The organism is Polaromonas eurypsychrophila, assembly GCF_014641715.1.
In the GTDB taxonomy this organism is placed as follows: Bacteria; Pseudomonadota; Gammaproteobacteria; order Burkholderiales; family Burkholderiaceae_C; genus Polaromonas; species Polaromonas eurypsychrophila.
This window is the reverse complement of sequence record NZ_BMIG01000014.1, coordinates 57672-113535: the sequence shown is the minus strand read 5'-3', so window position 1 is coordinate 113535 and position 55864 is coordinate 57672. Positions and strand designations below refer to the sequence as shown.

Sequence of the window (55864 nt, the reverse complement as noted above, 5' to 3'; positions counted from 1 at the left end):
GGCGGGCGAGGTCGAACGCGCGTTGCGCGGGCCTGACCTGGCCGGTTTTCTGCAAGGCATGTATGGCAACACGCCGGATCGCTGGGACGATTCGCTGGCCGGCGCCGAACGTCTGCGCATCATCGTCAATGCACTGACACGCATGCGTTTTTGCACGGCTGACGGCACCATGGAATTTGCCAGCAGTGGCGGAACACAAACCGCACTGCCTGGCTACCTGCCCTGGTTTGAGCTGCCGGGCCGACAGACCACCGACGTGCCCATCGCGTTTGGCCACTGGTCCACACTGGGTACCGAAACGGCGGCGGCGGGGGGCGGCCTGCTGGCCAACACCTTGCCGCTGGACACCGGTTGTGTCTGGGGCGGCTGCCTGACAGCCGCACGGCTAAGTGATGCGCCGGGTCGTTATCGGCTGGTCACGGTGAACTGCGAGCAGTCGCAGGCACCAGGGTAGAAGTTTCAAGCCTTTTGAGCCTCCAGCCCATACCGGGCAGGCGCAAGCAGCTATTAATTCAATAGCATTTTTGACTTGTCGGGGACCCTGTTTCCGGCTTCTCCGCCTTCTTGGCCGCGTGCAGGGCGGCTTCGTCGGACAGGCTGCGCGCCACGCTGGCCGACAGCAGCAGCACCGCCGATGAAAAGTAAATCCACATCAGCAGCACCACCAGCGAGCCAGCCGCGCCGTAGGCAGACACCACAGCGGCGGTGGACAGATACAGCGCCATCAGGTACTTGCCGAGCGAAAATAAAATGCCGCCTGCGACGCCGCCCATAACCAGGTAGCGAAGCTGCGGTTTGGGCCCGGCGCTCATGCGCATCAGCGCAACAAACAGCGCGGCGCAAAAGGCCATGGAAACCAGCTCATTGACCGCCAGCGCCACTTTTTCGAGCGGCAGGTAGCCGCCGGCCCAACCGGTGAGAAAGGTCAGCAAGGCAGAAATCGCCAGCGAAGTCAGCAGCAAAAAGCCAAAGGCCAGGATGTAGGCAATGCCGCGCAGACGCAGCGAGGCGCTGTACCACCACTTCTGCCTGGGCACCTCGCCGGTGTCGCGCCGCCACAGTCGCTCGAAAGCGTCTTGCAGCTCGGCAAACACACCGGTGGCGCCGGACAGCAACAGGCCAAACGCAATCAGCGAGGCGAGCAGGCCGTCGGCCGGTTTTTGCGCGCTGGTCAGCGCCTGCTGCACCATCTGCGCGCCCTGCTCGCCGATCACGTCGGCGATCTGACGCACCAGGCTGGATTCGATGTAGCTGCGGTCCAGCCACCAGCCGAGCACGGCCACCAGCAGTACCAGCAGCGGCGCCAGACTCAGGATGCCGTAAAACGACATGGCCGCACTCATGCGCAGGCCATCGGCGTCTATCCAGAGCACCACAGCGCGCTTGATGGGCCGAAACAGATCCAGCAGGGGGGACAGGAAAGATGCCGGGCGCGAGCCGGCCGACGGAAAAAACATGTATACAGTCTAAGGGCTGTCGCAGGCCTTGGGCATCAGACACCCACGCGGCAAAAAGTAGGCTCTTGTCGACGCCTGTCCCGCAGTGCGCAGCCTCAGCGCTTGCCTAAGCTGCAGTCTTGAACAGCGCGGCGACTTTTTTCTTGGGCTTGATGTTGGCCGACACACTGCTACGTGAGGACGTGCTTTTGGCAGCTTCCTCCCAGGCCGGCTGGGCCTCGGGGGCCAACGTCGATTCGTAAGGTTTGTCGAAAAATGGATCGCGCGCAGCCGGGCGCGGCGCGTATTCGCGACGCTCACGCGGCTCACGGCGCTCGCGTGGAGCCGCATCGGCTTCACGCGGCGCCTGCTCGCCGGTCTCGCGGTACATGCGGCGCCCGTCGTTGATACGGCCCTGTTCCTTGCGAGGCTGGTCTTCCTCGAACTCCATCGGCTCGATTTCGATCTTGGTTTTGATCAGCTTTTCAATGTCGGTGACCAGACGCTGGTCGCTGCTGGCGGCAAAACTCACGGCCAAGCCAGATGCGCCGGCACGGCCGGTGCGGCCAATGCGGTGCACGTAGTCTTCGGCGTTGAACGGCACGTCGAAGTTGAACACCGCCGGCACATCCTTGATGTCCAGGCCGCGGGCGGCGACATCGGTACACACCAGCAAATCGACTTCGCCCTTTTTGAACGCGTCAAGGGCCTTGAGGCGTTCGTCCTGGCTTTTGTCGCCATGCAGCGCTGTGGTTTTGAGGCCTTCGCGCTCCAGCGAGCGGGCCAGCCGCGCGCAGCCGAGCTTGCTGTTGACGAACACAAAGGCCTGCTTGATGCCTCGGGCCTTGAGGATCTGGTGCAGCGCGCGGCGCTTGTCGTCGGCGCCGACGCTGTAGAAATGCTGCTCGACGGTCGAGGCCGTGGCGTTGGAACGCGCCACTTCAATCGTCACCGGGTCCTGCAGGAAGCTGGACGCCAGGCGCTTGATCTCGGGTGAAAAAGTCGCCGAGAACAGCAGGGTGATGCGCTGCTTGGGCAGGTAGCTCAGGATGCGCTGGAGGTCGGGCAAAAAGCCGATGTCCAGCATTCGGTCGGCTTCATCGAGCACCACATACTCGACCTGGTTGAGCACCGCGTTTTTGGCTTCGATGTGGTCGAGCAGCCGGCCCGGCGTGGCGACCAGCACTTCGACGCCTTTTTTCAGCTCAGCGGTTTGCGGCTTCATGTCCATGCCGCCAAACACCACCGCGCTGTTCAGGTTGGTGTACTTGGCGTAGAACTTGACCTGCTCGGCCACCTGCACAGCCAGTTCACGTGTGGGAAGCAGCACCAGCGCACGCACCGGGTGCCGCGCCGGCGAGGTCGAGGCGTTCTCGTGCTTCATCATGCGCTGCAGCAGCGGCAGCGCAAAAGCTGCGGTTTTGCCGGTGCCGGTTTGCGCGGCGCCCATCACGTCCCTGCCTTGCAGGACGACCGGGATGGCCTGCTCCTGGATCGGGGTCATGGTTTCGTAGCCCATCTCGGCGACGGCACGGGCCAGCGGTTCGGCCAGCGAGAGGTTGGAAAAAGAGGATGTCATAAGGAAAGCCCGACGTAACTCCAGCGTAGGTAGGTAGCGGATGGTCGCGCGGGCCGGGACGGGTTTGCCGGGGCGCGTTGGGAGCCAACAGCAGGGCTGGTGGCAAAGGTAACGCCGCAAACCGCCGGAGCGCGATCACTGATCGCAGGGCGCGTGCAGAGCTTCCTCAGGCCCCCATTGTCGCACTTTGGGCGAAAACACCTGCCAAATGCAAAACAACACCCCGATGGCGCGCCGGTCACGCCGCGCCAGACTGCGGACGAATCACGGTACGCTACCAATTTGATAGCGGATTACGGCCGCTGGGTATGGGCTAGAGTGCGATTTCTTACAAATTTCGGGCATTGAAGGTGTCACAGGCCTTGACGCTGCCCTGTTGCAGCCCGTTGTTGAACCAGCGCGCCCGCTGGGCACTGGTCCCGTGGGTAAAGCTTTCAGGCACGATCTTGCCGCCGCCGCCCTGCAACGCATCGTCGCCGATCTTGGCTGCTGCATTCATGGCTTCCTCGACATCGCCCTGCTCCAGGATGGCGCGGGCGCGCTGCGCATGGTTGGCCCAGACGCCGGCAAAACAGTCGGCCTGCAGTTCGAGCTTGACGCTCATTGCGTTGTACTCGACCTTGCTGATGCGGCCGCGCATCTGGTCCATCTTGCCGGTAATGCCAAGCAGGTTCTGCACATGGTGGCCGACCTCGTGGGCAATCACATAGGCCTGGGCAAAGTCACCGGGTGCGCCCAGCCTTTTCTGCAGGGTTTCGTAAAACCCGAGGTCGATATAAACCTTCTGGTCGGCCGGACAGTAAAACGGCCCCATTGCCGCCTGGCCCTGACCGCAGGCGGTCTGCGTGGCGCCGCGAAACAGCACCAGCGACGGTTCCTGGTAGGTGCTACCGCCCTTGGCAAACACATCTTTCCAGACGTCTTCGGTGTCGGCCAGTACGGTCGAGACAAACCCGGCCATCTTGTCATCGGCGGGCGGGCGCTGGGCCGGGCCCTGCTGCACCTGCGCCGGTGAGCCGCCGCTGAGCATGCTCAGGATGGTCATCGGGTTGATGCCGAAGATCCAGCCGCCCACCAGCGCCACCACGATGGTGCCTATGCCTAGGCTGCGGCCGCCCAGCATGCCGCCCCCGCCAAATCCGGAGCCTGAGCTGCGGCGATCTTCAACATTGTCCGACTGGCGGTTGCCTTCCCATTTCATGTGAAGCTTTCAGTAGGTTTAAATGGCCGAGCGGGTGCGGGAAGTGACTTTACTTGAGCCGGCGCGGCGCCCGGGGAACAATTTCCTGATTCAAAATGTCTATCCATGATGATTACCTTCCCCCACTTGCGCGTTTGGCTGGCTGTACTTGTGGCGACCGTGCTTACAGCATGCGCCAGCCCCATCGTCACCCAGGTCAGCAATTTCAACCAGTGGCCGTCAGACGCGACCGGCAGCAACTTCACCTTCATCAAGCCACGGTCCAGCGCGTCGCAGCCGCCACCCGAGCTGGAACTGGCGACTTACCAGGCCTATGCCGAGCAGGAACTCAAAAAACTGGGCCTGCAGCGCGCGCCGCCCGGGCAGGCCGCGCGTCTGCTGGTAGAGCTGGGCTGGATCAGCCAGCCGCAAGACCGCACCTACCGCCAACCCATTTACGATGATCGGCTGGTGTTCTACCCACCCTACCGCAATGCGGCCGGCCAGGTGTTTCCGGGTTACTGGGCGCCCAGCCGCTTTGGCCCGGCTTACCTTGGCGACCGGCTGGTCGCTTACACCGTGCAATTTAACCAGATCAACCTGCGCATACTTGATAACCAGGGCAGCCCGCCAGGTCAGCCGCGCGCGGTGTTTGAATCACACGCGGTGTACGAAGGCCAAGCCACGCTGCCCACCATGGCGCCCTATCTGGTGCGCGCGGTGTTCGACAGTTTTCCGGGCCAGAACGGGCAGGTCCGCCACGTCAAATTCGACCGGGAAACTGGTGCGGTGATCCGGAAATAGGCCTGGGCCTGTTCCCCCTATTTATGCATGATGCGTTGCGAGTCAAAAAGGGCATGCGTGAGGCGCAAAATGCAGCCGGGCTGGCGCCCGGCAAGGCTTTGCAACATTGCGCATGGCCTTTTTGGCCGCAACCCGGAGTGAGCGCACTTGTACAAGTAGGGAACAGGCCCTAGTCAAGACGCACCGAAAGGCCCTTGAGCTGGCCGGCGACCGGGCCTGAGCCTTCCAGTTCGGTGTGCCAGGTCTGGCCCGGCAAAACCGGCCAGGCGTCGGTCAGGGTGCCCGTGGTGATCACATCGCCTGCCTGCAGCAACGGCGCTCCCGGAAGCGCGCGCAGCTCATTGACAAAATGCAGCAGCGCCTGCAAGGGGCCATCCAGCACATTGGCCCCGGTTCCCTCGTCTTTCAGTACGCCGTCTCCATACAGCTTGAGCCGGATGCCGGACAGCGCCTGTGCCAGCAAGTCCGGCGCGGTGCCGCGCGGCAGTTCGACCGGTCGCCCCACCAGCAGCCGGCCGTGCAGGCCTTCGTCAGCTACCGCTTGGGCAGCGCTGAACTTCCAGCCCGAAAAATGGGTGTGCACAATCTCAAAACCATGCGCTATCCAGTCAATCGCATCGACCAGTTGCGTCAAGGTACAACCCGGCACCGGCGCGGCACGCAAGCCGAACACAATCTCGGGCTCGATGCGCGGCTCGCATAGCCCCGCCAGCGATACCACGCCGACGTTCTGTCCCCCCGCGTCAACGCGGCTCAAGGTGCTTTGCCAGACCGTTCCCCAGATCGGCGCATACACCCCGTAACGCGGCCAGATCGTGCGGTTGGTGAACCCAACCTTGTAGCCAGCAGCTTTCTCACCCGCAGCGATACGCTCGGAACGCACAGCCAATGCAGCGGCGTAGGCGGCTGGCAAATCGGCAGGTACATTCGGCGGCCAGTTAACCGGACGGGCCTGCAGGCGAGCTTGGGAAATATCGGCCACAAGGCCGGCCAGTGGCGCGGAAATAGTCATGTACCCATGGTAGCCAAAACCCCCCGGGGTCCAGAGCACGGTTCATACAAGCTGCGCACAATAGGGGCATGCGTACAACTGGCACGGCTCAGCCGCTTCCCACGGTCTTGCTGACCGGTTTTGATCCGTTCGGGGGCGAGCGCCTGAACCCGAGCTGGCTGGCCGTCAAGGCGCTGCAAGGCCGGCGCATGGGCGGCCACCAGGTCGTGGCGGCGCAGCTTCCCACGGTATTTGGCGCTTCGCTGGTCGAGCTTGAGCGTTTGCTGCGCACCCACAAACCTGCCCTCGTGATTTGCGTCGGTCAGGCCGGCGGCCGGGCGGCAATCTCGCTGGAGCGCATCGCCATCAATGTCAACGACGCGCGCATTGCAGACAACGCTGCCGCCCAACCGGTGGACACGCCGGTAGTAGCCGGCGGACCGGCGGCCTATTTCACGACGCTGCCGATCAAGGCCATGCTGTTGGCGCTGCAGGGCGAGGGCATTCCCGCCGAGGTGTCGCAAACGGCCGGCACCTTCGTCTGCAACCATGTGTTTTACGGATTGATGCACCACCTCGCCACGTGCCGCGGCTTCAAGCGCGTGCGCGGCGGCTTTGTCCATGTGCCCTGGCTGCCCGAACAGGGCCAGCCCAGCATGAGAATCGAGGAGCTGGAACGCGGCCTGCGGCTACTCGTTGCCACCGCATTGGCTACGCCACAAGACATCGCCCAAGGCGCGGGCGCAATCAGTTAAACGGCAGATTTGGGCGCTTCAGGCGGGTCGCGCAGCAAGCGCCATATAAGCCAGGTGCCCATCAGCGCGTTGCACAGCGCAAACATAGCCACCACAATCATCGCAACGGTATTGAGGGGGCGGTTTTGCACAATCCAGGCCAGCGCGGCTGACAAGGCATTGAGTGCCAACATGATCCAGAACAGGGGGTTGCGCGGTTGAATCAGGCGGGACCATTTCATGGCGGTCATGCTAACCGCATTTATGCCTCGCCCGGCCGTCGCCAGAACGGCTAACGGTGCGTGCTGAACGAAACCGGCATGAATCCCTGGCTACTGCCAGCCGCTACCGCAGTGCTGCGACTGAAATTGCCACTGTTATCCGCCAGCGTGGTGGTACGGCCGCCAACATCGAGCGCGGCTTGCGCTTGGATCATGCATTTGTTGAGTTGCGCGCCACCGAGCGTTTCCATGCACTGAACCATCGCGGTCCGCTGCGATGCCAGCATGGATTCACGCAGTTCGGCCTTTTCCACCTGGCCGTTGGCCACCATCGCCATGCCGATCAGCAAGCTGACCACCAACAACAGCCCTGCGCCGGCAAAAATGTATTCGCGCGGCACGGTGTGGACTTTGGGCAAATGGCTGGAAAACATGGAAGGCTCCTGGTGACGAATGATTTGATGGTAGGCAGGCCGGGGCTGAGGGCAAACCGGTGCCCGGCGCGTGGCGCTGTAGGAGAAAATCGCCTGGTCGCCTGGTCCTCTGCACCTTCCGGCTTAACATCCGGGCATGAAAGACGCATCCCCCCTGCTGGACGCCCGGCAAACCGCGGCCCGCCTGCCTTACCCTGCGCTGGTCGCAGAAATTGTGAGACTGCTGGGCGATGACTCGGTGCAGGTGCCAGAGCGGCTGGTGCAGCCGCTGGCCAGCGGTGGCAGCCTGTTTGTCATGCCGGCCATGGACGGCCGGGTGGCCATCACCAAACTCATCACCTTCACACCGGCCAATGCGGGCACGCCGCGCGCGACCATCCAGGGCGACGTGGTGGTGTTTGACGTTGCCAGTGGCGCGCGCTGGCTGGTGCTGGACGGCCCCACCGTCACCGCCAGGCGCACGGCTGCGGTGTCGCTGCTCGCCGCGCAGCGGCTCGCGCCCAACCCGCATGGCCCGCTGCTGATCGTCGGCGCGGGCGTGCAGGGTCTGGCGCACCTGGAGGCGTTTGCCGAAGGCCTGGGTGTCACCGATGTGGTGATCGCCTCGCGCAGCCCCGCCAGCGCGCAGGCGCTCGCTGCACATGCGCAAACGCTGGGCCTGCGCGCGCAGGTCACGCAGAACGCCAACGCCGCGCTGGCCGAGTGCCCGCTGGCGGTGACCTGCACACCGGCTGCCGCCGTGGTGCTGGAGACCCTGCCGCGTGGGGACGGCTTTATCGCTGCGGTCGGCGCTTTCACACCCACCATGGTGGAACTCGGCTCCGTGCTGTGCCGTCATATTGCGGAGACCGGCACGGTGTTTGTAGACACGGCCAACGCGCTGCACGAAGCCGGCGACTTGATGCAGGCCGAACTGGACGTGGGCCGCTTTGCCACGCTCGCCGATGTGATGCGCGGCGAGCTGGCCCGACCCGCCGGCCCCGTGCTGTTCAAAAGCTGCGGCTGGGCCGGCTGGGACCTGGCTGCGGCGCGCACCGCGTTGCGGGCCGACGCGGGACAATGAACTCAAGCCCGTGCGGGTATGGCTGCTTCAGGTCAGTCCGCACCATTCGGCAAAGCGGTGGAAGGCGTCCGCCCACAGCGCCCAGGCCGCCGCAAGCACCAGCAGCCCACCGGCCGCGCGTGTGCCCCAGTCCTGGCGCAGCCGGTTGCCGCGATCCTGCAACTTGTCATACAGCCAGGGCACCAGCATCAGCGACACGCTGCTGCCGGCGGCGAACAGCGCCATGGACAAGGCACCGGCCAGCGGTCCGCCACTGAGCGAAGCCACCAACAGCGCCGAGTACAGCAGACCGCAGGGCATGAAGGTCCATAACGCACCGGTAGCGAAAGTGCCACCCCGTGCCGTGGCCAGCGGTCGCAGCCGAGACCAGACCGCACGGCCGGCGTTGGCGGCCCAGACCGGCTGCCGGGCCTGGGCCAGCAGCATCAGCCCCCAGAGAAGCACAAGCAGGTGAAACAGCGTCCAGACCGGCCGCAGTGCCACGGTGTTGGCCGTGAGCCAGGCCAGGCTCTGCACCGCCAGCGCCGCTGCCCCTCCTGCCAGGGAGTACCCCACCAGTCGTCCCGCCTGGAAACTCCAGAGCGCGCGTGACGAAGATGCCGATCCCTGGCGCGGGCCCATGCGTGAAATGCCAGCGCAGGCTGCGCCACACATCGCGGCGCAATGTGGACCGCCAGCCAAGCCCATAAGCAGCGCGGTCAGGGCGAGTGTTGTGGACATGAGGGCATGTTCACACTATGTATGCAAGTGCGAACGTGGTTAAAACAGTGCCAATCTAGGCGCGCGACGACGCCCAGCCTGGGCGGCTGGGCTAGGAGTGCAACAACGAGTGGCGCTGTTTTAACCACGTTCCCTACGAGTTGCGGCCAAAAAAGGCCATGCGCAGTGTTGCAAAGCCTTGCCGGGCGCCCGCCCGGATGCATTTTGCGCCTCGCGCATGACCTTTTTGACTCGCAACGCATCTTGCATAAATAGTGTGAGCAGGCCATGGCCTAGATGATCCGGGAGAACTTTGCCCGGTGGCGGTCGGCCTGCAGGTAGCGATCAAACACCATGGCCACCGCGCGCACAAAAAACCAGCCCTGCGCCGTCACCTCAATACCTGACTCGTCGAGCAGCAACAAGCCGGCGTCTGCCATGTCGCGCAACTGCTCCAGCTCCGTCGCAAAATAACTGCGGAAATCCAGCAGCCATGCCTGCTCTATCGATTCGAAAATCACCTGCCCCTTGCACATCAGCGCCATGATCACAGCCCGGCGTGCCAGGTCGTCGCGGTTGAGCGCCAGACCACGCACCACTGGCAGGCGCCCCTGGCCCAGGTGGTCGCAGTACTCCTCCATGGTCTTGGCGTTCTGACTGTAGGTCGCCCCTATTCGGCCGATGGCCGACACACCGAGCCCGATCAGGTCACAGTCGGGCTGGGTGCTGTACCCCTGGAAGTTGCGGTGCAGCCGGCCCTGGCGCTTGGCGACGGCAAGAGCGTCGTGCGGCAGCGCGAAATGGTCCATACCGATATAGACGTACCCCGCGTCCCTGAAAGCGGCCAGCGACTGCGCCAGCATTGCCACCTTGGCCGCAGCGCCTGGCAGGTCGGCCGAATGAATGCGCCGCTGCGGTTTGAAGCGCTCGGGCAGGTGGGCATAGGCATACAGCGCAATCCGGTCAGGCCGCAATTGCAGGACCTGCTCCAGCGTGCGTGCAAACGATTCGGGCGACTGCCGCGGCAGGCCATAAATCAGGTCCATGTTGAGGGAATCAAAGTCTAGTTCGCGCGCCTGCGCCATCAACGCGCTGACCTGTTCGAAGGGCTGAATGCGATGTACAGCCTTCTGCACATCGGCATCGAAATCCTGCACACCAAAACTCAGCCGGTTGAAGCCGAGTTGGGCCAGTGTGCGCAGGCGGGCCGCGTCCACAGTGCGCGGATCGACCTCAATGGAATACTCCCCGCCCGGCGCCAGCGTGAAGCTGCGCCGCAACATGGCCATGAGTTCCCTGAGCTCGTCGTCCGACAAAAAAGTGGGCGTGCCGCCACCCAGGTGCAGTTGCGTGACAGTCTGGCCCTGCCCCAGTTGCTGCGTGTGCAGGTCCATTTCACGGCTCAGGTAACGAAGGTAGCCGGCCGAACGGCTGTGGTGTCTGGTGATGATCTTGTTGCAAGCGCAGTAATAACACAGCGATTCACAAAACGGGATGTGCACATACAGCGACAGCGGCGTGCTGACTCCCGTCTTCCGCTGAACAAGCGCCTGGCCGTAGTCGACCGCGTTGAAGGCCTCGACAAAACGGTCGGCGGTCGGGTAGGACGTGTAGCGCGGTCCGGGAATGTCGAATCGTTGCAGCAGCGCGGGCAACACGGCGGGTATTGCGGGGATCATGGCAGGTTTCTCATGGTGATGCCTGACTGTGCCGCGTCCGTGCTCATGGATGTTTGATGTGGATCAAGCGCGGGCTGGCCGCGGGCCGGACAATTTGACAAAGATCATCAAAAACCCTGTCGTGAAAGATCTTCATGCAGACGCTGCCTGTAACCCCATCAGAATAATGGTGAACCTCCCAAGGCAAGACCCGGCATTCACCCCGCCATGCCGATGCGTACGCAAACGAACAGACGTACGCGCCCCGTGCGCATAACTTGGATCATCGCCATACCGGCTGCTCACCAAAGGACCCCTCATGCAAGCCCTCGTCTACAACGGCCCCGGTCAAAAAAATCTTGAAGACCGCCAGAAACCGGTTCTGCAAACGCCAACCGACGCCGTCATCAAGGTGACCCGAACGACCATCTGCGGCACCGACCTCCACATCCTCAAAGGCGATGTTCCGACCTGCCAACCCGGGACCGTGCTGGGCCACGAAGGCGTGGGCATCGTCGATTCGGTGGGCACCGGCGTCACCAGCTTCAAGCCGGGGGACAGGGTCCTCATCTCCTGCATCACGGCGTGCGGCCGCTGTGAATATTGCCGCAAAGGCATGTACTCCCATTGCACGACCGGCGGCTGGATTCTGGGCAACAGCATCGACGGCACGCAAGCCGAGTTTGTGCGGATTCCCCATGCCGACACCAGCCTGTACCCGATCCCGCCCGGCGCCGACGAGGAAGCGCTAGTGATGTTGAGCGACATCCTTCCAACCGGTTTCGAGTGTGGTGTGCTCAATGGCAAAGTCCAGCCTGGCTCCACCGTGGCCATTGTCGGCTCCGGCCCGATCGGCCTGGCAGCCTTGCTGACCGCACAGCTTTACTCGCCGTCGGAGATCATCATGATAGATCTGGACGACAACCGGCTTGCCGTTGGCAAACGCTTTGGCGCGACCGCGACCATCAACAGTGCCAACGGCAAGGCGGCCGACAAGGTCATGCAACTGACCGGTGGCCGGGGAGTGGACACCGCCATTGAGGCTGTCGGCATACCTGCCACCTTTGAGCTCTGCACCACCATCGTTGCGCCAGGCGGCACCGTCGCCAACGTCGGCGTCCATGGGGTGAAAGCCGACCTGCATCTCGAAAAGCTATGGTCCCACAACATCACCATCACCACCGGACTGGTTGACACGGTCTCAACGCCCATGCTGCTCAAAACGGTGCAGTCCCGGCAGATCGACGCAGCGCAACTGATCACCCACCGATTCAAGCTGCAGGAGATTCTTCAGGCCTACGACACCTTCGGCAAAGCCGCTGAAACCAGGGCGCTGAAAGTGATCATCGAGGCTTAGGCAAGCTCCACCCCAGCACCCCCTCCAAAATGGATCGGAAGCCGGGCGTGCGCCTGCTGTTCCAGAACCTCGATGCGGATCAGGTAGCCCAGTAGCAGCACGACGGTGAAGATGTCCAGATGGAAATCCACACGCAGCTTGCAGGCCCGGCTCAGGGGTCGCGCGCATTCCGCACTGAAAACCTGCTCCGGCTGCGGTGAATCCAACGGGGTCAGCGCGCCATAGTCCACGAGTTCACCGAGTTCAGCCGTGCTCATGCCGCTGGCTAGGGACAGTTCGCTCAGGTTGACGGTTTTACGGGGATCCAGCCAGTCCCATTCAAACGACGAAGTCACGGTCAAGAAGCCAGGCACGGGCAGAGCGGTCACTGCACGCGGCTTGTGAAGAAGCGGTTCAGGCCGTCAAGGTCAATGATGCGGATATGCCGCTTGTCGACCTCCAGCAATCGCTGCTGCTGAAAGGCCGAGAAGGTGCGGCTCACGGTTTCCAGCGTCATGCCGAGGTAGCTACCGATCTCGGCGCGAGTCATCCGCAGATGGAATTCGCTGGCTGAATAACCGCGCGCTTTCAGGCGTTGCGAGAGGTTCAGCAGAAATGCAGCCAGGCGCTCTTCTGCATTCATGCTGCCCAGCAGCACCATCAGGCTGTGCTCACGCACGATCTCGCGGCTCATGAGGCGGCTGACAACATGCTGCATGCCCGAATTGCTGGCAGCCATTTCGGTGAAGTGGGTGTAAGGGATGGAGCAGATCTCGGCATCTTCCAGCGCGATGGTGCTGCTGGCATGGGTGCCATGCGCCACGCCATCCAGCCCCATCAGCTCGCCGGCCATATAAAACCCGCCGACCTGCTCACGACCATCGGCCAGCATCAGGCTGGACTTGAAGGTTCCGCTGCGCACCGCATAGATGAACTGGAAACGGTCACCCTCGCGGTACAGGGTTTGCCCCGCAGCGACCTTGCGCCGGCCAAACATCAGGCTGTCCAGCCGCTCCACATCCCCCCCGGTCATGCCGCAGGGCAAGCACAAGTCCCGTAGATGGCACTTGGAGCAGTGCGTAACCAGGGGCGCGGGGATGGTGCTGGCGGAACCAGCGTGCCGGGCAAAAATCCGGGTGCTTGGGCGGCTGGCTTCGAGTGTGGCGGTGGACATGGTTTTTCTCCTGGCTGTTCCGGCTGTCAATGCGTGATGACTGGGCACGCCTGGGTCACGACCCTTGCGAGCTGATCGAATTCCGTGCTTTTGTCGAGAAAGGCCTGTGCGCCCTCGTCCAGATAACGCTTGCGGTAGGCTGGATCCGAGTGATTGCTGAAAACCACAAAGGCAATGTCCGGCGCGACATGGCGCACTGCGCGCAGAACCTGCAGGCCGGAACCGCCGTCCAGTTGCACATCCAGAACCACCACGTCCGGATGCAGGGCCAGAATGCCCTCGATCGCGTATTGCGGCGTTTCGGCATGGCCCACCACCGCCATCGCGACGCTTTCCAGCATGCCGGCCACGCGCTCGCGCATCAGGGGCGAGTCGTCGGCGTGGAACACCTTGAGGGTGTGAGGGACTGACTGGGTCATGCATCGACTGTCGCCGCATGCGCGCCGTACAGCCATAGGTGGCGGCCGGGAATCCGCAGCCCGGCGTCCGAAAATTTCCTCGGTGAGGGCCGGGTTGTCCTAGGAATTGTCCTAGGAGTTGGCCCAGGAGCGAGGGGTCATAGCAGGTCGGTCAGACCGTGCCTGAGTGCATAACGTATGAGTTCGCTCTGGTTGCTTACCCCGATTTTCTGCATCAGGTTGGCCTTGTGCGTGCTTACCGTCTTCACCGACAGGTTGAGCCGCCCGGCGATATCGGTCACGGTCGTGCCGTCCACCAGCAGCCGGAACACCTCGAATTCGCGGTTGGACAGGCTTTCCTGTGGGGACACTTCGCCGCCCGGCATCGCCCCCAGGGCCAGTTGCTCGGCCACCTCTGTGCTGATGAAAGCGCCGCCTGCCGCGATCTTGCGCAAAGCCTGCTCAAGCTGCGCGGGCGCGCTTTCCTTGGTCAGGTAACCACTGGCGCCTGACTTGATGGCGCGCACCGCGTACTGAAGTTCCTGGTGCATGCTCAGGACCAGGATGCGCAATTTCGGTTTTTCTGCGCGTACCAGCTTGATCAGCTCCATGCCGCTGCGACCGGGCATGGACAAATCCAGCATCAACACCTCGAACTCCAGTTCGCGCACACGCTGCATGACCTCATTGCCGTCGGCGGCCTCACCGGCCACAACCATCCCATCAATGGAAGAAACAATGCGCTTGAGGCCTTCGCGGACGATGGCATGGTCATCGGCAATCACGATGCGGATCAAGAGGCGGCCCCTTTTTCTGCCACCGGAATGCGCACATCGATGCATGTCCCCTGTCCCGGCTGGCTGTCGATAACGATGCTTCCCTTGAGCAGTTGCGTGCGTTCGCGCAAGCCCATCAGGCCGAGGGAATACGGTTTGCGCGGCGTGTTCGTCAGAAAGCCCCGACCGTTGTCGCGCACCTGCAGCACGACGCTGCCGGGGACACGGTCTATGCGGACCTGGACCTCGGACGCGGCCGCATGTTTGGCCACATTGGCCAGCGATTCCTGCACGATGCGGAACACTGCGGTCGCGTAGGGTTCATGTAATTCCACCTCCTCGTCCACCTCGAGCATGCAGGCCACCCCGGTGCGCTGCCCGAAGTTCTGCACCAGCCACTCGACGGCCGGCACCAGGCCGAGGTCGTCCAGCATCAATGGCCGCAGGTCGGAGGCAATACGCCGGGTGGCTGCCACGGTCGCGTCCAGCATGCCCAGCATGGCGGCGAGCTTGGCAGCGGCCGCCTGCGCATCGGCCGGAAAGTTGTCACGCACCCAGATGGTGTCCATCTTCAGCGCCGTCAGTGATTGCGCCAGCTCGTCGTGCAATTCGCGGGCGATACGGGTTTTCTCGCCTTCAAGGATGGCATGCGCTTCGGAGGCAAAGGCGCTGAGTTCCTCGCGCGCGCGCGCGCGCTCGGTGACGTCGCGCAGGATCACCGTGAACAGCTTGCCGTCGGCGGTGTCGAGCTGGGAAATTGATGCCTCCATCGGGAACTCCTCACCACCGGCACGCAGGCCGTAAAGCACGGTGCCGTCGCCCATGCGGCGGGAGGTGGTGCCGGTGGTGGCAAAACGCCGGACATGCGCGGCATGCCCGCCACGAAATCGCTCCGGCATCAGCTTGTCCAGGCGCTCGCCCAGCGTCTGGTCACTGGGCCAGCCGAAAATTTTCTCGGCCGCGCGGTTGTAGAGCACGATGCGCTGCTCGGTATCCACCGTGATGATGGCGTCCATCGCCGAATCAAGCAGTCCGGCCAGTCTGGCCGCCGCGCCGGACAGAGCGCGTCCGCTTGCGCGGCGCTGCACCACTTCGCGGCACGCGTGGTCAAACGCCAGTACCGCAGTGGCCGCCGCCAGCACCAGCAGCGTCACCAAGGCCGCCGTTGAACGCCAACCCGCAACCAGCGCCAGCGCGCCCAGCAGCGTCAGCGCCGCCATCCCCGCAAGCGCAAGTGCCCCGGAGCGCTGCAAGGCGGCGGCATGGTCGGCATGGGCAAGGGGGGAATTAGGCACGGCACGATCTTCAACTGAGGTGCGGGCATCTTACAGCCAGCAGGACGGCTCGCGTCCGTGCGGCAGCGCGCATTGCTGCAGGAGCAGCGCAGCCTGCGTTTTCAATAAAAAATGCTTTCAGCCCATATCAAGTTTAGTTTGGCAGCTATCAATTAAATAGCACATATTCACAGCCGCCAGGCTAAGGCATGCAGTGACCTTAGCGCGACGGATGTTTGTCAGGCTGTGCGGACGGCGGACCGAGCAGCGCTGTCAGGGCGCTGGAAGCCATGCACACCCCCCAGAACACGAAGAAGGCGGCGGTGTACACCGCCTGGCGCGACCAACCGGAGGGGCCGGGAATATGCACATCCTGCGGGTCCACCAGAGCGAACACCAGCAGTTCGAGCAGACAGGCCGCTAGAAAAGCGGGCCACACGATGGCCATGATTTTGTGACTTTGCATGGCAGTCTCCTCTTTTTAGTGCAGCAGACGTTGGCTAACGCGCCCCGGCAGGCGCCGGCGTGGCCGCGTGGTTGCGGCCTTGCTGGGCCGGTGCCAGCGACTTGTCCCTGGCCAGGGTCTGGTTGATCTCAATGCCGCGCCGGTAGTAGTCGCCGGCCACCACCGGATCGGGCATGCGTATCGCCAGCCACAGGGTGGCAAAGCCGGCCACCACCACAATCGCCGGCCCGGCGATCACCATCCAGACCAGCGGATATTTCCACCAGGGCCCGCTGTCGGGCGCGCTGTCTGCCATTGATTTTGGGGTCGTCATCTCGTCTCCAGAAGTGTTATCGCGGCACCAAAAAAGCCGCTTTTTCAGACACCTGCGCGCGCCCGTCTGCCGAGCGAACGTCGATATGAACAGCGTGCGAGCCCGCTGCCGCGCTGCCGTAAGGCACTTGCAGGCGCACGGCCACCCAGCGCGACTGGGCAGGCGCCACCTCTACCGGCTCCGTCGGCAACACCATAAGTCCGGCCAGGCCGCCGGCGCTCAGGCTGTAGCGCTGGGTCTGCTCGGTCGCGTTCATGATCTGCAGGCGATAGACGTTCTCAAGCTGTCCGCCCTCGGCAATACGGGCCAGCGAGGCGCGATCACGCACCACATCGACCTTGAGCGGCGTACGCACCACCAGGCTGCCCAACAGGCCGATACACAGGATGGCCAGCACCCCGGTGTAAAGGAGCACTCGCGGCCGCAACACACGGCGCAGCACCTGCGCCGGCGTCCAGCGCGCAGCCATGCTGTTTTGTGTGGCGTAACGCACCAGACCGCGCGGCGTGGCCATGCGGTCCATCACGGTGTCACAGGCGTCAATACACAGGCCGCAACCAATGCACTCATACTGCAGCCCATCCCGAATGTCGATGCCGGTGGGACAGACCTGCACACACAGGCCGCAATTTATGCAGTCGCCCAGGCCCTGCGCCCGCGCATCGCTGCCTTTGGCATGCACACCGCGCGGTTCGCCGCGCGCCGTGTCGTAACTGACGATCAATGTGTCGCGGTCAAACATCGCGCCCTGGAAACGTGCGTAGGGGCACATGTACTTGCAGACCTGCTCGCGCATGAAACCGGCATTGCCGTAGGTGGCCAGACCGTAAAAAACCACCCAGAACACCTCCCAGGAGTTCATGCCTGTCTGCAGGAATTCCATGCCGAGCTCCCGGATCGGCGAGAAGTAGCCGACAAAGGTAAAGCCGGTCCACAGCGCGATGCCCAGCCAGACAATGTGCTTGAACCATTTTTTGACCAACTTCTTGGCCGAGAAAGTCTCGCCATCAAGCCGCATGCGCGCCACCCGGTTGCCCTCGATCTTCTGCTCGACCCACATGAAGATTTCGGTGTACACCGTCTGCGGGCAGGCATAACCGCACCACAGGCGGCCAGCGACTGCGGTGAACAGGAACAGCGACAACGCCGACACCACCAGCAGGCCGGTCAGGTAAATCAGGTCCTGCGGGTACAGCACCAGACCGAAAATATAGAAGCGCCGCGCGGCCAGATCAAACAACACCGATTGGCGCTGGCCCCACTCCAGCCACGGCAGGCCGTAAAACACCAGCTGTGTCAGAAACACCATGGCCCAGCGCCAGCGTGCAAACAGGCCCTGGATGGAGCGCGGGTAAATCTTGCGATGCGCCGCGTAGAGCGCGCTGCCGGCCTCCCCCTCGGCCGGGGCCACGGCGATGGGAATGATCTTGCGCGGGCGCGGCACAGGGTTGGGCATGGAGGCCGTCGTGCTTGGGTCAGCGGGCCAGCGCCTGCCGGGCCGGCAAGCCCCAGACGTAGGCGGCCAGCACATGAATCTGCGCATCGGTGAGCCGACCCTGCTGCGCCGGCATCTGGTTGGTCTTGCCGGTGTTGATCATGGCGATGATGGCTTCCTGGCCGTAACCATGCAGCCACACCTTGTCGCTCAGGTTGGGTGCGCCCAGCTCGGGGTTGCCGGCGCCGGTGACGCCGTGGCAAGAAGCGCAGGCGCTGAACTTGCTTTTGCCCAGACCGGCGCGCAACGAGTCATGCGGGCTGCCCGACAGGCTCAGCACATAGTTGGCGAGGTTTTTGACATCGTCGGGCGTGCCCACGGCGGCGGCCATGGGCGGCATCACGCCGATGCGGCCCTTGTGGATGGTCTCGCTGATTTTTTCCGGCGAACCACCATATAGCCAGTCGCTGTCGGCCAGGTTCGGAAAACCCTTGCTGCCGCGGCCGTCAGAGCCGTGGCACTGCGCGCAGTTGTTCAGGAACAAGCGCTCGCCGATGGCCATGGCTTGAGGATCGGCTGCCACCTTGTCAGCCGGCAATGCCGTGTAGGCGGCGTAAACGGGTTCGAGCTCGCGATTGGCGGCGGCCATGTCCTTGGCATATTCGCCGTCTGTGCTCCAGCCGAGTTCACCCTGGTAGCTGCCCAGACCGGGGTAGGCCACCAGGTAGCCCAACCCGAACACAATGGTGAGTACGAACAGGCCCATCCACCAGCGTGGCATCGGGTTGTTGGCTTCGCGCAGGTCTTCGTCCCAGACATGGCCGGTGGTGTTGTCGGCGCTCGGCGTGGCACGCACGCGCGCCGTCAGCCACAGTAGCAAACCGCAGGCCAGGATGCTGGCCAGCGACAGCACTGCCACGTAGTACGACCAGAAGTCATTAAAAAAATCGCTCATGGTGTCTTCTCAATCCTGTTCGAAAGGCATGCGGGCGGCTTCATCGAAGCCGGGCGCGTTGCGGCGCGAATATGCCCAGACGAGGATGCCGATGAAGGTGAAGAACGAGACCAGTGTGGCCGCGATGCGCAAGGTGGTGATGTCCATGTCCAGCTCCCTATTTCAGCGCGAGGCCGAGCGATTGCAGATAGGCGACCAGCGCATCCATCTCGGTCTTGCCCTTGATGTCGGCCGGCGCTGCGGCGATCTGTTCGTCGGTGAAGGGCACACCCACCTTGCGCAGCGCGCGCATGTGCGTGGCCGCTTCAGCACCGCTCAAAGGCGCCTTTTCCAGCCAGGGGTAGGCGGGCATGTTGGACTCGGGCACCAGGTCGCGCGGGTTGACTAGGTGCAGGCGATGCCACTCGTCACTGTATTTGCCGCCGACGCGGTGCAGGTCCGGGCCCGTGCGTTTGCTGCCCCACTGAAAGGGATGGTCGTAAACAAACTCACCGGCCACCGAGTAGTGGCCATAACGCAGCGTCTCGGCGCGAAACGGCCGGATCATCTGCGAGTGGCAGTTGTAGCAACCTTCCCGCACATAGATGTCGCGCCCCAGCACCTGCAGCGAGGTCGGCGGCAACATGCCGGTGATCGGCTGGGTGGTGGACTTCTGAAAAAACAGCGGAACGATTTCGACAAGGCCACCGACGGCGATCACCAGCAGGATCAGCACGATCATCAACAGGTTGTTGGTTTCGATCTTCTCGTGCGAGAAGCCGGTTTTTGTTTTCGGGGTGTTGGAGCTCATGTTTTTATCCTCAGGCGGCGACAGCGGTCATCAGGGGAATCGGTGCATCGGCTTTCTTGCCGGAGAGCACCGTCATCCATACATTCCAGGCCATCACCAGCATGCCGCCCAGGTACAGCACGCCGCCCAGCAGGCGCACAACGTAATAGGGGTAGGTGGCTTTCACGCTTTCGACAAAGGTGTAGGTCAGCGTGCCGTCGGCATTGACCGCGCGCCACATCAGGCCCTGCATCACGCCGGCAATCCACATGGCGGCGATGTACAACACGATGCCGATGGTGGACATCCAGAAATGGAACTCGATGGCCGGGATGCTGTACATGGTGGTGCGACCGTACATGCGCGGGATCAGGTAATACAGCGAGCCCATGGTGATCAGCCCGACCCAGCCCAGCGCGCCCGCATGCACATGACCTACGGTCCAGTCGGTGTAGTGGCTCAACGCGTTGACAGTCTTGATCGACATCATCGGACCCTCGAAGGTGGCCATGCCGTAGAAGGACAGGGCAACAATCAGGAAACGCAGGATGGGGTCGGTGCGCAGCTTGTGCCAGGCGCCCGACAGCGTCATGACGCCGTTGATCATGCCGCCCCAGCTGGGCGCCAGCAGAATCAGCGAGAACACCATGCCGATGGACTGGGTCCAGTCCGGCAGCGCGGTGTAGTGCAGATGGTGGGGGCCGGCCCACATGTAGGTGAAAATCAGCGCCCAGAAGTGGACGATGGACAAGCGGTAGGAATACACCGGGCGGCCAGCCTGCTTGGGGATGTAGTAGTACATCATCCCGAGAAAACCTGCGGTCAGCAGAAAGCCGACGGCATTGTGCCCGTACCACCACTGGACCATGGCGTCCTGCACGCCGGCATACGCGGAGTAGCTTTTCATCCAGCCGGCGGGAATCGCCGCGCTGTTGACAATGTGGAGCAGCGCCACCGCGATGATGAACGAGGCGTAGAACCAGTTAGCCACGTAAATGTGGCGCACCTTGCGGGTGCCGATGGTGCCAAAAAAAACAATGGCGTAAGCCACCCACACCAGCGTGATCAGGATGTCGATCGGCCACTCGAGTTCGGCATATTCCTTGCCGGATGTATAACCCAGCGGCAGGCTGATGGCAGCGGCCACAATGACCGCCTGCCAGCCCCAGAACACAAACGACGCCAGCTTGGGTGCGAACAGCCGCACCTGGCAAGTGCGCTGCACCACATGCAGGCTGGTGGCCATCAGCGCACAGCCGCCGAAGGCAAAAATCACCGCGTTGGTGTGCAGCGGCCGCAACCGGCCGTAGCTGAGCCATGAAATACCAAAGTTGAGTTCGGGCCAGGCCAGCTGCGAGGCGATGATGACGCCGACCAGCATGCCGACCACCCCCCACACCACCGACATCAAGGCAAATTGCCGCACGGCGGTATCGTGGTACAGGGTCGCTGGAATTATTTGATCGTTCATGAAGCACCTTTTATTGACGCTTCGAGTGTCTGTGCCGCAGAGAGCTGGCTACTTGATGCAAGTCAATCCGAATGCAGAATGCGTTCGCCTTCGGGCTCCAGCGACTCAAACTGGCCGCGCCACACCGCCCAGCCAAGCGCGACCAGAATCAGCAGCGCCAGCAGGACTGAAAAAGGAATCAGCAGAAACAGGATGTCCATTCATTCTCCCGTACGCGCGCGGGACAGGCGCGCAGAATTGAGCACCACCAGCAGCGAGCTGCCGGCCATGCCGAGGCCGGCCAGCCACGGCGGCATCAGGCCAGTCACGGCCAGCGGGATACACACGGCGTTGTACAACGCCGCCCAAGCCAGATTCTGTCGCACGACTCTGCGGGTGCGGCGCGCCAGTGCCAGCAGTGCGGGCACCGCCGACAGCTGGCCGCCCAGCACCACGAAGTCTGACTTTGCCTGCGCCAGCGGAACGGCCTGTCCGATGGCAATCGACACATCGGCACAGGCCAGCACCGGCCCATCGTTCATGCCGTCGCCGACCATCAGCACGTGTAGGCCGGCCTGCTGCAGCCGCCGTACATGGGTCAGCTTGTCTTGCGGAGAATGGCCGCCGAAGCAGTGTTCGATGCCCGCGCGCGCGCCCAGGCGTGTGACCGCGCCCTGCTGATCGCCCGACAACAATTCGACCTGGCAACCCTGCGCAAACAGTGCGCGGGCGGCGTCCGCCGCGTCCGGCCGCAGTCCCTCGTCAAGCTCGAAGCTGGCCAGCCACTGTTGCGCATCCGCCAGATGCACCTGCGGTCCGCCGGACTGCCGCGCGGCATCGGGAAAACCGCAGAACGCCGCAGAACCGAGAAACAGGATTCGCGGTGCACCACCGTCAGCCAGGCAGACCCTGCCCCGCACACCGCGCCCAGCCACCTCCTCCACCTCAGTGACCAGAACTTCGCCTGCGGCATAGCTGTCCGCGATCGCGCGCGACAGCGGATGTAGCGACTGCCGGGCCAGCGCCGCCGCCAGCATTCCCATAACGGTGCTGTCCACGCCGGCAGGCGCAAACACTCGCACCACTTTCATACGGTCATCGGTCAGCGTGCCGGTTTTATCGAACACCACCGTGTCCACAGCCGCGCAGGCTTCAAATGCCTGCAGGCGGCGCACCATCACGCCACGGCGTGCCAGAGCGCCGGCAGCCGCCAGGGTAGCGGCCGGTGTCGCCAGCGACAACGCACAGGGGCAGGTGACGATCAGTATCGCCACTGCCACACTGATGGCGTGCGCCGGATCGACCGGCCACCACCAAACCACCGCCACTGCGCTGGCCAGCAGCACCCCCAGCAGAAAAGGGCTGGCGATACGGTCGGCGATCTGCGCCATGCCGGGCTTCTGCACCGAGGCCTGCTCCATCAAGGCCACCATCGCGGCATACTGCGTATCGGGTCCGGCACTGCCGACCCGTAGCAACAACATCCCGCTGAGATTGTGGCTGCCGGCAATCACGGCGCTGCCCGCCGCGCGCAAGAGCGGTGTGGACTCGCCGGTCAGCAAGGCTTCATCGACGCGACTTTCACCGTCCGTCACCTGCCCGTCGGCCGGGATCACGTCCCCCGGCAGCACACGGATCAGGTCACCGGCGAGCAGACGCCGCACCGCGACGCGTTCGAAGCGGCCATCGGCCCCTTGCCGCTCCACGCTGGCAGGCAGCCTGCGCATCAGCGCTTCCAGCGAGCCGGCGGTACGATCTCGCAAGCGCTGCTCCAGCAGCCGGCCCGACAGCAGGAAAAAAACAAACATGGTGACTGAGTCGTACCAGACCTCCGCACCCCAGCGCGACACGGGATCGAAGGTGGCGGCTGAACTGGCACCGAATGCGATCAGGATGCCCAACGCCACCGGCACGTCCATGCCGATGCGCCGGTGGCGAAGGTCACGCCATGCCGATGAGAAAAACGGCATGCAGGAAAACACGATCACCGGCAAGGTCAGCACCCAGGAGGCCCAGCGCAGAAGCGCCTGCATGTCCGGCGAGATCTCACCGGCTGCGGCGACATAGGCCGGCGTCGCATACATCATCACCTGCATCATGCAAAATCCGGCCACCAGCCAGCGCCAGAACAACACCCGCTGAGCCTGCAGGCGCGGCGCGGCCGCCAACACGTCGCCGGCAGGCAGGGCTTCATAACCAGCACGCTGCAGGGAATCCAGCCAGGCCGAGGGGCGGCTGACGCCGGCCTGCCACAGCAGGCGCGCGGTGGCCGTGGCGCCATTGACCTGAACGCCGCTCACGCCGGGCAATTCGCACAGCGCCTGCTCCACCGTGAGCGAGCAGGCCGCGCAATACATGCCCGTGATCGACAGGTAGGACTCCCACCAGCCATCCCGTCCAACCACGGGGCGGCTGAAGCCTGTCCATTCGGCAGGGTCGTCGAGCGCCTCCCGCCGATCTGTCCCCCCGGCCCATGCGGCGGCCTTCTCGGCATCTGGAAAAGCAAGGACAGTGGACATGCCCAAGGCTAACCAGCGCAAGCATGCGCGCACTTGACATGGATCAACACAGGCCAGGCGAGCGGGCTTAAGCTCGGGGCTGGATCAGTTCACAAGGAGTCAGACATGTACCAGCGCATTCTTGTCACCACCGACGGTTCCGCCCTTTCGAAAAAAGCCGTACGCAGCGCGATTGACCTCGCGGCGGCTACAGGCGCCAGTCTGGTGGCGCTCAACGTGGTCCCGCGTTACCCCATTAGCTATTTCGAAGGCGGCGTATCCATCTCCAGTGAGGATGTCGGCCGGATCGAGAAAAAGTGGGCCGAGGACGGCCAAGCCATCGTGAACGCCGTGGAAAAAACCGCACAGACCGCTGGTGTCAAAGTCAAAACCGCGATCACGCGCTCCGATTTTGTGGCCGAGGCCATCATGGCCGCAGCCAGGAAACACAGGTGCGACCTGATCGTCATGGCCTCGCATGGACGCAAGGGCATCAAACGACTGCTGTTGGGCAGCGAAACCCAACATGTCCTCACGCACAGCAGCGTGCCGGTGCTGGTGTTACGCTGATACTTTCACATCAAGGAGACCTCATGAAAATACTGTTCGCCGCCGACGGCAGCCAATACACCAAAAAAGCGCTGGCTTTTCTTGTTACCCACGAAAGCCTGGCGGGTCCCGACGGCGAAGTGGTCGTGCTCAATGTGCAGACACCGGTGCCGGGACGCGTCAAGTCCATGCTGGGCTCCGCCGAAGTCGCGGCCTACCATGCAGAGGAATCACAAAAGGTGCTGGCCGCCATCGAGCGCTTTCTGAAGCGCCACAAAATGGCATTCAAAACATTGGCGGTTGTGGGTGCGCCCACAGCTGAAATCCTGCGTGCAGCCAAGCGCGAAAAGGTGCACCTGATCGTCATGGGCACACACGGTCACGGCCTGCTCGGCCGCGCTGTCATGGGCAGTGTGGCGCAACGTGTGGTGACGGATGCCGACATTCCGGTGCTGCTGGTCAAGTAGGTCAGGGCCCATGCCGGCCGCCATCAAAAAAAGCTGACCTGGGTCAGCTTTTTTTTGGGGATCATGAAGTCAATGCGCCCAGGGACGCCCGACCAGTACAAACACGGCGTGTACAGGCTCGTTATCGAAGTAGGAAAACATCCGGACCGCGAGTTCCCGCAGCAGGGCGTCATCCAGGGCGTGCGCATGGGTCAGCTTTTCCATCGCATAGAAACGGCTACCAAGCATCATGGATTCGTTGATGCAGCAACCCTGGGTCGCCATCTGCAGGATGAAGGCCGACAGCAACTCGCAGGGCCAATAACGGCATGGATTGACCACAGCGGCTTCCCACAAACCGGTGTGTGCGCCATAAGGACTGGCAGCGATACGCTCTAAAGCGGAGGATGTGGCAACGGCAGTCATGGCGAACTCCTTGGGTGATGCCGGCAACACAGTGTTCACCTTGAACGCAACCCTGCCTGACATTCCCTGATTATGGAGACCGGCCAGATTCGTGTCATCCGCCAAAAAGCCCTGCGCGCGTAGGAATCGAACGCGCAAGGCTGCCGTCCGCCACGATGCCAACGCACCGGACAGCGTCAGGCCTTGGGCAGCGTCACCCCTACCTGCCCCTGGTACTTGCCGCCACGGTCCTTGTAACTCACCTCACAGACATCATCCTTGTCGCTTTCAAAGAACAGCACCTGCGCGCAACCCTCGCCAGCGTAAATCTTGGCGGGGAGCGGCGTGGTGTTGGAAAACTCCAGCGTGACGTAGCCTTCCCACTCGGGCTCGAAGGGCGTGACGTTGACGATGATGCCGCAGCGGGCGTAGGTGCTTTTGCCCAGGCAGATGGTCAGCACGTTGCGCGGGATGCGGAAGTACTCGAGAGTGCGGGCCAGCGCGAAGCTGTTGGGCGGGATGATGCAACTGTCGCCGTGAAAGTCGACAAAACTCTTTTCGTCGAAGTTTTTCGGGTCCACCACCGTGCTGTGGATGTTGGTGAAGACCTTGAACTCGGGCGCGCAGCGGATGTCGTAGCCGTAGCTACTGGTGCCGTAGCTGATGATCTTCCTGCCTTCGCTCTCACGAATCTGGCCGGGCTCGAAGGGCTCGATCATGCCGGTGCTCTCGGCCATGCGGCGTATCCATTTGTCGCTTTTGATGCTCATGTCGGGAGATTCCTCAGGTTGCCTAGATTGTAGGCAAGCTGCAAGTGCTGGCCAGACGCTACAATTTTGATAGCTGACAGCGCTTACCGGTCAAGGGCTGCAGCCCGATTTATCCTATAAAACCGGAAAATCAGGCAAATGAGGCTTCGCAAAGTCAAAAAAAAACAGGCCCGAGCTTAAAACACGTGGCCCGTCGCCAGTGCGGCGGCGGCGGCCCGGGTCTCGACACCGAGTTTTTCAAAAACATGCTCCAGGTGCTTGTTCACGGTCCGGTGGCTCATGCCAAGAATGTCGCCGATATCGCGGTTGGTCTTGCCCTTGGCCAGCCAGGACAAGACCTCGGTTTCACGCGGCGTCAGCGCAGCGTCGGCCAGGCGCGAGGGCGCGGCGGCGTTGGCGCTGCGCTGCTCCAGCAGCAGCATGGTCTCGCCCATGCCGACGCGGCCCATGTTGCGCACCGACAGATGCACACCCGTGAGACTCAGGAACCCCTGGCCGGTGCCACCGTCCAGCGCGGCGTAGATCGGGTCGGGCAGGCGCCCTTCTTCCGCGACGCCGTCCATGGTTTGCAGCCAGAGCTCGGCCTGCGGCGAGCGCCATGCGACCCGGCCGCGCGCATCGACCAGCAACACGCCGAAGCCAGCCACGTCCACTGCCTCGCGCGCCAGCCGCGTCATGCGCGCGTTGCGGGTGTGGGTGTGCAGGCGCGCCGCCACCTCCTGCGCGCGCAGCGGTTTGACCACATAGTCGACGCCGCCGCAGGAAAAACCTTCCAGCACATGTGGCGTTTCCGACAGGCCGGTCATGAAAATCACCGGGATGTGCGCCAGCGCCGGATTCGCCTTGATCAGCCGGCAAGTGTCAAAACCCGACAGGCCAGGCATGACGGCGTCGAGCAGGATGGCGTCGGGCGCCACCAGTTCCAGGCGCAGAAGGGCGGCATCGCCGTCGCGCGCCACCAGCACGGTATAACCCTCGCCTTCGAGCGTGTCGCAGAGCATGCCCAGGCTGCTGGGCGCGTCATCGACCACCAGCACAACGGGGCGCTGGGCGTCGGCGTGTTCCATCCGTTCAGGCATCATCGCCCTCCGTCAGGTGGTCGAGCAGCAGTTCGAGTTCGCAGCGGCTGACATAGGAGCGCAGCCGGTTGCAGTTCGCGGCAAGTGCCGGATCCTCTGCCGTGATGCGGTCCAGCAGGCGGTGCAGGCCATGCACATGGCCCAGGTGCACCAGCCGGATCAGGCCGGCACGGGCTTCTTCCGGCAACTGCTGCGTGTCGTTGGCGGACACCGTGGCAGCCATCAGCACCGGCGATACCACGGAGGTCACCCATGCCAGGCCCATGTGGCGCTGCAATGCGTTCATCAGCTCCGACTCGAGCACCGGCTTGCCGACAAAGGCCTGACAACCGGCGGCCTTCAACCGGGAAGCCTGGTTTTCAAACACATTGGCCGACACCACAATGATCGGCACGTCTTCATAGCCCTGGCGGCGTATCTGGGTGGCAGTCTGCCAGCCGTCCATGTCGTCCATGCTGATGTCGAGCAGGATGGCGTCGGGCAGACTGTCCTTCAGGCTGTCGATGCATTCCAGGCCGCTGGCCGCTTCCTTGACCTCAAAACCGAGAGGCGTCAGCATGCCGGCAAGCATCTGGCGCTGCACCGGCTGATCATCGACCACCAGCAGGGTGCGGCGCTTGCCGAAAAAACCGGCGATCTGGTGCGGCGGGTCAGCCAGCTGGCCGGGGTCATCGATCTCGCGCAGGTACAGCCGCACCCCGAAGGTGCTGCCCTTGTCGGGCTCGCTTTGCAAGGACAGATCGCCGCCCATCAGCGCGGTCAGCAGGCCGGTAATGGTCAGGCCCAGACCGGTGCCGGGGTCGCCGCGGCGCCGGCCGGCAGCGCCGCGCTCGAAGGGCAGAAAGATGCGCTGCTGGTCCTGCGGCGCAATACCGATGCCGGTGTCCACCACCTCGAAGCGGATCACCTCACGCCGGCAGTCGACATGCAGGGTCACGCTGCCGGTGTCGGTGAAACGCACCGCATTGCTCAGCAGGTTGATGATGATCTGGCGCAGGCGCTTTGCATCAGCCTGCACCCAGGCCGGCATGCGGCCGCTGTGGGTGTAGAAAAAGTCCACACCTTTTGCCTCGGCCTGGGGCCGCACCATGCTGACCAGGCCCTCGAGGAAATCCGGCAGCGGCACGGGAATCGGCTCAAGCCGCAGCCGCCCGGCCTCGATGCGCGCCAGGTCCAGCAGGCCGTCGACCAGTTGCAGCAGATGTTCGCCGCTGCGCTGTATGGTCTGCACCGCTTCGCGCGGCATGTTGGCGAGTGCCTCGCTTTTGAGCAGGATCTGCGAATAACCCAGGATGCTGTTGAGCGGCGTGCGCAGCTCATGGGTCATGCCGGCCACGTACCGTGTCTTGGCCTGGTTCGCCGACTCGGCAAGTTCCTTGGCCGTCTGCAGCGCCTGGTCGGTGCGCTGGTGCGCCTCGATCTCGCGCGACAGCAACTGGTTCTGCCGGTTTGATTCGTCCTGCGCCATGCGCCGGCTTTCGCTGCCCAGCACTACCCACCAGCTGCACACCGCAACAATCAGCAGCAGCATGGCAAACACCTTCACAAAGGCAGACTGCAGCATGGCCTGGGGGTCGGGAGACAGCGGCAAGGCGGTTTCCTGCGTGTAGACCATGCCCATCACCGTGGCGAGCAGCGCGCACAGCGACAAGGTGACCACCATGTAATGCCCGACCCGGAAGTTGACCCGGCTCGACAGCGCGCTTGGCAGCAAGGTGTGCAAAAACTGCTCGGCCTGCTCGGCCGCGCGCGAACGTATCTTGCAGCGGTCGTGGCAGCGCGACTCCAGCGTGCAGCACAACGAACAAATGGGCGCGCCGTAGGCCGGGCAACTGGCCATGTCCTCCGCCTCGAAAGCGTTTTCGCAGACGTGACAACGCACCATCTGGCCCGGCACGCCCATGGGCTCGGGCTGCCGTGCGATGTAGTAACGGCCTTGGGTCAGCCAGGCCAAAAGCGGCGACAGCAGCAGCGCCATGCCCAACGCGATGAAGGGTGAAAAGGCCTCGGCGCGCGGCCCCAGCGCGCCGGTGTAGGCCACCACGGACACCACGGCCGCCAGTAGCATGGAGCCCAGGCCAACCGGATTGATGTCGTAGAGGTGCGCGCGCTTGAACTCGATGCCCTTGGGGCTCAGGCCCAGCGGCTTGTTGATGACCAGGTCGGCCACCAGTGCACCGACCCAGGCAATCGCCACGTTGCCATACAGGCCCAGCACTTTTTCAAGTGCCGAGAATACGCCCAGTGTCATCAGCAGCAGCGCAATCGTGACGTTGAACACCAGCCAGACCACGCGGCCCGGGTGGCTGTGGGTCAGCCGCGCAAAAAAGTTGGACCAGGCCAGCGAGCCGGCATAGGCGTTGGTCAGGTTGATCTTGAGCTGCGACACCACCACAAAAACCACGGTGGCGGCCAGCACCCAGGCCGGGTCGGTGAACACGTAGGAAAAGCCGGCCAGGTACATCTGCGTCGGCTCCACCGCCCTGGACACCGGCAGCTCATGCTGCAGCACGAGGAAGGCCAGGAAGGCGCCACCCAGCATCTTGAGCATGCCCAGGATGATCCAGCCGGGCCCGGCCATCAGTACCGCCGCCCACCAGCGTTTGCGGTTGGCGGAGGTTTTTTCGGGCAGGAAACGCAAGAAGTCCACCTGCTCGCCGACCTGGACCACCAGCGAGAAGGCCACGGTGGCCGCCGCACCAAACATGAGCGGATCGAACTCGCTGCTGCCCGAGCTGCGACCGGCCAAGCCAGTAAAGTCGGAGAAGGCCTGCGGGTTCTTCCAGAGCACCGCCAGGTAGGGCAACAACAGCAACACGCCCCACAGCGGCTGCGTCCACAACTGCAGCCGAGAGATCAGCGTGATGCCGCGCACCACCATGGGCACGATCACGATGGCGCTGATCACGTAACACCAGGCAATCGGGATGTCCAGGTACATCTGCAGCGCCAGCGCCATGATGGCCGCCTCCAGCGCGAAAAAGATGAAAGTGAAACTCGCGTAGATCAGCGAGGTGATGGTCGAGCCAAGGTAGCCGAAACCGGCGCCGCGTGTCAGCAAATCCATGTCGACGCCGTAACGCGCCGCGTAATAACTGATGGGCAGGCCAGTGAAAAAGGTGATCAGGCCCACCACGATGATGGCCCACAGCGCATTGGTGAAGCCGTAGTTCAGCGCAATCGCGCCGCCTATCGCTTCCAGCGCGAGGAAAGACACCGCACCAAAAGCGGTGTTGCCCACGCGCCATTCCGACCACTTGCGAAAGCTGCGTGAGGTGTAACGCAGCGCGTAGTCCTCGATGGACTCGTCAGCGACCCAGGCGTTGTATTCGCGGCGTATGCGGAATATTTTTTGTGTGGCAATGGTCAAGAGACAACTCCGTCGAACGGCCGTGTGGCGAAAGCAGGGCTGCGGGCGCCCTCCAGACCGGTCCGCAAGAAGCGTGCCCGCATCTGGTGCATGCACTCAGGACGATGGCCTACGTTGATTGACGTATAGGGCCTGCGCTCGCTTGTGAACATGATCCGTTTGAGCAAGCGCCCTTTTTCTTCCGTTCACTTTTTCATCAACCGCAGGAGCCCAGCATCATGTCCAACGACGATCGCGATCCATCTTCCGAGCCTTCCCTCATCAACCGCAGGCGACTTGTGCAGGGCATGGCCGCCGCCCTGCCGCTCGCAGGTTTGCCAGGCTGGGCCCAGGCGCAGGCCTTCCCCACAGCCAAGGTCAACACCACCAAGCTGGCCATCACAGATACCGAAGTCACGGTAGGCCAGTTGCATTCAGCAACCGGCACCATGGCGATCTCGGAAACCGGCTCGATCCAGGCCGAGCAGCTCGCCATCGACCAGATCAACGCCATGGGCGGTGTGCTGGGCCGCAAGATCAAGGTCATCAAGGAAGACGGCGCCTCCGACTGGCCGACCTTTGCCGAAAAATCAAAGAAGCTGCTGGTCAACGACAAGGTTGCCGCAGTGTTTGGCTGCTGGACCTCGGCCTCGCGCAAGGCCGTGTTGCCGATCTTCGAGAAGGAAAACGGCATGCTCTACTACCCGACCTTTTACGAAGGCCTGGAGCAGAGCAAAAACGTGATCTACACCGGCCAGGAAGCCACGCAGCAGATCCTGTATGGCCTGGATTGGGCCTCGAAAGAGAAAAAGGCCAAGACCTTCTTTCTGGTCGGCTCCGACTACATCTGGCCACGCACCTCGATGAAGATCGGCCGCAAACACATCGAAGCGCATCTGGCGGGCAGCAAGGTTGTCGGTGAAGAGTACTACCCGCTGGGCCACACCAACTTCAACTCGTTGATCAACAAGATCAAGGTGGCCAAGCCCGACTGCATCTTCATCGCCGTGGTCGGCGGCTCCAACGTCGCTTTCTACAAGCAGCTCAAGGCCGCCGGCGTCACCGCTGCCAAGCAATTCCTGCTGACCATCTCGGTGACCGAGGACGAGGTGCTGGGCATTGGCGGTGAAAACATGAACGGCTTCTACGCTTCCATGAAGTATTTCCAGTCGCTGGACAACCCGAACAACAAGGCCTTTGTCACCGCCTTCAAGGCCAAGTACGGCAAGGACGCGGTGATCGGCGACGTGACCCAGGCCGGCTACCTCGGCCCCTGGCTGTGGAAAGCCGCAGTCGAGAAAGCCGGCAGCTTCGACGTGGACAAGATCGCCGCCGCATCGGCTGGCATCGAGCTGAAAACCGCGCCGGAAGGTTACGTGAAGATTCACGAAAACCACCACCTGTGGAGCAAGGCGCGTATCGGCCAGGCACAAACCAACGGCCAGTTCAAGGTGGTGGCCGAATCGACGGCGCTGATTGAACCGAATCCTTTCCCCAAGGGTTACCAGTAAAGAGAGAAGAGAAAGAGCGCCCTTGCCGGTTCACTCCGCCGCCGTGGCGGGGTGAGCCGGCAGGGGCTTCCCAGCGGTACACGCCACGTCCCTTCAACGCCGTCCCCGGAGCCTGCCATGACCCTTTCCGAAATGCTCAACATCGGCCTGATGCAAGGCTTTGCAGGCCTGAGCCTGTTTTCCGTGCTGCTTCTCATGGGCCTGGGACTGGCCATTATTTTTGGCCAGATGGGTGTCATCAACATGGCACACGGCGAGTTCATGACCATTGGCGCTTACACCATCTACCTGTTTTCTCACCTGTCCGAGACCTATGCACCCGGTTTCGTCCAGGCATATTTTCCCTTCGCCATCGTCGCGGCCTTCGCCTTCGCCTTTGCCGCCGGCTGGCTGGCCGAATGGGCCTTCATCCGCCACCTCTACAAACGCCCGCTGGACACCCTGCTGGCGACCTGGGGCCTGTCGCTGGGCATGCAGCAGATCTTCCGCACCACCTTTGGCGCCAAGGAAGTCAGCCCGACCTTGCCCGACTGGCTGATGGGTTCCTGGGCGCCGGCCGAAGGCCTGGACATCCCGATCAACGGCATGTTCGTGATGGCGCTGACGCTGGTGGTGACCTGCGGCGTGCTGATCGCGCTGCACAAGTCGCGCTGGGGCCTGCGTGTGCGCGCCACCGTCGCCAACCGCGTGATGGCCAACGCCACCGGCATGAACACCAAAAAGACCGACCGGCTGACCTTCGCCATTGGCTGCGGCATCGCCGGCGTCGCCGGCGCGGCCTTCACCACCATAGGCTCAACCGGCCCGACCAGCGGCTCGCTCTACATCGTCGATGCCTTTCTGGTCGTCACTTTTGGGGGAGCGGCCAGTCTGCTGGGCACTGTGGTTTCGGCCTTCGGCATTGCGCAAACCCAGTCGATTGCCGAGTTCTTCATGACCGGCTCCATGGCCAAGGTGCTGACCCTGATGGCCATCGTGACGATTTTGATGCTGCGCCCGCAGGGCCTGTTTGCCTCCAAGGTGCGGCGTTGAAACAAGCGCTCTTTTTCACCGCCACCCCCGACAACCGGAGTTTTTCATGAACAGCATCAAGTTATGGGTAGAGCGCAACAGCCTGGGCAGTGTGCTGCTGCTGGCGGTGGTCCTGCTGCTGGTGTTTCCGCTGGCGCTGGACCTGTTCCGCCTGAACCTGGTCGGCAAGTACCTCAGCTACGCCTTCGTGGCGCTGGGGCTGGTGATGCTCTGGGGTTACGGCGGCGTGCTGAGCCTGGGCCAGGGCGTGTTTTTCGGCCTGGGCGGCTACGGCATGGCCATGTTCCTCAAGCTCGAAGCCAGCGACCCGATCACCACCAAGATCCAGTCCACACCCGGCATCCCCGACTTCATGGACTGGAACCAGATCACCGCGCTGCCGGTCTGGTGGACACCCTTCCAGTCTTTCCCGCTGACCGTGCTGCTGATCCTGGTGGTGCCGACGCTGCTGGCCTTCATCATCGGTTACGCCATGTTCAAGCGGCGTGTCGGTGGCGTCTACTTCGCCATCATCACGCAGGCGGTGGCGCTGATCCTGACCGTGCTGATCATCGGCCAGCAGGGTTACACCGGCGGCGTCAACGGCATGACCGACCTCAAGACCCTGATGGGCTGGGACACCCGCACCGACAGCGCCAAGTACATCCTCTACTTTCTGACCAGCGGCCTGCTGATGGGCGCCATCGTGCTGTGCGCCTGGATACAGCGCAGCAAGCTCGGCACCCTGCTGCTGGCCATGCGTGACAAGGAAGACCGGGTGCGTTTTTCCGGCTACGACGTCGCCATGTTCCGCATCTTCGCTTTCTGCTTGGCGGCCATGCTGTCAGCCATAGGCGGCGCGATGTTCACGCTGCAGGTTGGCTTCATGTCGCCCTCGCTGGTCGGCATCGTGCCGTCCATAGAGATGGTAATTTTTGCAGCCGTAGGCGGACGCATGTCGCTGGTCGGCGCGGTTTACGGCGCGCTGCTGGTCAACTTCGGCAAGACCTACTTCTCGGAAAGTTTCCCTGACCTCTGGCTGTTCCTGATGGCAGGCATGTTCCTGGGGGTGGTGCTGGCCTTCCCCGACGGCCTAGCCGGTGTCTACAACAACCGCGTCAAACCCTGGTTGGCTGGCCGTTTCGCGAAACGCAAGAATGCGGCAGCCACGCCACCGTCGCCGCCGTCCGCGCCCGCTGTCGGCAGCGCATCGCCGAAGCTGCCCGCCGGCCTGAGCGGCCAGCAAACATAAACCGGGAACACAAGCATGACCAACACTGATTTTGTCCTCTCGGTGGAAGACCTCACCGTGTCCTTCGATGGCTTCAAGGCCATCGACAGCCTGAACCTCTATGTGGACCAGAACGAGCTGCGCGTGATCATCGGCCCCAACGGTGCCGGCAAGACCACGCTGCTGGACCTGATCTGCGGCAAAACCCGCGCCAGTGCCGGCAGCATCAAGTTCAAGAACAGCGAGATGACCAAACTGCCCGAATACCAGATCGTGCGTTCGGGCATAGGCCGCAAGTTCCAGACGCCCTCAATCTACGAAAACCTCAGTGTGTTCCAGAACCTCGAGGTGTCCTTTCCGCGCGGGCGCGGCGTGTTCGGCGCGTTGTTTTTCAAGAGGAGTGACGAGGTCAAGGCCCAGGTTCAGGCCGTCGCGGCTGAAATCGGGCTGGAAGCGCAGCTCGATACCGAGGCCGGCCTGCTGTCGCATGGCCAGAAGCAGTGGCTGGAGATCGGCATGCTGCTGATGCAGGACCCTGAGCTCTTGATGCTGGACGAACCGATTGCCGGAATGAGCGTGCGCGAACGCGAGCTCACGGCCGAACTGCTGCAGCGCATCTGCAAGGGCCGCGCCATGATTGTCATCGAGCACGACATGGAGTTCGTCAAGCGCATCGCCGACAAGGTGACCGTCATGCACCAGGGAAAAATCCTGGCCGAAGGCTCGATGGAAAAAGTGCAGGCCGATCCTCGCGTGATCGACGTCTACCTGGGCCACTGAGTCACCAAGGAATACACCATGCTTAACGTCACCAATCTCCATGTCAGCTACGGCCAGAGCGAAGCGCTGCACGGCATCAGCTTTTCCGCCAAGAAAAATGAAACCGTCGCCATCATGGGCCGCAACGGCATGGGCAAAACCACGCTGTTCAAGTCGCTGATCGGTATCTTGCCGCTGAAGTCAGGAACGATTGAAGTCGACGGCAAGGACATCTCGAAAGACGAGAGTTACCAGCGCGTCGCCAAAGGCGTGGCCTATGTGCCGCAGGGTCGCATGATTTTCCCGTCCCTAACGGTGCTGGAGAACATCCAGACCGGGCTGGAAAACGTGCGCCACAAACAGGTGCCGGAAGAAATCTACGCGCTGTTCCCGGTGCTTTTCGACATGCGCGCCCGCAAGGGCGGCAACCTGTCGGGCGGCCAGCAGCAGCAGCTGGCGATTGCGCGCGCACTGGTGACCAACCCCAAGGTGCTGCTGCTGGATGAACCGACCGAAGGCATACAGCCATCCATCATCAAGGACATCGCGCGCGCGCTCAACGATATCCGCAAGATGCGCGAAATCACCATCATCGTGTCAGAACAGGTGCTGAGTTTTGCCATGGACGTGGCCGATCGCCTTTTTGTCATCGAGGGCGGCCAGCTGGTGCACGAGAGTACACGCGCCGCCACCGACACGGCGCGCATCAAGCAGTTTCTTTCCGTCTGAATTTACCTGCGTTTTTCCCGTTTCATCACCCCCTCCAGGAGCAAGAGCATGACCGACACCCTGATCAAGGTTGACCTGAGCAAGTCCCCGCTTGAGAACGAAAACATCCACAACCGCTGGCACCCGGATATCCCGATGGCCTGCTGGGTCAACCCGGGCGACGACTTCATCCTCGAGACTTTTGACTGGACCGGCGGCTTCATCAAAAACAATGACAGCGCCGACGACGTGCGCGACATCGACCTGACGACGGTCCATTACCTGTCGGGCCCGGTCGGCGTCAAGGGCGCCGAGCCCGGCGACCTGCTGGTGGTCGACCTGCTGGACATCGGTGCCAAACCCGACAGCCTCTGGGGCTTCAACGGCTTCTTTTCCAAAAAGAACGGGGGTGGTTTCCTGACCGAAAATTTTCCCGAAGCGCAAAAGTCGATCTGGGATTTCAAGGGCATGTTCACCAGCTCACGCCACATTCCCGGCGTCAACTTCGCCGGCCTGATCCACCCCGGTCTGATCGGCTGCCTGCCCGACAAAAAGATGCTGGACCTGTGGAACGAACGTGAGCAGCAACTCATCGATACCAACCCGACGGGCGGCCTGGCGAACCCGCCCTCACCCGGCACCGCCCATATGGGCAAGTTGACCGGCGAGGCCAAAGCCAAAGCCGCCGCCGAAGGCGCACGTACGGTGCCGCCGCGTGAACACGGCGGTAACTGCGACATCAAGGACTTGTCGCGCGGCGCCAAAGTGTTTTTCCCCGTGTATGTTGACGGCGCCGGCCTGTCGGTCGGCGACCTGCACTTCAGCCAGGGCGATGGCGAAATCACCTTTTGCGGCGCCATTGAGATGGCCGGCTGGGTGCACATGAAGGTCACCCTGATCAAGGGCGGCATGGCCAAGTACGGCATCAAAAACCCGATCTTCAAGCCCAGCGTGATCACCCCCGCCTACAACGACTACCTGATCTTCGAAGGCATCTCCGTGGACGAGGCCGGCAAGCAGTACTACCTGGACATCAACGTGGCCTACCGCCAGGCCTGCCTGAACGCGATCGAGTACCTCAAGAAGTTCGGCTACTCCGGCGCGCAGGCTTATTCCATCCTCGGCACGGCGCCCGTGCAGGGCCACATCAGCGGTGTGGTCGATGTGCCCAACGCCTGCGCCACCCTGTGGCTGCCGACGCAGATTTTCGACTTCGACATCAACCCGAACGCGTCGGGTCCGATCAAGCACATCGACGGCAAGATAAATATGCCGCTGTCGCACGACTTGAAGTAGGCAGCACGCCATGCCGACTTACGACTACAACTGCATGCAGTGCGGCAGCTTCGACGCGCTGCGCTCGGTGTCCATGCGCAACCAGGACGCAGCCTGCCCGAGCTGCAGCGGTGTGGCGCCTCGCATCATCGCCACCGCCCCCGCACTGGCATTGATGGAAGGCGGCACGCGACGCGCTATGGCCACCAATGAACGCGCGCGCCACGAGCCCAAAAACTCGGGCAGTTACGCCCGGCTCAAACACCCGGCCGACTGCGGCTGCTGTTCAAGCGGCAAACGCGGCGCCACCGTGACCGCACCCAACGGCAACAAGGCCTTCCCGGGCAAGCGGCCCTGGATGATCAGCCATTAGAGATGGCCGCTCCCCCGAAGCGCCTGCGGAGCCTCCCCCTCAGGGGGCAACACCTGCGGACTGGCAGAGCCAGATCCGCGGTGAGATGGTTTCCCCCCGAGGCTCCTGCGGCGCCTCCCCCTCAGGGGGCAACACCTGCGGACTGGCAGAGCCAGATCCGCGGTGTTCTGGTTGAAGACACGCGAGTTACGGTTAGTGAAACGGCTTATTGAAGACAACAAGGAGTTTGATCATGGTTCACGGCGATATTTCAAGCAGCAAGGACAGCGTCGGTGTGGCGGTAGTCAATTACACGATGCCGCGCCTTCACACCCATGCGGAGGTGATGGACAACGTGCGCAACATCGCGCGCATGGTCGTCGGCATGAAAAAGGGCCTGCCCGGGCTGGACCTGGTGATCTTCCCCGAATACAGCACCCACGGCATCATGTACGACGCCGGCGAGATGTACGAAAACGCCGCTACCGTTCCCGGCCCGGAAACTGATGTGTTTGCCGCCGCCTGCCGTGAGGCAAAAGTCTGGGGCGTGTTTTCCATCACCGGCGAGCGCCATGAAGCCCATCCGCACAAGGCACCCTACAACACGCTGATCCTGATGAACGACCGGGGCGAGATCGTGCAGAAGTACCGCAAGATCATGCCCTGGGTGCCGATCGAGGGCTGGTACCCCGGCGACTGCACCTATGTCAGCGACGGGCCCAAGGGTCTGAAGGTCAGCCTGATCATCTGCGACGACGGCAACTACCCGGAGATCTGGCGCGACTGCGCGATGAAAGGCGCGGAACTGATCGTGCGCTGCCAAGGTTATATGTACCCGGCCAAAGAGCAGCAGATTCTGATCAGCAAGGCCATGGCTTTTGCCAACAACTGTTATGTGGCGGTGGCCAACGCGGCCGGCTTCGACGGTGTCTACTCCTACTTCGGCCACTCGGCCATCATCGGCTTCGATGGCCGCACCCTGGGCGAATGCGGGGAGGAGGACATGGGCATCCAGTACGCGGCCTTGTCCAAACACCTGATCCGCGACTTCCGGCGCAACGGGCAGTCGGAAAACCACTTGTTCAAACTGCTGCACCGCGGCTACACCGGCATGATCAACTCAGGTGACGGTGACAAGGGCGTGGCCACCTGCCCTTTCAGTTTCTACACCGACTGGCTGCGCGACCCGGAGGCAGCGCGCCAACAGGTGGAGTCGTTCACACGGACCACCATAGGCACCGACGAGGCGCCGATCGATGGCATTCCGAACCAGAGCAGCTAGCCGCCCTGAGCCTTCAAATGCTCTCTTTTTGATAGCTTTTAGCCCATATTTGACATGGGCTGGAGGCCTATTTTTCTTAAAAAAAACCGGATCAACCTCTGTCAGGTCGTTCCTGCTTGCGAAATCACGGTGTTCTCGACCACGCGGTCGTCGCCCAGCACAATCAGCGCAAACAGCAGCTCGTCCAGACTGGCCGCCTGCGCGGTCTTGCGTGCCAGCAGCGGCGTGGCCTGCGGGTTGAGCACCACAAAATCGGCCTCACAGCCAGGCAGCAGGTTGCCGACCACTCCTTCAAGGCCCAGCGCGCGTGCCGCGCCGCCGGTGTGTTGCCACCACAGTTGCTGCGGGCTCAAGGACAAGCCGGGCTTGGTCTGGCCTTCCCGACCCACGTAATAAGCGGCCAGCATGGTGTGAAAAGGGCTGAAACTGGTGCCGCCGCCGACATCGCTGGCCAAGCCGTACAGAAAACCGGTCCGGTCCGCTGCCTGGTAGTCGAAAAATCCGCTGCCCAGAAACAAGTTGCTGGTCGGACTCACGGCCGCGGCCGTGCCGGTGCCGCGCATCAGCGCCCTGTCCTCGTCGTCGATGTGGATGCAATGCGCATAGACGGCGCGCGGCCGCAGCAAGCCAAACTGCTCATACACGCTCAGGTAGCTGCGCGCTTGCGGATACAGCTTCCGCACCCAGGCGACCTCGTCCTTGTTTTCGGCCACATGCGACTGGATCCAGACATCGGCATAACACGCGGCCAGTTCACCGGCGCCGCGCAATTGCGCCTCGCTGCAACTCGGCACAAAACGCGGCGTGATCGCATAACCGAGCCGGTCCACGCCGTGCCAGCGCGTGATCAACGCCTCGGTATCGCGCAGGCTTTGTTCGGTTTCGTCGCGCACGCCGTCGGGCGAATTCTGGTCCTGGAGCACCTTGCCGGCAATCAAACGCAGGCTGCGGCGCTGGGCTTCGCCAAGCAGCGCGTTGACCGAGGCGGGGTGTGAGGTGGCAAAGGCCAGCGCCGTCGTCACGCCGTGGCGCAGCAGCTCGTCCACAAAAAAAGTGGCTGCCTCGCTGTTGTGCGCAGCATCGGAAAAACGGCTTTCATGCGGAAATGTGTAATTCTCCAGCCAGGGCAGCAGGCCTTCGGCCGGCGAGCCGATCACGTCAAGCTGCGGGTAGTGGATATGCATGTCCACAAAACCGGGGGCGATGATGCGGCCCGGCAGGTGGGTGACGTCCAGTTCAGGAAAGCGTGACGCCAGCGCGCTGTAGCTGCCCACCGCCTGCACCACCTGGCGACCGGAAGCGTCAGGGCCGACCACCAGCAGGCCGTCGGTTTCCAGCACAGCCTGCGCCGGCTCGGGAAAATAAAGGAGGGAGGCGCGCCAGGCTTTCATGTTTGCAAGGTTACCGCAGCAGCCGACCCCGTTTATAAGCACCAGCCTATAGGCACTATAAGCTCAGCGTACAACTGTCTCCCACCGACTCGCGCCAGACACGCACGGCACTCAGGGCGGGCAGACGCGGCTGCAGATTTTCAAGAATGAAGCGGCACAGATTTTCCAGCGTGGGCAGGCCCAGGCCGGCAACGTCGTCGAGCAAATGGTGGTCCAGCTCCCGGCGCAGCAGCTCGACCTCGCGCCGCACCCGTCCCAGGTCCAGCACCATGCCGGTCTGCGGCTCAGGCCGTCCGCTCAGAAACACTTCCGCGTTGTAGGTGTGGCCGTGCACGCGGCGGCTGCTGTCGGCCTCCATCTCGCGTTTGAGCGTGTGCGCCGCGTCAAAGAAAAATTTCTGGCTGATGGTGTAGTTCATTAACGTATGCCGGTGATCTTATGGGTTTGCAGGCTGAGCCGCCAGGCCGGTCGCTCCAGACACAGCTGAATGCAGGCTTCGGTGTTGCGCTGCCGCTCGGGGTTGTCCATGGGCTGCAGATAGCGATGGGTAAAACTTGCTGCTTCCAGTTCGTCAAGCGCCAGTTGCGGCTGCGGCCACACAACCTTGAGTTCCTGGCCCTCACGCTGCACCCAGGGTGCGCCGGCCTTGGGGCTGACGCAAAGCCAGTCGATACCGTCCGGCGCCGCGAGGGTTCCATTGGTTTCCACCGCGATGGCAAAATCTCGCGCATGCAAAGCCTCGATCAAAGTGGCATCCAGCTGAAGCAGGGGCTCACCACCGGTCATCACCACGAAGCGATGTCCGGCGCCTGCCGGCCACAAGGCGTCGATTCGGCGCGCAAGTTCATCAGCGCTGGCGAACTTGCCGCCCAAGGTTCCGTTCGTGCCGACAAAGTCCGTGTCGCAAAACCTGCAAACGGCCATGTTGCGGTCCTGCTCACGCCCCGACCACAGGTTGCAACCGGCAAAGCGACAGAAAACCGCTGGCCGACCCGCGTTGGCTCCCTCCCCCTGCAGCGTATAGAAAATCTCCTTGACCTGGTAGCTCATGACGCGTAGCCGACTTATTTGGCGAGCTTTCCCAGTACACCCTGTACCAGGAAATTCATGTCCAGAATTTGCGCATCCGACAGCGTCTTGCCGGCAGCCAGCACTTCGCGGCCCTCGTTGTCCAGCAGTGCCGTGCGCGCCCGGAACGGATGCAGCCTGCCGGCGGCAATGTCTTTCTGACGCGCCAGCACCTCGTCGGCAACCTTCTTCGGCACTTTGGGGCCGAAACTGTCGACGCGGATCATGCCCTCCTTCACACCGCCCCAGAGCGCTGCGCTTTTCCAGCTGCCGTCCAGCACCGCTTGCGCGCGCCGGGTGTAGTAATCGCCCCACTGGTGGGTGACGGCCAGTACCTGGGCGTCAGGCGCGACCTTGCGCATGTCGGAGTGGTAGGCCATCGCGAGTTTGCCGCGCTCCTGCGCCGCAGCCATCACGGCGGTGGAACCGGTGTGAAAGGCGATCAACTCCACGCCCTGGTTGAACAGGGTCATCGCCGCTTCGCGCTCGCGCGGCGGGTCGAACCAGGCGCCCAGCCAGACCACCTTGACCTCGGCCGCCGGATTGACCGAACGCATGCCCAGCGTGAAGGCGTTGATGCCCTGGATCACCTCGGGAATGGCGAACCCCGCGACATACCCGGCGCTGGACGCTAGCCGCCCCGCGGCAATGCCGGCCAGGTAGCGGCCTTCGTAATAACGTGCATTGGCGATGGCCACATTGGCGGCGGTCTTGTAGCCGGTGATGGACTCGAACTTCACATCCGGAAAGTCCTTGGCGACTTTCAGCGTCGGCTCCATGTAGCCGAAGCTGGGCGTGAAAATCAACTTGTGGCCCTGCTGGGCCAGGTCGCGGATCACCCGTTCGGCATCCGCGCCTTCCGCCACATTTTCGACATAAGTGGTCGCGACCTTGCCGCTCAGCGCCGTCTCGACGGCCTTGCGGCCCTCTTCATGCTGGCGCACCCATCCGGCATCGGTGATCGGCGCGACATAAACAAAACCGATCTTTAGCGGCGTTTTCGCAGGCGCCGCAACTTGGGAAAAAACGGGTGAAATAAAACAGGCGGCCGCGAGCGCGGCAACGAGGTTTTTATACATGGTAGTCCTCTACATGGCCCCGAAAAAATAAAACACCAGCGCGCCGGGACAGCACGCAAATGGCGCGCCATTTTAGCCGCTCAAGCCATTCGAACCAGGCAGCGCGGGAACCCCACAGTATTCTTCAGTCAAGCAGGGGCCGCGGATCTGGCTCTGCCAGTCCGCAGGCGCAGCGCCCCCTCGGGGGGCATCCTTCGACAAGCTCAGGACGAACGGATAACAACAAGCACCCCCGAAAGGCATCTCTTTTCAAGCAGGGGCCGCGGATCCGGCTCTGCCGGTCCGCAGGCGCAGCGCCCCCTCGGGGGGCAGCTAGGACACGAAGTGCCGAGCGTGGGGGCTAATAGTTAATACAGGCAATATCCCGGAGCGCGTCCTGAAACGATTGGTCCTGCACCGGCGTCCATTTGCGCGGCACCGGGTCTTCGAAAACGACCTCACCAAGGCCCATGTGCTCAGACAAAAGCGCCACCGAGAGCAAACGCATACGCTGGCCCTTGCAGTCGAATTCGCTGTGATGAAGCCGGGAGAAGTAGCCTCTTTCATCGGCGATCTGCACCAGTTGGTAGTCCATCAGCCACCACATTCGGACCAGGCCGCTTTTGTCGCGGGGGCCCCGCAAGGTATTGCGGTCAATATAGGTAATGACCATTTCATCGACAATCACTGGCGTCCACTGGGCCGAGGCAGTCGCACTCAAGCAGATCAGGACAAGGGGCAAAATCAGGCGTTTCATAAGTTTGGCGATGAATGCGGATTATCATAGTCGGATGTTGCAAGTCGTAACAGCCCCGATATGCACCTCCGCTTCAACGACGATAGACGTCAGCTACCCAGCCATCCTCCAGGAGAGCCGAGACAATGCAAAACAGCAGTATTTACGCACTGACTCCTGCGGGCCGTCAGGAACTGCACGGCAACGCGACCACCCTGGCGCCCGACGAGATTGAATTGCTGGTGCGGATAGACGGCGTTTTGACGCTCGCGCAAATCGAAGCGGGCATGCCGGCGGTCTCACATGAGGCGTTCACTTCGGCGTGCCAGCGCCTGCTGACCCGGGGCATGCTCGCACCGGCAGAGGTCGACCCTTTTACCGCGCAGTTCCAGACTCAGCTCAACAGGATGGCCTTGAACCAGGCCGAAAACGAGGCCGATGCGGGGGCCGCTTCGCTCAAAAAAACCGGTTACTACGTCAGCATCGCACGCCAGCGCGGTCCCACACGCACTTTGGCTCCAGGCGAGGTGCTCTCGGCGATTGTGGTGGATGACGAACCCATGCTGGCCAAATTCATCCAGAGCTATCTGGCCTTCGAGGGTTTTCATGTCCGCCTGGCAAGCAACCGCGCGGAAGTGATCGCCGAGTTCCGCAAGCAGCCGGTTCCCGACCTGATTTTGCTCGACGTGGTGCTGCCGGACGCTGACGGTTTTGACATTTTGCTGCGCTTGCGCCAGCACCCGGCGCTGAAAAATGTGCCCGTCATCATGCTGACCGGAAAAGCCACGCGCGAAGCCGTGATCAAGGGCCTGGCCGGGGGCGCCGACGGCTACATCACCAAGCCTTTTGAGGCCGATGCGCTGATGGAAGCGGTCAGGACCGTGATCGGGTTGTCCAAACCGCAAACCGGCTCCAGCGACCCCTGGGTCAACAAAGACGCCAAGCCCTGAGTCGGCGCCAACGGTTTTTCAGCGGAAGGACTCGAAGCAGGCGTCAAGCCGACCGATGTAGTGGCCTAGCGTCGCCTTGTCAATAAAACTCGCCTCGAAGCTGTTGCGCGCCAGCGTATAGGCATGCTCGGCATCCATGCCGACCGCCGCAAAGGTCTGCGTGAAATTGTCGTTCATGTAGCCACCGAAATAGGCCGGGTCGTCCGAGTTGATGGTGATGGCGAGCCCGGCATCCAGCAACTGGCGCAGGTTGTGCTGCGCCAGGTCCGGAAACACACAGAGCTTGAGGTTGGACAGCGGACACACCGTCAGCGCAATGCGGTCCTGCGCCAGCCGCTGCATCAATGCCGGGTCCTTGATGGCCTGTACGCCGTGGTCGATGCGTTCGACCTTGAGAACATCCAGCGCCGTCCAAATGTAGGCGGGCGGGCCCTCCTCCCCCGCATGCGCGACCAGGTGCAGACCGAGCTCGCGGCAGCGCGCAAACACGCGCGCAAACTTTTCGGGCGGGTTGCCGACCTCGCCGGAATCCAGGCCGACACCGATGAACTTGTCGCGGTACGGCAGCGCCTGCTCCAGTGTCTCGAAGGCCTTTTCTTCACTGAGATGCCGCAGAAAACACAAAATCAGCGAAGCACTGACGCCAAGTTCGGCCTGCGCATCCACGCAGGCGCGGTGCAGGCCCTTGATCACGGTTTCGATGGCCACACCGCGCGCCGTATGGGTCTGTGGATCGAAAAACAGCTCGGCATGGACCACGTTGTCGGCCGCAGCTTTCACGAAGTAAGCGTGCGCCATGTCGTAAAAGTCCTGCTCCTGGATCAACACGCTGGCGCCGGCGTAATAAATATCCAGAAAACTCTGCAGGTTGGTGAAGGCGTAGGCGCTGCGCAGCTCGTCCACGCTGGCGTAGGGCAGCACGATGCCGTTGCGTTGGGCCAGCGCAAAAATCAGCTCGGGCTCCAGCGAACCTTCAATATGGATATGCAGCTCAGCCTTGGGCATCAGCCGCAACAAATCAGGCAATCTGTCCGGAGCAATGGTATGTGGGAGGGCGTGCATGGCTGGTTTTGTGTGCGTTTTTCAAGAAAAAAGGGCCGCCCAAGGGCGACCCTGTCTGGCTGCTGGCTGCTTACTTTTTCTCGCCACCCGGCACTTTGCCTTCCACGCCCTTGACGTAGACGTTGAGACCGCCCAGCTGCGCGTCAGAGCCGGTCCACTCGTTGCCATCCTTGTCCTTGATCGGCTTGCCGTCCTGACCCATGATCGGGCCCTTCCAGATCGAGAACGATCCGTCTTTCAGCCCAGCCTTGATCTCCTCAATACGCTTTTTGGTGTCATCCGGCACATCGGCGGCGACCGACACCATGTCGATCGCGCCTTCTTTCACGCCCCACCAGACCTGGCCGGTGGTCCATTTGCCCTCCAGCGCATCGCGGGTGGCTTTGACGTAATACGGCGCCCAGTTGATGATGGCCGAACCGAGGTGGGCCTTGGGGCCGTACGCGGTCATGTCGGAATCCCAGCCGAAGGCGCGCTTGTTCATCTTCTCGGCGACCTGCAGCACAGCCGACGAATCGGTATTCTGGAACAACACGTCGGCACCGCCATTGATCAGGGCGGTGGCGGCTTCGGTTTCCTTGGGCGGGCTGAACCACTCATTGACCCAGACCACCTTGGTCTTGATCTTGGGGTTGACCGACTGGGCACCCATCGTGAAGCTGTTGATGTTGCGCACCACTTCGGGAATCGGGATGGAACCCACCACGCCCAGCGTGCCAGTCTTGCTCATCTTGCCGGCAATAACGCCCGCCATGTAGGCGCCTTCGTAAGTGCGGCTGTCATAGGTGCGCATGTTGTCGGCGGTTTTGTAGCCGGTGGCGTGTTCAAACTTCACATCCTTGAAGTCGGGGGCCACTTTGAGCATGGGTTCCATGTAGCCGAAGGTGGTGCCGAAAATCAGCTTGTTGCCCTGGCCGGCCATGTCGCGGATCACACGTTCGGCATCAGCCGACTCGGGTACTTTTTCGACAAAACTGGTGACGACCTTGTCGCCAAATTCTTTTTCAATCGCCTTGCGACCGTTGTCATGCGCAAATGTCCAGCCGCCGTCACCGACAGGGCCGACATAGGCAAACGCAATTTTCAAAGGTGCGGGCTTGGCCGGGACCGGCGCAGCGGCCACCGGTGCGGGTGCCGGCGCAGGTTTGGGCTCTTCCTTTTTGCCGCAGCCGATCAGCGCAGCCGAAGCTACTGCCGAAAGTGCTGCCAGCTTGAGCAATGAACGTTTTTGCAAGTCAGTCATGTCGTCTCCTGTAGCGACGGTTAAAAAAACCCGATTATGAACCGGGGTAGAAAGGTTTTCCAATTGAAGTCGGCATGTTCAGCCTGATCCAGCGCGGGTTGCGCGAAATCAGCACCAGCACCACGATGGTGGCCAGGTAGGGCAACATCGTCAGGAACTGGGGTGGCATATCCACCCCCATGCCCTGCAAATGGAACTGCAACATGGTCACTCCGCCAAACAGGTAAGCACCAAACAACACCCGTGCCGGGCGCCAGGTGGCAAAGGTGGTCAGTGCCAGCGCAATCCAGCCCTTGCCGGCGATCATGCCTTCTACCCACAAGGGCGTGTACACCACGGACACATAGGCGCCAGCCAGGCCGCACAGGGCTCCGCCGGCGACCACAGCCATCAGCCGGATGCGCCGCACCGGGTACCCGAGCGCATGGGCCGACTCCGGGCTTTCACCGACAGAACGCAGCACCAGGCCGGCGCGCGTGCGGTACAAAAACCAGATCAGGCCAACCGTCAGCGCCATGGCGATGTAGACCATGGGATGCTGGCGGAACAGCGCCGGTCCGATAAAAGGCAGGTCACCGAGCCAGGGAATCACATGCCGCGCCTGCTCGGGCAGCTTTTCCTGGACGTAGCTGATGCCGACAAAGGCAGAAAATCCCGCGCCGAACAGGCTCAGCGCCAGCCCGGTCGCATACTGGTTGGTGTTGAGCCAGATCACCAGCACACCGAAGACTGCGGCCAGCAAGGCACCGGCGGCCATGCCGGCGGCAAAGCCGAGCCAGCTGTTGCCGGTGTGCACCACGGCGGCGAAGCCGGCAATCGCGGCGCACAGCATCATGCCTTCGGCACCCAGGTTAACGATGCCGGCTTTTTCGTTGATCAGCAGGCCCAGCGCGGCGATCGCCAGCACGGTGCCCGCGCTCAGTGTCGCGGCCAGCAGCAATGCAGTGGCGTCCATCAGCGTGCTCCCTTGCGGAAAGTGATCCTGTAGGCGATCAGGGTGTCGCAGGCCAGCAGGCTGAACAGCAGCAGGCCCTGAAACACACCAGTCAGCGACTTGGGCAGGCCCAGCCGCGATTGCGCGAGTTCCCCGCCGATGTAAAACATGCTCATCAGGATGGCCGAGAACACCATGCCCGCCGGATGCAGGCGACCGACAAAGGCCACGATGATGGCGGCAAAACCGTAACCGGCCGGCACATAAGGCGTGAGCTGGCCAATCGGCCCCGCCACCTCCAGCGCACCGGCCAGTCCGGCCGCGCCACCCGAACTCAAGAGCGCGACCCACAGGGCCTTGCGCGATGAAAAGCCCGCATACCGCGCGGCGCTGGGGGCCAGGCCACCGACCTGCTGGGCAAACCCGGCGTAGGTGCGAAACAGAAAAATCCACAGGGCCGCTGCACCAGCCAGGGCGATCAGCACGCCGATGCTGACACGCGAACCACTCATCAGGCGCGGGATCTGCGTGACCGTCTCAAAGGTTTTGGTCTGCGGAAAGTTGTAGCCCTGCGGGTCCTTCCACGGGCCGAACACCAGATAACTCAGCACCATGTCGGCCACATAGACCAGCATCAGGCTGACCAGGATTTCATTGGCATTGAAGCGGTCGCGCAGGAGCGCGGTGATGCCGGCCCAGGCCATGCCGCCCAGCACACCGGCTGCAATGATGGCCGGCACAATCCACGGGCCTGTCGCCTTGTCAGCCAGCAGCGCGACGCCGCCGGCGGCCACGGCGCCAATGACAAACTGGCCCTCGGCGCCTATGTTCCAGACGTTGGAGCGAAAACACACGGCCAGACCCAGCGCAATGATCAGCAGTGGTGTGGCCTTGACCATCAGCTCGCCCAGCGCATACGGCGACTTGATCGGCTCCCAGAAGAATATCTGCAGGCCGCGCACCGGGTCTTTGCCGAGCGCCATGAACAGGATCACGCCTACCAGCACCGTGATCAGCAGCGCCAGCAGCGGCGAGCCGAAACTCCAGAGTTTTGAGGGCTGCGGGCGGGCTTCAAGCTTGATCATGCGCGCTCCCTTCAGTGCGAACGGATTCGCTCCACAGCCCGCTCATCCACTGCCCCACCAGCGCCACCGTGGCTTCGGCACGCGGCAGCGGCGGAGAGATCTGGCCCTTGGCCATCACGTACAACCGGTCGCAAATGTCAAACAGTTCTTCCAGCTCCTCGCTGACCACCAGCACGGCGCAGCCGTTGCCCGCCAGCTTCAATATTTCGCCGCGAATCTGCGCCGCCGCTCCCACGTCCACGCCCCAGGTCGGCTGCGAGACGATCAGCAGTGCGGGATTCGCCGCGACCTCGCGCCCGACGATGAACTTCTGCAAGTTGCCGCCCGACAAGGATTGCGCGGCCGCACCCGGCCCGCTGGCCTTGACCTTGAAACGCTCGATGATGGCCGCCGCCTGCGCGCGCAGCGTGTGTAGTTGCAACCAGCCACCGCGTCCGACCGCGTTCTTGCGCGTGAGCAGCAGGTTGTGCGCCAGGCTCAGGGCCGGCACCGCACCGCGACCCAGCCGTTCTTCGGGTACAAAATGCAGGCCGAGTGCGCGACGCTGCGCCGTGTTGAGCCGGCCTGCGCCCTGCCCCGCGACCTGGATGGCCGCTGCTGGCGCGCGCGTGTCTTCGCCGGACAGCGCGTACAGCAGCTCTTTCTGCCCGTTGCCCGAGACACCCGCGATACCCACCACCTCACCAGCCCGTACCTGCAGTGCAATCTGCTGCAAGTCCACGCCAAACTGGTCTTCGCGGCTCAAGCTCAAATCGCGCACGTCGAGCACGGTCGCGCCCAGCACCACCTCTCTGTGCGCCAGAGCCGGCGGCTCGGCGCCAATCATCAGCCGGCTCAGTGAAGCATTGGACTCCTGGCGCGGGTCGCAAACGCCGGTGACCTTGCCGCCACGCAGCACGGTGCAGGCGGTGCACAGTTCGCGGATCTCATGCAGCTTGTGGCTGATGTACAAAATGCTGCAGCCACGCGCTGCCAGCCGGCGCAAGGTGACAAACAGGTTTTCGACTGCCTGGGGCGTCAGCACCGAGGTCGGTTCGTCAAGGATCAGCAGCCGCGGATCGGTCAGCAGCGAGCGGACAATTTCCACACGCTGACGCTCGCCGACACCCAGCGTGTGCACCGGCCGCATCGGATCGAGTTGCAGACCATACTCCCGCGTGGTGGTCTCGATGCGCCGCGACACCTCCGCGAGGCTCAAGCTTTTGTCCAGACCCAGCCAGACGTTTTCAGCCACAGTCAGGGTGTCAAACAGGCTGAAGTGCTGGAACACCATGGCGATGCCGAGTGCGCGCGCTTCCTGCGGGTTGCGCACCACCACGCTCTGGCCATCCATGCGCACCGTGCCGGCATCGGGTTTGACAGCGCCGTAAATGATTTTCATCAGCGTCGATTTACCGGCGCCGTTTTCGCCAAGCACGGCGTGAATCTCGCCGGGCTGTACCGTCAGCGAGACCTCGCTGTTGGCAACCACCGCCGGATAAGCTTTGGTGATGCCGGTCAGTTGAAGGCGCGGTGCCGCGCCAGCGTCTGTCCCGGCTGGGGAGGGGGAAGTGGTCATTGTCTCGTGTGCTTGATTTTTATAAGTGTTTTGAGGCTCTAGCCCTTGTCTGGTGGGCATAAACAGCTATTGTTTTCGTAGCGAATCAGCCACCGCCTTGACCCGTTCGCGCAACCATTTGGCCGATGCCGAGGCGTGTGTGCGTTCATGCCACAGCTGGTAATACACCATTTGCGGAAAGGCGATCGGGCAGGTCAACACCTTCACCGCCAGCGTGTCGGTGAAGCGCTCGCAATACTGCCGGCCCGTCGTTAGCACCAGCAGGCTGGAAGCCACCATGGCCGGGATCAGGCCGAAATGCGGGCATCGCGCGGTGATGTTGCGCTGCAAGCCCAGCCCATCGAGGTGCATATCGATCACGCCCTTGGCCCCAGGGTGGGTGGGCGTGGGCGCAATGTGTTCGGCGGCGAGCCAGGTGGCACTGTCCCAGCCACGGCGCATGACCGGGTGCTTGCTGGCGACCAGGCAAACCACCTGGTCAGCAAACAGCCGCGCCATGTGCAGGTCGTCAGGCGGCGCCGGCCAGTTGCCCACCACCAGGTCAAACTCGCCTTGGGCCAAACGTGCGCGATAGTCGGACTCGCCGGACAGTGCGTGGATGTCTATCTGGCACAGTGGCGCCTGGTGTTTGATCTGGGCCACCAGTTGCGGCAGAAACAGCGGGTCCATGTAGTCGCTGCAAGCCAGGCTGAAAGTGTGGGTGGCCGTGGCGGGGTCAAACCCGCGCGCATCGCTGAACAACACTTGGGCGGCACGCAAAATGCTCGCCGAGGGTTCGATCATGCGCAAACCAGCGTCGGTGGGCACCATGCCGGCGCCCGAACGCACCAGCAGCGGATCTCCGGCCAACGCACGCAAGCGCTTGAGCGCCGCGCTGACGGCGGGTTGGTACATTCCCAGGCGGATGGCGGCGCGTGAAACGCTGCGTTCGGTCAGCACGATATTCAAGACCCTTATGAGATGGAGGTCTATCTTGTCGAATAAGGCCTGATCTTTCATACCTTTTTGCACATTGGCCCGATATGACGATCGGTATACCGGCTGAAGGCAAATAGTCTTACCCTAGTGTGCATGGACATTCAATCGCCTCTCAAAATCATTCAATTTATCAGGGGTGGCGAGCTGGTCTCGCTCGCCAATGTACCACCCAGCCGCACGTTGCTGGAGGTGCTGCGCGAAGACCTCGGACTGACCGGCACCAAGGAAGGTTGCGGCGAAGGGGACTGCGGCGCCTGCACGGTGGTGTTGGGCCAGGCCGAGGGCGGGCGCATGTCTTACCGGGCTGTCAATAGCTGCATCAAGCTGGCGCATTCGCTCGACGGGCAGGCGCTGTGGACGGTGGAGGATCTGGTTGCCGCGGACGGCAGCCTGCACCCGGCTCAGGAGGCCATGGTTCAGTGTCACGGCTCCCAATGCGGCTTTTGCACGCCCGGTTTTGTCATGAGTTTGTTCGGCATGTACCAGAACTACATAGCCCCCACGCTCCCCACTGCGTGTGGTTCGCTACCCCCCGAGGGGGCCGCTGCGCCTGCGGACTGGCAGAGCCAGATCCGCGGCCCTGGCTTGAAGGGAGCCGGCGCGCTCGCCCCAAAGACAAACCCCATCACGCGCGAACTGGCGCAGCAGGACCTGTCGGGCAACCTGTGCCGCTGCACAGGCTACCGGCCGATTCTGGACGCCGCGCAGCAGATGGCCTCACTGCCTCCCGTCAAGCTCGACGAAGCCAGTTTGCTATCAAAACTGGAGCTGCTTGCGCCCACCAGTCATGGGCTGAAGACCGATTTGTCTTATCAAGCCCCGCGTTCACTGGCTGCGCTGCTGGAAGCGCGCGCCGCCCACCCGGAGGCTCAGCTTGTCGCTGGCTGCACCGACGTAGGCCTGTGGGTCACCAAGATGCACAGGCAGTTCGACCAGGTGCTGGACATCACACAGGTGCAAGAGCTCAGGCATGTGGAGCACTACCCGCATCACATCGCCATAGGCGCAGCCGTGACGCTCAGCGAAGCTTTTGCTGCACTGGTGGCCGACCGGCCGCAACTACAAACCTTTGCAGCACGTTTTGCAGGCCTGCCCGTGCGTAATGCCGGCACCCTGGGCGGCAACGTGGCCAACGGCTCGCCGATTGGCGACTCGATGCCGCTGCTGATTGCGCTCGGTGCCAGCGTGGTGCTGATGAGCGTGCGCGCCGGACAACAAGTTTCGCGCGAGATGCCGCTGGAGCAGCTCTACACCGGCTACCGCAAAAACCTCATGGCGGCCGATGAGGTGCTAGCCTGGATCAAGGTGCCGAAGCCGATGCTTGGGGAAATGCTCAAGGTCTACAAGATTTCCAAGCGTTACGACGACGACATCTCTGCTGTTTGCCTCGCCGTGAATCTGCATGTGGAAGACGGCAAGGTTGTGAAGACATCGATAGGCGCAGGCGGTGTCGCCGCCACGCCGGTACGCGCCCTCCAAACCGAGGCCGCCCTCACCGGCCAGCCTTGGGCGCTGCAGACCGTGCAGCAGGCCATCAGCATCCTGCGTGCCGAGTTTTCACCGATCTCCGACATGCGCGCCTCCGGCGCCTACCGCAGCGAGGTGCTGGGCAATTTGCTGCAGCGCTTCTGGCTGGAGAGCCAGGGGCTGCAGCAGATCAACCTGGAATCTTTTGTGCTGGAGGAAGCCGCATGAGCGTCCCGACAACTATCCAGCTTGTCATGCCGGGCTCGACCCGGCATCCATGCATGCATACCCGGTTCGGAGATGGATGGCGGATCAAGTCCGCCATGACATCCGTGGAACAGGAAGCGCCATGAACGCCCGGGAACAAGCCCATAACGAAGGCCCGGTCAGCCGCGCTGACAACCCGTCCGGGCCACAACTTGCGGTGCCACCCGTGACGCCGCCTCCTGGGCCACAGCCGCCTGCCCACGGCGCGGCCGGACGTTCGCACAAACACGAAAGCGCACGCGCCCAAGTGGCCGGTGCCGCGACCTATGTGGACGACATTGCCGAAGTCCGCGGTACCCTGCACGCCGCGCCCATCCTCTCCACCGTGGCGCACGGCAGGCTGCGCGGTGTGGATACCCGCGCCGCGCTGGCCATGCCGGGTGTACGCGAGGTGATCCTGGCGGGCGACGTGCCGGGCGACCCGCTGCTTGCCACCTTTGTGCACGACGAACCGGTGTTTGCCTCAAGCACTGTCGAGCACATCGGCCAGGTCATCGGCTTGGTGATCGCCGGCTCGGTGATGCAAGCGCGGCGTGCCGCGCGGCGGGTGCTGCTCGACATTGACGAACTGCCGGCCATCCTGCAGGTGCGCGATGCGCTCAAGGCCGAAAACTATGTGCTGCCGCCAGTGTTCGTCAAACGCGGCGACGCGGCGCAGGCCTTGAAGTCGGCCCCGCACACGCTGAGCGGTCAACTCGAAGTCGGCGGCCAGGAGCATTTCTACCTCGAAGGCCAGGTCGCTTACGTGCTGCCGCAGGAGCAAAACCAGTGGCTGGTCTATTCAAGCACGCAACATCCGGGCGAGGTGCAGCACTGGGTCTCGCACGCGCTGGGTATCAGCAACCATGCGGTGCGCGTCGAATGCCGGCGCATGGGCGGCGGCTTTGGCGGCAAGGAAACCCAGGCCGGCCACCTGGCCGTGTGGGCGGCCATTGCCGCCAACAAACTCAAATGTCCGGTCAAGCTGCGACTGGACCGCGACGACGACTTCATGGTCACCGGCAAGCGCCATCCCTTTGCCTACGACTACAGCGTTGGCTTCGATAACAGCGGCCGCCTGCACGGCCTCAAACTGGTCATGCTGGCCAACTGCGGCTTCAGCGCCGACCTCAGCGGGCCAGTCGCCGACCGCGCGATTTTTCACACCGACAACGCCTACTTCCTCGAAGACGTGGAGATTGCTTCTTACCGCTGCAAGACCAACACCCAAAGCCACACGGCTTTTCGCGGCTTTGGCGGACCGCAAGGTGTGGTGCTTATTGAAAGCATCCTCGGCGACATCGCGCGGCATCTGGGTCTGGACCCGCTCGATGTGCGCAAGCACAACCTCTACGGCATCGATGACCGGAATGTCACGCACTACCAGATGAAGGTCGAGGACAACATCCTCGCGCCCTTGCTATCAAAACTGGAGCAAACTTCTCAATATCGCCGTCGGCGAGAGGCTATTTCGGCATGGAACGCGGGCAGCCCGGTGATCAAGCGCGGCATCGCGATCACGCCAGTCAAGTTCGGCATCTCGTTCACCGCCACCCTGTTCAACCAGGCCGGCGCGCTGGTGCATGTCTACACCGACGGCAGTGTGCAGGTCAACCACGGCGGCACCGAGATGGGCCAGGGGCTGAACACCAAGGTGGCGCAAATCGTCGCTGACGAGCTGGGCGTGGCGTTTGAAGACGTGCTGGCGACCGCCAGCGACACCAGCAAGATACCGAATGCTTCGGCCACCGCCGCTTCTGCTGGAACCGACCTGAACGCCCGCGCCGCGCAGTACGCCGCGCGCAACGTGCGTGACAACCTGGCCCAGTTTGTCTCCGGCCTGGACAACTGCGGTGCCGGCGCAGTGTCTTTCGCGGGCGGCAAAATCAGCTCGCCCAAAGGCAGTCGACCCTTTCCTGAAGTGGTGCGCCTGGCCTATGCCAACCGCATCCAACTCTGGAGCGACGGTTTTTACCGCACGCCAAAAATCCACTATGACAAAACCACCCTGACTGGCCGGCCCTTTTATTACTTTGCCTACGGCGCCGCCTGCACCGAAGTTGCCATCGATACCCTCACCGGCGAGAGCCGCGTGCTCAAGGTGGACATCCTGCACGACGTCGGCACCTCTATCAACCCGGCCATCGACATCGGACAAATTGAAGGCGGCTTTGTGCAGGGCATGGGCTGGCTGACGACAGAGCAGTTGGTCTGGAACGACAAGGGCTATCTAAGCACACACGCGCCCAGCACCTACAAAATTCCCGCGACCGGCGACATCCCGGAACATTTCAAGGTTGATTTCTGGCCGGAGCCGAACCGTGAAGACAATGTCTTCGGGAGCAAAGCCGTGGGCGAGCCACCCTTCATGCTGGCCATCAGTGTGCTGGAGGCTCTGAAAGAGGCTGTGGCCGCGGCGCGGCCCGGCGAAGTCCGGCTGGATGCGCCAGCGACGGCCGAGAACGTACTGAGGGCACTGAAGGCCTGAAACGGTCATGGCATCAGCTCCTGCTAATTCTGGCCGTTTTCGTCCAGCCAGCGGTCCAAGTGCATGACTGACTTTGACCATGACTTCAGAATCTATTGAAAACATTGCCATACTGCCGCCGGCGCACTATGACCACGGCGCACATGAATTCTGGCAACGCACGCGTGATCATGAAGTCAGTCAAACAATCGCCGCGCGCTGCGCTACAACGAGGCACCTTCGCAGTTTGATCTGTTTGAGTTTGAATGCGGTCAAGATAGCGATTTCAAGACCTCCCAAGAATCGGCCACCACCCCACCAGTCTTGCGGGAGCCACGCGACTCGCCACCATGGCGCGTGCCTGGCAACAATCAAGCAAGCGCAGGATTCACCGAACTGACGCTGATACAGCCCCGCTTGCCTGCCGCTCCAACAGCAATCCTGGTTGGGTCAGCCGCCGCACAGACCGGGGGCCTGCGCGTCGAGGCACCTCCCCTTAAATAAGCACAAAGACGTGGCCTTGAACGCCAAGGCCACGGTCCCGCTAAGCAATTTGCGTCTTTTTCAACTCTTACCCTCATGGTCAACATGGTTGACTCAATTACTCGGGCGTAGGCCGCTTTATTGTTGACTAAAATGGTCAACAATACATATCCAATGTAAAGGGTAAATCTTCATGGCAATCACTTTGACGGAAAAAGCAGCGAAAAAAATTCAATCGCAGCTGGCGAAGAACGGCAGCGGAATTGGGTTGCGCCTGGGCATAAAAAAGGTCGGCTGTAACGGTTTTGCCTACACCTTCGACTACGCCGCCGAAACGCTTGCCGGCGACCAGGTATTTGAGTCGCACAACACCATGCTGGTGGTGGATGCTGCCAGCCTGCCATTTATCGACGGCTCTCACCTTGACTTTGTCAAGGAAGGGTTCAACGAGTGTTTCAAGTTTGACAACCCTAACGCACAGGGCGAATGCGGCTGTGGCGAAAGCTTCAATCTCAAAAAAGCAAACACCATTTCGTCGTAAAGGACCACCCGGAAAGCGCAAGAGCGTTGTCTGGAAAACACATTGAGGTAAATTGAATGAGCGCAGTTCTACACAACCTGGTCAACCAACCTTACAAGCACGGGTTCGTCACCAACATCGAATCAGAGGTCGCGCCAAAGGGCCTCAACGAAGACATCATTCGCATGATTTCAGGCAAGAAAAAAGAACCCGAGTGGCTGCTCGAATTTCGCCTCAAGTCCTACCAG

The 55864-nt window shown here is 62.5% G+C and carries 57 protein-coding genes (2 of these 57 only partly in view); 20 read left to right on the top strand and 37 right to left on the bottom strand.

Going from position 1 to position 55864, the window contains the following annotated elements:
- Positions 1 to 454, top strand: the 3' portion of a protein-coding gene (locus tag IEX16_RS16605; RefSeq protein WP_188709605.1) for a symmetrical bis(5'-nucleosyl)-tetraphosphatase. 398 nt of this gene lie to the left of the window's left edge; only the last 454 of its 852 coding nucleotides appear in the window; its start codon lies off the left edge, out of view; the stop codon is at positions 452 to 454.
- A gap of 58 nt (positions 455 to 512) precedes the next feature.
- Here IEX16_RS16605 and IEX16_RS16600 read toward each other — a convergent pair whose 3' ends face one another.
- From IEX16_RS16600 to ypfJ, 3 genes are all read right to left on the bottom strand, one after another.
- Entirely contained in the window at positions 513 to 1457 is a 945-nt protein-coding gene (locus tag IEX16_RS16600; protein ID WP_188709604.1) for a YihY/virulence factor BrkB family protein, read from the bottom strand.
- Between the two features lie 106 nt (positions 1458 to 1563).
- Positions 1564 to 3015 (bottom strand): DEAD/DEAH box helicase, encoded by a 1452-nt coding sequence (locus IEX16_RS16595; protein ID WP_188709603.1) that lies wholly within the window; start codon positions 3013 to 3015, stop codon positions 1564 to 1566.
- Between the two features lie 328 nt (positions 3016 to 3343).
- Positions 3344 to 4216: a KPN_02809 family neutral zinc metallopeptidase gene (ypfJ, locus tag IEX16_RS16590; RefSeq protein ID WP_188709602.1), complete on the bottom strand. Its 873-nt coding sequence runs from the start codon at positions 4214 to 4216 to the stop codon at positions 3344 to 3346.
- 159 nt (positions 4217 to 4375) lie between these two features.
- Here ypfJ and IEX16_RS16585 point away from each other — a divergent pair, with 159 nt between their 5' ends.
- A complete protein-coding gene (locus tag IEX16_RS16585; protein WP_229676398.1) occupies positions 4376 to 4999 on the top strand; it encodes a DUF4136 domain-containing protein in 624 nt (207 codons plus the stop codon).
- A 169-nt stretch (positions 5000 to 5168) separates the two neighbouring features.
- On the opposite strand, the gene IEX16_RS16580 is transcribed toward IEX16_RS16585, so the two are convergent.
- Positions 5169 to 6011 carry a 2-keto-4-pentenoate hydratase gene (locus IEX16_RS16580; protein WP_188709600.1) on the bottom strand — a complete coding sequence of 281 codons (843 nt, stop codon included), beginning with the start codon at positions 6009 to 6011 and terminating at the stop codon, positions 5169 to 5171.
- Positions 6012 to 6079: 68 nt separating this feature from the next.
- Here IEX16_RS16580 and pcp point away from each other — a divergent pair, with 68 nt between their 5' ends.
- Positions 6080 to 6745 (top strand): pyroglutamyl-peptidase I, encoded by a 666-nt coding sequence (gene pcp, locus IEX16_RS16575; protein WP_188709599.1) that lies wholly within the window; start codon positions 6080 to 6082, stop codon positions 6743 to 6745.
- Here pcp and IEX16_RS16570 read toward each other — a convergent pair.
- Both IEX16_RS16570 and IEX16_RS16565 read right to left on the bottom strand, forming a co-directional pair.
- Positions 6742 to 6966 carry a hypothetical protein gene (locus tag IEX16_RS16570; protein ID WP_188709598.1) on the bottom strand — a complete coding sequence of 75 codons (225 nt, stop codon included), beginning with the start codon at positions 6964 to 6966 and terminating at the stop codon, positions 6742 to 6744. The genes pcp and IEX16_RS16570 overlap by 4 nt on opposite strands.
- 50 nt (positions 6967 to 7016) lie before the next feature.
- Positions 7017 to 7379, bottom strand: coding sequence for a hypothetical protein (locus IEX16_RS16565; RefSeq protein WP_188709597.1), 363 nt, complete (start codon positions 7377 to 7379; stop codon positions 7017 to 7019).
- 136 nt (positions 7380 to 7515) lie between these two features.
- Here IEX16_RS16565 and IEX16_RS16560 point away from each other — a divergent pair, with 136 nt between their 5' ends.
- Entirely contained in the window at positions 7516 to 8442 is a 927-nt protein-coding gene (locus tag IEX16_RS16560) for a delta(1)-pyrroline-2-carboxylate reductase family protein (RefSeq protein ID WP_188709596.1), read from the top strand.
- Between the two features lie 27 nt (positions 8443 to 8469).
- On the opposite strand, the gene IEX16_RS16555 is transcribed toward IEX16_RS16560, so the two are convergent.
- Together IEX16_RS16555 and hemN are read right to left on the bottom strand one after the other, a co-directional pair.
- On the bottom strand, positions 8470 to 9162 hold the full coding sequence (locus tag IEX16_RS16555; RefSeq protein ID WP_188709595.1) for a sulfite exporter TauE/SafE family protein: 693 nt from the start codon (positions 9160 to 9162) through the stop codon (positions 8470 to 8472).
- A 272-nt stretch (positions 9163 to 9434) separates the two neighbouring features.
- Entirely contained in the window at positions 9435 to 10808 is a 1374-nt protein-coding gene (hemN, locus tag IEX16_RS16550; protein ID WP_188709618.1) for an oxygen-independent coproporphyrinogen III oxidase, read from the bottom strand.
- Between the two features lie 310 nt (positions 10809 to 11118).
- On the opposite strand from hemN, the gene IEX16_RS16545 reads away from it, so the two are divergent.
- Positions 11119 to 12156, top strand: coding sequence for a zinc-dependent alcohol dehydrogenase family protein (locus IEX16_RS16545; protein WP_188709594.1), 1038 nt, complete (start codon positions 11119 to 11121; stop codon positions 12154 to 12156).
- Here IEX16_RS16545 and IEX16_RS16540 read toward each other — a convergent pair.
- The 14 genes from IEX16_RS16540 to IEX16_RS16475 form a co-directional block, all read right to left on the bottom strand.
- The gene (locus IEX16_RS16540; protein ID WP_188709593.1) at positions 12153 to 12524 is read right to left on the bottom strand and encodes a chaperone modulator CbpM; all 372 of its coding nucleotides are present in this window, start codon (positions 12522 to 12524) and stop codon (positions 12153 to 12155) included. The two genes, IEX16_RS16545 and IEX16_RS16540, sit on opposite strands and share 4 nt — an antisense overlap.
- Positions 12521 to 13309 (bottom strand): helix-turn-helix domain-containing protein, encoded by a 789-nt coding sequence (locus IEX16_RS16535; RefSeq protein WP_188709592.1) that lies wholly within the window; start codon positions 13307 to 13309, stop codon positions 12521 to 12523. The genes IEX16_RS16540 and IEX16_RS16535 overlap by 4 nt, the downstream gene beginning before the upstream one ends.
- A gap of 26 nt (positions 13310 to 13335) precedes the next feature.
- The gene (locus IEX16_RS16530; protein ID WP_188709591.1) at positions 13336 to 13728 is read right to left on the bottom strand and encodes a response regulator; all 393 of its coding nucleotides are present in this window, start codon (positions 13726 to 13728) and stop codon (positions 13336 to 13338) included.
- A gap of 137 nt (positions 13729 to 13865) precedes the next feature.
- Positions 13866 to 14504 carry a response regulator gene (locus IEX16_RS16525; protein WP_188709590.1) on the bottom strand — a complete coding sequence of 213 codons (639 nt, stop codon included), beginning with the start codon at positions 14502 to 14504 and terminating at the stop codon, positions 13866 to 13868.
- Positions 14501 to 15778 (bottom strand): PAS domain-containing sensor histidine kinase, encoded by a 1278-nt coding sequence (locus IEX16_RS16520; protein ID WP_229676397.1) that lies wholly within the window; start codon positions 15776 to 15778, stop codon positions 14501 to 14503. The genes IEX16_RS16525 and IEX16_RS16520 overlap by 4 nt, the downstream gene beginning before the upstream one ends.
- A gap of 199 nt (positions 15779 to 15977) precedes the next feature.
- Entirely contained in the window at positions 15978 to 16223 is a 246-nt protein-coding gene (locus IEX16_RS16515) for a hypothetical protein (RefSeq protein WP_188709589.1), read from the bottom strand.
- Positions 16224 to 16257: 34 nt separating this feature from the next.
- Positions 16258 to 16536 carry a FixH family protein gene (locus tag IEX16_RS16510; protein ID WP_188709588.1) on the bottom strand — a complete coding sequence of 93 codons (279 nt, stop codon included), beginning with the start codon at positions 16534 to 16536 and terminating at the stop codon, positions 16258 to 16260.
- A gap of 16 nt (positions 16537 to 16552) precedes the next feature.
- Positions 16553 to 17992, bottom strand: coding sequence for a cytochrome c oxidase accessory protein CcoG (gene ccoG / locus IEX16_RS16505; RefSeq protein ID WP_188709587.1), 1440 nt, complete (start codon positions 17990 to 17992; stop codon positions 16553 to 16555).
- 19 nt (positions 17993 to 18011) lie between these two features.
- The gene (gene ccoP / locus IEX16_RS16500) at positions 18012 to 18926 is read right to left on the bottom strand and encodes a cytochrome-c oxidase, cbb3-type subunit III (RefSeq protein ID WP_188709586.1); all 915 of its coding nucleotides are present in this window, start codon (positions 18924 to 18926) and stop codon (positions 18012 to 18014) included.
- Between the two features lie 9 nt (positions 18927 to 18935).
- Positions 18936 to 19073: a cbb3-type cytochrome oxidase subunit 3 gene (locus IEX16_RS16495; RefSeq protein WP_188709585.1), complete on the bottom strand. Its 138-nt coding sequence runs from the start codon at positions 19071 to 19073 to the stop codon at positions 18936 to 18938.
- Between the two features lie 10 nt (positions 19074 to 19083).
- Positions 19084 to 19716, bottom strand: a complete 633-nt coding sequence (gene ccoO / locus IEX16_RS16490) for a cytochrome-c oxidase, cbb3-type subunit II (protein ID WP_188709584.1) — start codon at positions 19714 to 19716, stop codon at positions 19084 to 19086.
- Positions 19717 to 19726: 10 nt separating this feature from the next.
- Positions 19727 to 21166 carry a cytochrome-c oxidase, cbb3-type subunit I gene (ccoN, locus tag IEX16_RS16485; RefSeq protein ID WP_188709583.1) on the bottom strand — a complete coding sequence of 480 codons (1440 nt, stop codon included), beginning with the start codon at positions 21164 to 21166 and terminating at the stop codon, positions 19727 to 19729.
- Between the two features lie 62 nt (positions 21167 to 21228).
- Positions 21229 to 21366, bottom strand: coding sequence for a cbb3-type cytochrome oxidase assembly protein CcoS (ccoS, locus tag IEX16_RS16480; RefSeq protein ID WP_188709582.1), 138 nt, complete (start codon positions 21364 to 21366; stop codon positions 21229 to 21231).
- The gene (locus tag IEX16_RS16475; RefSeq protein WP_188709581.1) at positions 21367 to 23664 is read right to left on the bottom strand and encodes a heavy metal translocating P-type ATPase; all 2298 of its coding nucleotides are present in this window, start codon (positions 23662 to 23664) and stop codon (positions 21367 to 21369) included.
- A gap of 105 nt (positions 23665 to 23769) precedes the next feature.
- Between IEX16_RS16475 and IEX16_RS16470 the strand changes: the two genes are divergently transcribed.
- The gene (locus tag IEX16_RS16470; RefSeq protein ID WP_188709580.1) at positions 23770 to 24213 is read left to right on the top strand and encodes a universal stress protein; all 444 of its coding nucleotides are present in this window, start codon (positions 23770 to 23772) and stop codon (positions 24211 to 24213) included.
- Positions 24214 to 24236: 23 nt separating this feature from the next.
- Positions 24237 to 24659, top strand: coding sequence for a universal stress protein (locus IEX16_RS16465; protein WP_188709579.1), 423 nt, complete (start codon positions 24237 to 24239; stop codon positions 24657 to 24659).
- Positions 24660 to 24728: 69 nt separating this feature from the next.
- On the opposite strand, the gene IEX16_RS16460 is transcribed toward IEX16_RS16465, so the two are convergent.
- The 4 genes from IEX16_RS16460 to IEX16_RS16445 all read right to left on the bottom strand — a co-directional run bounded on the left by IEX16_RS16460 (position 24729) and on the right by IEX16_RS16445 (position 30262).
- Entirely contained in the window at positions 24729 to 25064 is a 336-nt protein-coding gene (locus tag IEX16_RS16460) for a hypothetical protein (RefSeq protein ID WP_188709578.1), read from the bottom strand.
- Between the two features lie 176 nt (positions 25065 to 25240).
- Positions 25241 to 25813: a dCTP deaminase gene (gene dcd / locus IEX16_RS16455; RefSeq protein ID WP_188709577.1), complete on the bottom strand. Its 573-nt coding sequence runs from the start codon at positions 25811 to 25813 to the stop codon at positions 25241 to 25243.
- Between the two features lie 176 nt (positions 25814 to 25989).
- Positions 25990 to 26895 (bottom strand): response regulator transcription factor, encoded by a 906-nt coding sequence (locus IEX16_RS16450; protein ID WP_229676396.1) that lies wholly within the window; start codon positions 26893 to 26895, stop codon positions 25990 to 25992.
- Positions 26885 to 30262, bottom strand: coding sequence for a hybrid sensor histidine kinase/response regulator (locus IEX16_RS16445; RefSeq protein ID WP_188709576.1), 3378 nt, complete (start codon positions 30260 to 30262; stop codon positions 26885 to 26887). The genes IEX16_RS16450 and IEX16_RS16445 overlap by 11 nt, the downstream gene beginning before the upstream one ends.
- A 218-nt stretch (positions 30263 to 30480) precedes the next feature.
- Here IEX16_RS16445 and urtA point away from each other — a divergent pair, with 218 nt between their 5' ends.
- From urtA to IEX16_RS16405, 8 genes are all read left to right on the top strand, one after another.
- Positions 30481 to 31752 carry an urea ABC transporter substrate-binding protein gene (urtA, locus tag IEX16_RS16440; protein ID WP_188709575.1) on the top strand — a complete coding sequence of 424 codons (1272 nt, stop codon included), beginning with the start codon at positions 30481 to 30483 and terminating at the stop codon, positions 31750 to 31752.
- A gap of 117 nt (positions 31753 to 31869) precedes the next feature.
- Positions 31870 to 32784 (top strand): urea ABC transporter permease subunit UrtB, encoded by a 915-nt coding sequence (gene urtB / locus IEX16_RS16435; protein ID WP_188709574.1) that lies wholly within the window; start codon positions 31870 to 31872, stop codon positions 32782 to 32784.
- Positions 32785 to 32830: 46 nt separating this feature from the next.
- Complete coding sequence (gene urtC, locus IEX16_RS16430) at positions 32831 to 34015, top strand: urea ABC transporter permease subunit UrtC (protein ID WP_188709573.1); 1185 nt, start codon at positions 32831 to 32833, stop codon at positions 34013 to 34015.
- A 15-nt stretch (positions 34016 to 34030) separates the two neighbouring features.
- Positions 34031 to 34774: an urea ABC transporter ATP-binding protein UrtD gene (urtD, locus tag IEX16_RS16425; protein ID WP_188709572.1), complete on the top strand. Its 744-nt coding sequence runs from the start codon at positions 34031 to 34033 to the stop codon at positions 34772 to 34774.
- An 18-nt stretch (positions 34775 to 34792) separates the two neighbouring features.
- Positions 34793 to 35482, top strand: coding sequence for an urea ABC transporter ATP-binding subunit UrtE (urtE, locus tag IEX16_RS16420; protein ID WP_188709571.1), 690 nt, complete (start codon positions 34793 to 34795; stop codon positions 35480 to 35482).
- A gap of 48 nt (positions 35483 to 35530) precedes the next feature.
- Positions 35531 to 36757 (top strand): formamidase, encoded by a 1227-nt coding sequence (gene fmdA, locus IEX16_RS16415; protein ID WP_188709570.1) that lies wholly within the window; start codon positions 35531 to 35533, stop codon positions 36755 to 36757.
- Between the two features lie 10 nt (positions 36758 to 36767).
- Positions 36768 to 37109, top strand: coding sequence for an FmdB family zinc ribbon protein (locus IEX16_RS16410; protein WP_188709569.1), 342 nt, complete (start codon positions 36768 to 36770; stop codon positions 37107 to 37109).
- A 232-nt stretch (positions 37110 to 37341) separates the two neighbouring features.
- Entirely contained in the window at positions 37342 to 38370 is a 1029-nt protein-coding gene (locus IEX16_RS16405) for an aliphatic amidase (RefSeq protein WP_188709568.1), read from the top strand.
- 101 nt (positions 38371 to 38471) lie between these two features.
- Here the strand turns inward: IEX16_RS16405 and guaD are convergent, their stop codons facing one another.
- The 5 genes from guaD to IEX16_RS16380 form a co-directional block, all read right to left on the bottom strand.
- Entirely contained in the window at positions 38472 to 39761 is a 1290-nt protein-coding gene (guaD, locus tag IEX16_RS16400; RefSeq protein WP_188709567.1) for a guanine deaminase, read from the bottom strand.
- Positions 39762 to 39816: 55 nt separating this feature from the next.
- The gene (locus IEX16_RS16395; protein WP_188709566.1) at positions 39817 to 40179 is read right to left on the bottom strand and encodes a 6-carboxytetrahydropterin synthase; all 363 of its coding nucleotides are present in this window, start codon (positions 40177 to 40179) and stop codon (positions 39817 to 39819) included.
- A complete protein-coding gene (gene queE / locus IEX16_RS16390) occupies positions 40179 to 40811 on the bottom strand; it encodes a 7-carboxy-7-deazaguanine synthase (protein WP_188709565.1) in 633 nt (210 codons plus the stop codon). The genes IEX16_RS16395 and queE overlap by 1 nt, the downstream gene beginning before the upstream one ends.
- A 14-nt stretch (positions 40812 to 40825) precedes the next feature.
- Positions 40826 to 41908 carry a BMP family ABC transporter substrate-binding protein gene (locus IEX16_RS16385; protein ID WP_188709564.1) on the bottom strand — a complete coding sequence of 361 codons (1083 nt, stop codon included), beginning with the start codon at positions 41906 to 41908 and terminating at the stop codon, positions 40826 to 40828.
- Positions 41909 to 42248: 340 nt separating this feature from the next.
- On the bottom strand, positions 42249 to 42644 hold the full coding sequence (locus tag IEX16_RS16380) for a surface-adhesin E family protein (protein WP_188709563.1): 396 nt from the start codon (positions 42642 to 42644) through the stop codon (positions 42249 to 42251).
- Positions 42645 to 42769: 125 nt separating this feature from the next.
- On the opposite strand from IEX16_RS16380, the gene IEX16_RS16375 reads away from it, so the two are divergent.
- The gene (locus IEX16_RS16375; RefSeq protein ID WP_188709562.1) at positions 42770 to 43573 is read left to right on the top strand and encodes a response regulator transcription factor; all 804 of its coding nucleotides are present in this window, start codon (positions 42770 to 42772) and stop codon (positions 43571 to 43573) included.
- Between the two features lie 18 nt (positions 43574 to 43591).
- Here the strand turns inward: IEX16_RS16375 and IEX16_RS16370 are convergent, their stop codons facing one another.
- The 6 genes from IEX16_RS16370 to IEX16_RS16345 form a co-directional block, all read right to left on the bottom strand.
- The gene (locus tag IEX16_RS16370; RefSeq protein WP_188709561.1) at positions 43592 to 44635 is read right to left on the bottom strand and encodes an adenosine deaminase; all 1044 of its coding nucleotides are present in this window, start codon (positions 44633 to 44635) and stop codon (positions 43592 to 43594) included.
- Positions 44636 to 44705: 70 nt separating this feature from the next.
- Positions 44706 to 45878, bottom strand: coding sequence for a BMP family ABC transporter substrate-binding protein (locus IEX16_RS16365; RefSeq protein WP_188709560.1), 1173 nt, complete (start codon positions 45876 to 45878; stop codon positions 44706 to 44708).
- A gap of 34 nt (positions 45879 to 45912) precedes the next feature.
- Entirely contained in the window at positions 45913 to 46833 is a 921-nt protein-coding gene (locus tag IEX16_RS16360) for an ABC transporter permease (protein WP_188709559.1), read from the bottom strand.
- Positions 46833 to 47897 (bottom strand): ABC transporter permease, encoded by a 1065-nt coding sequence (locus tag IEX16_RS16355; protein WP_188709558.1) that lies wholly within the window; start codon positions 47895 to 47897, stop codon positions 46833 to 46835. The genes IEX16_RS16360 and IEX16_RS16355 overlap by 1 nt, the downstream gene beginning before the upstream one ends.
- The gene (locus tag IEX16_RS16350) at positions 47884 to 49455 is read right to left on the bottom strand and encodes an ABC transporter ATP-binding protein (protein ID WP_188709557.1); all 1572 of its coding nucleotides are present in this window, start codon (positions 49453 to 49455) and stop codon (positions 47884 to 47886) included. Before IEX16_RS16350 ends, IEX16_RS16355 begins: the two co-directional genes overlap by 14 nt.
- Positions 49456 to 49521: 66 nt before the next feature.
- Positions 49522 to 50454: a LysR family transcriptional regulator gene (locus tag IEX16_RS16345; RefSeq protein WP_188709556.1), complete on the bottom strand. Its 933-nt coding sequence runs from the start codon at positions 50452 to 50454 to the stop codon at positions 49522 to 49524.
- Between the two features lie 72 nt (positions 50455 to 50526).
- Between IEX16_RS16345 and xdhA the strand changes: the two genes are divergently transcribed.
- The 4 genes from xdhA to sufB form a co-directional block, all read left to right on the top strand.
- Positions 50527 to 52128: a xanthine dehydrogenase small subunit gene (gene xdhA, locus IEX16_RS16340; RefSeq protein WP_188709555.1), complete on the top strand. Its 1602-nt coding sequence runs from the start codon at positions 50527 to 50529 to the stop codon at positions 52126 to 52128.
- A 121-nt stretch (positions 52129 to 52249) separates the two neighbouring features.
- Positions 52250 to 54634: a xanthine dehydrogenase molybdopterin binding subunit gene (gene xdhB, locus IEX16_RS16335; protein WP_188709554.1), complete on the top strand. Its 2385-nt coding sequence runs from the start codon at positions 52250 to 52252 to the stop codon at positions 54632 to 54634.
- 655 nt (positions 54635 to 55289) lie between these two features.
- Positions 55290 to 55637: a HesB/IscA family protein gene (locus tag IEX16_RS16330; protein WP_188709553.1), complete on the top strand. Its 348-nt coding sequence runs from the start codon at positions 55290 to 55292 to the stop codon at positions 55635 to 55637.
- Positions 55638 to 55693: 56 nt separating this feature from the next.
- Positions 55694 to 55864, top strand: partial view of a Fe-S cluster assembly protein SufB gene (gene sufB / locus IEX16_RS16325; protein ID WP_188709552.1) — the 5' portion only. It continues 1266 nt past the right edge of the window; only the first 171 of its 1437 coding nucleotides appear in the window; the start codon lies at positions 55694 to 55696; its stop codon lies beyond the right edge, outside the window.

Excerpts from the sequence above, each read along its gene's own strand:
- IEX16_RS16510 (WP_188709588.1), bottom strand. The coding sequence starts at position 16,536 with ATGACGACCCCAAAATCAATGGCAGACAGCGCGCCCGACAGCGGGCCC.
- IEX16_RS16570 (WP_188709598.1), bottom strand. The coding sequence starts at position 6,966 with ATGAAATGGTCCCGCCTGATTCAACCGCGCAACCCCCTGTTCTGGATC.
- ccoS (WP_188709582.1), bottom strand. The coding sequence starts at position 21,366 with ATGGACATCCTGTTTCTGCTGATTCCTTTTTCAGTCCTGCTGGCGCTG.
- IEX16_RS16470 (WP_188709580.1), top strand. The coding sequence starts at position 23,770 with ATGTACCAGCGCATTCTTGTCACCACCGACGGTTCCGCCCTTTCGAAA.
- IEX16_RS16410 (WP_188709569.1), top strand. The coding sequence starts at position 36,768 with ATGCCGACTTACGACTACAACTGCATGCAGTGCGGCAGCTTCGACGCG.
- pcp (WP_188709599.1), top strand. The coding sequence starts at position 6,080 with ATGCGTACAACTGGCACGGCTCAGCCGCTTCCCACGGTCTTGCTGACC.
- IEX16_RS16365 (WP_188709560.1), bottom strand. The coding sequence starts at position 45,878 with ATGACTGACTTGCAAAAACGTTCATTGCTCAAGCTGGCAGCACTTTCG.
- IEX16_RS16350 (WP_188709557.1), bottom strand. The coding sequence starts at position 49,455 with ATGACCACTTCCCCCTCCCCAGCCGGGACAGACGCTGGCGCGGCACCG.
- dcd (WP_188709577.1), bottom strand. The coding sequence starts at position 25,813 with ATGAGCATCAAAAGCGACAAATGGATACGCCGCATGGCCGAGAGCACC.
- xdhA (WP_188709555.1), top strand. The coding sequence starts at position 50,527 with ATGGACATTCAATCGCCTCTCAAAATCATTCAATTTATCAGGGGTGGC.
- ccoN (WP_188709583.1), bottom strand. The coding sequence starts at position 21,166 with ATGAACGATCAAATAATTCCAGCGACCCTGTACCACGATACCGCCGTG.
- IEX16_RS16565 (WP_188709597.1), bottom strand. The coding sequence starts at position 7,379 with ATGTTTTCCAGCCATTTGCCCAAAGTCCACACCGTGCCGCGCGAATAC.
- ccoP (WP_188709586.1), bottom strand. The coding sequence starts at position 18,926 with ATGAGCGATTTTTTTAATGACTTCTGGTCGTACTACGTGGCAGTGCTG.
- IEX16_RS16530 (WP_188709591.1), bottom strand. The coding sequence starts at position 13,728 with ATGACCCAGTCAGTCCCTCACACCCTCAAGGTGTTCCACGCCGACGAC.
- IEX16_RS16395 (WP_188709566.1), bottom strand. The coding sequence starts at position 40,179 with ATGAACTACACCATCAGCCAGAAATTTTTCTTTGACGCGGCGCACACG.
- IEX16_RS16405 (WP_188709568.1), top strand. The coding sequence starts at position 37,342 with ATGGTTCACGGCGATATTTCAAGCAGCAAGGACAGCGTCGGTGTGGCG.
- IEX16_RS16460 (WP_188709578.1), bottom strand. The coding sequence starts at position 25,064 with ATGACTGCCGTTGCCACATCCTCCGCTTTAGAGCGTATCGCTGCCAGT.
- IEX16_RS16515 (WP_188709589.1), bottom strand. The coding sequence starts at position 16,223 with ATGCAAAGTCACAAAATCATGGCCATCGTGTGGCCCGCTTTTCTAGCG.
- IEX16_RS16355 (WP_188709558.1), bottom strand. The coding sequence starts at position 47,897 with ATGATCAAGCTTGAAGCCCGCCCGCAGCCCTCAAAACTCTGGAGTTTC.
- fmdA (WP_188709570.1), top strand. The coding sequence starts at position 35,531 with ATGACCGACACCCTGATCAAGGTTGACCTGAGCAAGTCCCCGCTTGAG.
- IEX16_RS16535 (WP_188709592.1), bottom strand. The coding sequence starts at position 13,309 with ATGTCCACCGCCACACTCGAAGCCAGCCGCCCAAGCACCCGGATTTTT.
- IEX16_RS16375 (WP_188709562.1), top strand. The coding sequence starts at position 42,770 with ATGCAAAACAGCAGTATTTACGCACTGACTCCTGCGGGCCGTCAGGAA.
- IEX16_RS16370 (WP_188709561.1), bottom strand. The coding sequence starts at position 44,635 with ATGCACGCCCTCCCACATACCATTGCTCCGGACAGATTGCCTGATTTG.
- urtA (WP_188709575.1), top strand. The coding sequence starts at position 30,481 with ATGTCCAACGACGATCGCGATCCATCTTCCGAGCCTTCCCTCATCAAC.
- ccoG (WP_188709587.1), bottom strand. The coding sequence starts at position 17,992 with ATGCCCAACCCTGTGCCGCGCCCGCGCAAGATCATTCCCATCGCCGTG.
- xdhB (WP_188709554.1), top strand. The coding sequence starts at position 52,250 with ATGAACGCCCGGGAACAAGCCCATAACGAAGGCCCGGTCAGCCGCGCT.
- IEX16_RS16580 (WP_188709600.1), bottom strand. The coding sequence starts at position 6,011 with ATGACTATTTCCGCGCCACTGGCCGGCCTTGTGGCCGATATTTCCCAA.
- IEX16_RS16495 (WP_188709585.1), bottom strand. The coding sequence starts at position 19,073 with ATGGACATCACCACCTTGCGCATCGCGGCCACACTGGTCTCGTTCTTC.
- IEX16_RS16360 (WP_188709559.1), bottom strand. The coding sequence starts at position 46,833 with ATGGACGCCACTGCATTGCTGCTGGCCGCGACACTGAGCGCGGGCACC.
- IEX16_RS16345 (WP_188709556.1), bottom strand. The coding sequence starts at position 50,454 with ATGAAAGATCAGGCCTTATTCGACAAGATAGACCTCCATCTCATAAGG.
- urtB (WP_188709574.1), top strand. The coding sequence starts at position 31,870 with ATGACCCTTTCCGAAATGCTCAACATCGGCCTGATGCAAGGCTTTGCA.
- IEX16_RS16475 (WP_188709581.1), bottom strand. The coding sequence starts at position 23,664 with ATGTCCACTGTCCTTGCTTTTCCAGATGCCGAGAAGGCCGCCGCATGG.
- ypfJ (WP_188709602.1), bottom strand. The coding sequence starts at position 4,216 with ATGAAATGGGAAGGCAACCGCCAGTCGGACAATGTTGAAGATCGCCGC.
- IEX16_RS16595 (WP_188709603.1), bottom strand. The coding sequence starts at position 3,015 with ATGACATCCTCTTTTTCCAACCTCTCGCTGGCCGAACCGCTGGCCCGT.
- ccoO (WP_188709584.1), bottom strand. The coding sequence starts at position 19,716 with ATGAGCTCCAACACCCCGAAAACAAAAACCGGCTTCTCGCACGAGAAG.
- IEX16_RS16330 (WP_188709553.1), top strand. The coding sequence starts at position 55,290 with ATGGCAATCACTTTGACGGAAAAAGCAGCGAAAAAAATTCAATCGCAG.
- queE (WP_188709565.1), bottom strand. The coding sequence starts at position 40,811 with ATGAGCTACCAGGTCAAGGAGATTTTCTATACGCTGCAGGGGGAGGGA.
- IEX16_RS16385 (WP_188709564.1), bottom strand. The coding sequence starts at position 41,908 with ATGTATAAAAACCTCGTTGCCGCGCTCGCGGCCGCCTGTTTTATTTCA.
- IEX16_RS16450 (WP_229676396.1), bottom strand. The coding sequence starts at position 26,895 with ATGATGCCTGAACGGATGGAACACGCCGACGCCCAGCGCCCCGTTGTG.
- guaD (WP_188709567.1), bottom strand. The coding sequence starts at position 39,761 with ATGAAAGCCTGGCGCGCCTCCCTCCTTTATTTTCCCGAGCCGGCGCAG.
- IEX16_RS16545 (WP_188709594.1), top strand. The coding sequence starts at position 11,119 with ATGCAAGCCCTCGTCTACAACGGCCCCGGTCAAAAAAATCTTGAAGAC.
- IEX16_RS16600 (WP_188709604.1), bottom strand. The coding sequence starts at position 1,457 with ATGTTTTTTCCGTCGGCCGGCTCGCGCCCGGCATCTTTCCTGTCCCCC.
- IEX16_RS16380 (WP_188709563.1), bottom strand. The coding sequence starts at position 42,644 with ATGAAACGCCTGATTTTGCCCCTTGTCCTGATCTGCTTGAGTGCGACT.
- urtC (WP_188709573.1), top strand. The coding sequence starts at position 32,831 with ATGAACAGCATCAAGTTATGGGTAGAGCGCAACAGCCTGGGCAGTGTG.
- urtE (WP_188709571.1), top strand. The coding sequence starts at position 34,793 with ATGCTTAACGTCACCAATCTCCATGTCAGCTACGGCCAGAGCGAAGCG.
- IEX16_RS16560 (WP_188709596.1), top strand. The coding sequence starts at position 7,516 with ATGAAAGACGCATCCCCCCTGCTGGACGCCCGGCAAACCGCGGCCCGC.
- urtD (WP_188709572.1), top strand. The coding sequence starts at position 34,031 with ATGACCAACACTGATTTTGTCCTCTCGGTGGAAGACCTCACCGTGTCC.
- IEX16_RS16555 (WP_188709595.1), bottom strand. The coding sequence starts at position 9,162 with ATGTCCACAACACTCGCCCTGACCGCGCTGCTTATGGGCTTGGCTGGC.
- IEX16_RS16465 (WP_188709579.1), top strand. The coding sequence starts at position 24,237 with ATGAAAATACTGTTCGCCGCCGACGGCAGCCAATACACCAAAAAAGCG.